56 protein-coding genes and 2 tRNA genes are annotated in these 47,699 nt (G+C 40.3%); 6 read left to right on the top strand and 52 right to left on the bottom strand.

Going from position 1 to position 47,699, the window contains the following annotated elements; translation table 11 throughout:
- Positions 1 to 1,184, bottom strand: a 1,184-nt coding sequence (locus B4N75_RS04280) for a S41 family peptidase (RefSeq protein WP_296667913.1), incomplete at its 3' end; no start/stop codon positions are given.
- A 130-nt stretch (positions 1,185 to 1,314) separates the two neighbouring features.
- Between B4N75_RS04280 and B4N75_RS04275 the strand changes: the two genes are divergently transcribed.
- Both B4N75_RS04275 and lgt read left to right on the top strand, forming a co-directional pair.
- A complete protein-coding gene (locus tag B4N75_RS04275) occupies positions 1,315 to 2,454 on the top strand; it encodes a P-loop NTPase (protein WP_296706650.1) in 1,140 nt (379 codons plus the stop codon).
- 45 nt (positions 2,455 to 2,499) lie between these two features.
- Positions 2,500 to 3,504 carry a prolipoprotein diacylglyceryl transferase gene (lgt, locus tag B4N75_RS04270; protein WP_296667917.1) on the top strand — a complete coding sequence of 335 codons (1,005 nt, stop codon included), beginning with the start codon at positions 2,500 to 2,502 and terminating at the stop codon, positions 3,502 to 3,504.
- A gap of 183 nt (positions 3,505 to 3,687) precedes the next feature.
- Here lgt and tkt read toward each other — a convergent pair whose 3' ends face one another.
- The 9 genes from tkt to B4N75_RS04225 form a co-directional block, all read right to left on the bottom strand.
- On the bottom strand, positions 3,688 to 5,655 hold the full coding sequence (tkt, locus tag B4N75_RS04265; RefSeq protein ID WP_296706648.1) for a transketolase: 1,968 nt from the start codon (positions 5,653 to 5,655) through the stop codon (positions 3,688 to 3,690).
- Between the two features lie 34 nt (positions 5,656 to 5,689).
- Positions 5,690 to 6,151 (bottom strand): PTS sugar transporter subunit IIA, encoded by a 462-nt coding sequence (locus B4N75_RS04260; RefSeq protein WP_296706646.1) that lies wholly within the window; start codon positions 6,149 to 6,151, stop codon positions 5,690 to 5,692.
- An 18-nt stretch (positions 6,152 to 6,169) separates the two neighbouring features.
- Positions 6,170 to 7,624 carry a hypothetical protein gene (locus tag B4N75_RS04255; RefSeq protein WP_296018113.1) on the bottom strand — a complete coding sequence of 485 codons (1,455 nt, stop codon included), beginning with the start codon at positions 7,622 to 7,624 and terminating at the stop codon, positions 6,170 to 6,172.
- A gap of 273 nt (positions 7,625 to 7,897) precedes the next feature.
- Positions 7,898 to 8,545, bottom strand: a complete 648-nt coding sequence (locus tag B4N75_RS04250; RefSeq protein WP_296018107.1) for a CBS and ACT domain-containing protein — start codon at positions 8,543 to 8,545, stop codon at positions 7,898 to 7,900.
- A 78-nt stretch (positions 8,546 to 8,623) separates the two neighbouring features.
- Complete coding sequence (locus tag B4N75_RS04245; protein WP_349681377.1) at positions 8,624 to 9,334, bottom strand: ABC transporter ATP-binding protein; 711 nt, start codon at positions 9,332 to 9,334, stop codon at positions 8,624 to 8,626.
- Positions 9,335 to 9,367: 33 nt separating this feature from the next.
- The gene (locus B4N75_RS04240) at positions 9,368 to 10,171 is read right to left on the bottom strand and encodes an ABC transporter ATP-binding protein (protein WP_296018097.1); all 804 of its coding nucleotides are present in this window, start codon (positions 10,169 to 10,171) and stop codon (positions 9,368 to 9,370) included.
- Positions 10,171 to 11,202 (bottom strand): branched-chain amino acid ABC transporter permease, encoded by a 1,032-nt coding sequence (locus tag B4N75_RS04235; RefSeq protein ID WP_296018362.1) that lies wholly within the window; start codon positions 11,200 to 11,202, stop codon positions 10,171 to 10,173. The genes B4N75_RS04240 and B4N75_RS04235 overlap by 1 nt, the downstream gene beginning before the upstream one ends.
- A gap of 13 nt (positions 11,203 to 11,215) precedes the next feature.
- On the bottom strand, positions 11,216 to 12,115 hold the full coding sequence (locus B4N75_RS04230; RefSeq protein ID WP_296667925.1) for a branched-chain amino acid ABC transporter permease: 900 nt from the start codon (positions 12,113 to 12,115) through the stop codon (positions 11,216 to 11,218).
- Positions 12,116 to 12,381: 266 nt separating this feature from the next.
- Entirely contained in the window at positions 12,382 to 13,518 is a 1,137-nt protein-coding gene (locus B4N75_RS04225) for an ABC transporter substrate-binding protein (protein ID WP_296667935.1), read from the bottom strand.
- Positions 13,519 to 13,914: 396 nt separating this feature from the next.
- On the opposite strand from B4N75_RS04225, the gene B4N75_RS04220 reads away from it, so the two are divergent.
- Positions 13,915 to 16,368: a methyl-accepting chemotaxis protein gene (locus B4N75_RS04220; protein WP_296706644.1), complete on the top strand. Its 2,454-nt coding sequence runs from the start codon at positions 13,915 to 13,917 to the stop codon at positions 16,366 to 16,368.
- A 266-nt stretch (positions 16,369 to 16,634) separates the two neighbouring features.
- Here the strand turns inward: B4N75_RS04220 and B4N75_RS04215 are convergent, their stop codons facing one another.
- The 29 genes from B4N75_RS04215 to tuf all read right to left on the bottom strand — a co-directional run bounded on the left by B4N75_RS04215 (position 16,635) and on the right by tuf (position 31,395).
- The gene (locus tag B4N75_RS04215) at positions 16,635 to 16,874 is read right to left on the bottom strand and encodes a hypothetical protein (protein ID WP_296018069.1); all 240 of its coding nucleotides are present in this window, start codon (positions 16,872 to 16,874) and stop codon (positions 16,635 to 16,637) included.
- A gap of 11 nt (positions 16,875 to 16,885) precedes the next feature.
- The gene (gene rplQ / locus B4N75_RS04210; RefSeq protein WP_273443338.1) at positions 16,886 to 17,383 is read right to left on the bottom strand and encodes a 50S ribosomal protein L17; all 498 of its coding nucleotides are present in this window, start codon (positions 17,381 to 17,383) and stop codon (positions 16,886 to 16,888) included.
- The gene (locus tag B4N75_RS04205; RefSeq protein WP_296667940.1) at positions 17,373 to 18,431 is read right to left on the bottom strand and encodes a DNA-directed RNA polymerase subunit alpha; all 1,059 of its coding nucleotides are present in this window, start codon (positions 18,429 to 18,431) and stop codon (positions 17,373 to 17,375) included. The genes rplQ and B4N75_RS04205 overlap by 11 nt, the downstream gene beginning before the upstream one ends.
- Before the next feature lie 179 nt (positions 18,432 to 18,610).
- Positions 18,611 to 18,991, bottom strand: coding sequence for a 30S ribosomal protein S11 (gene rpsK, locus B4N75_RS04200; RefSeq protein WP_078931326.1), 381 nt, complete (start codon positions 18,989 to 18,991; stop codon positions 18,611 to 18,613).
- A gap of 20 nt (positions 18,992 to 19,011) precedes the next feature.
- Positions 19,012 to 19,383: a 30S ribosomal protein S13 gene (rpsM, locus tag B4N75_RS04195; protein ID WP_296018035.1), complete on the bottom strand. Its 372-nt coding sequence runs from the start codon at positions 19,381 to 19,383 to the stop codon at positions 19,012 to 19,014.
- A 10-nt stretch (positions 19,384 to 19,393) separates the two neighbouring features.
- Complete coding sequence (gene rpmJ, locus B4N75_RS04190; protein ID WP_074641226.1) at positions 19,394 to 19,507, bottom strand: 50S ribosomal protein L36; 114 nt, start codon at positions 19,505 to 19,507, stop codon at positions 19,394 to 19,396.
- Positions 19,508 to 19,640: 133 nt separating this feature from the next.
- Positions 19,641 to 20,975, bottom strand: a complete 1,335-nt coding sequence (gene secY / locus B4N75_RS04185) for a preprotein translocase subunit SecY (RefSeq protein WP_296018016.1) — start codon at positions 20,973 to 20,975, stop codon at positions 19,641 to 19,643.
- 20 nt (positions 20,976 to 20,995) lie between these two features.
- Positions 20,996 to 21,460: a 50S ribosomal protein L15 gene (gene rplO / locus B4N75_RS04180; RefSeq protein WP_296018009.1), complete on the bottom strand. Its 465-nt coding sequence runs from the start codon at positions 21,458 to 21,460 to the stop codon at positions 20,996 to 20,998.
- Positions 21,460 to 21,645, bottom strand: coding sequence for a 50S ribosomal protein L30 (gene rpmD, locus B4N75_RS04175; RefSeq protein WP_296018004.1), 186 nt, complete (start codon positions 21,643 to 21,645; stop codon positions 21,460 to 21,462). Before rpmD ends, rplO begins: the two co-directional genes overlap by 1 nt.
- Before the next feature lie 2 nt (positions 21,646 to 21,647).
- Complete coding sequence (gene rpsE / locus B4N75_RS04170) at positions 21,648 to 22,163, bottom strand: 30S ribosomal protein S5 (RefSeq protein ID WP_296017998.1); 516 nt, start codon at positions 22,161 to 22,163, stop codon at positions 21,648 to 21,650.
- Positions 22,164 to 22,172: 9 nt separating this feature from the next.
- Complete coding sequence (gene rplR / locus B4N75_RS04165; protein ID WP_273065900.1) at positions 22,173 to 22,535, bottom strand: 50S ribosomal protein L18; 363 nt, start codon at positions 22,533 to 22,535, stop codon at positions 22,173 to 22,175.
- A 10-nt stretch (positions 22,536 to 22,545) separates the two neighbouring features.
- Positions 22,546 to 23,085, bottom strand: coding sequence for a 50S ribosomal protein L6 (gene rplF / locus B4N75_RS04160; RefSeq protein WP_296017983.1), 540 nt, complete (start codon positions 23,083 to 23,085; stop codon positions 22,546 to 22,548).
- A 12-nt stretch (positions 23,086 to 23,097) separates the two neighbouring features.
- The gene (gene rpsH / locus B4N75_RS04155; protein ID WP_078931318.1) at positions 23,098 to 23,496 is read right to left on the bottom strand and encodes a 30S ribosomal protein S8; all 399 of its coding nucleotides are present in this window, start codon (positions 23,494 to 23,496) and stop codon (positions 23,098 to 23,100) included.
- 15 nt (positions 23,497 to 23,511) lie between these two features.
- On the bottom strand, positions 23,512 to 23,697 hold the full coding sequence (locus B4N75_RS04150) for a type Z 30S ribosomal protein S14 (protein ID WP_296017969.1): 186 nt from the start codon (positions 23,695 to 23,697) through the stop codon (positions 23,512 to 23,514).
- Positions 23,698 to 23,707: 10 nt separating this feature from the next.
- On the bottom strand, positions 23,708 to 24,259 hold the full coding sequence (gene rplE, locus B4N75_RS04145) for a 50S ribosomal protein L5 (protein WP_078931316.1): 552 nt from the start codon (positions 24,257 to 24,259) through the stop codon (positions 23,708 to 23,710).
- Positions 24,259 to 24,573: a 50S ribosomal protein L24 gene (rplX, locus tag B4N75_RS04140; RefSeq protein WP_296017958.1), complete on the bottom strand. Its 315-nt coding sequence runs from the start codon at positions 24,571 to 24,573 to the stop codon at positions 24,259 to 24,261. Before rplX ends, rplE begins: the two co-directional genes overlap by 1 nt.
- Positions 24,574 to 24,584: 11 nt before the next feature.
- Positions 24,585 to 24,953, bottom strand: a complete 369-nt coding sequence (rplN, locus tag B4N75_RS04135; protein ID WP_078931314.1) for a 50S ribosomal protein L14 — start codon at positions 24,951 to 24,953, stop codon at positions 24,585 to 24,587.
- Between the two features lie 17 nt (positions 24,954 to 24,970).
- Positions 24,971 to 25,246: a 30S ribosomal protein S17 gene (gene rpsQ / locus B4N75_RS04130; RefSeq protein ID WP_078931313.1), complete on the bottom strand. Its 276-nt coding sequence runs from the start codon at positions 25,244 to 25,246 to the stop codon at positions 24,971 to 24,973.
- 10 nt (positions 25,247 to 25,256) lie between these two features.
- Positions 25,257 to 25,469 carry a 50S ribosomal protein L29 gene (gene rpmC, locus B4N75_RS04125; RefSeq protein ID WP_296667947.1) on the bottom strand — a complete coding sequence of 71 codons (213 nt, stop codon included), beginning with the start codon at positions 25,467 to 25,469 and terminating at the stop codon, positions 25,257 to 25,259.
- A gap of 10 nt (positions 25,470 to 25,479) precedes the next feature.
- The gene (gene rplP, locus B4N75_RS04120; RefSeq protein WP_078931311.1) at positions 25,480 to 25,896 is read right to left on the bottom strand and encodes a 50S ribosomal protein L16; all 417 of its coding nucleotides are present in this window, start codon (positions 25,894 to 25,896) and stop codon (positions 25,480 to 25,482) included.
- A 6-nt stretch (positions 25,897 to 25,902) separates the two neighbouring features.
- The gene (gene rpsC / locus B4N75_RS04115; protein ID WP_296017929.1) at positions 25,903 to 26,655 is read right to left on the bottom strand and encodes a 30S ribosomal protein S3; all 753 of its coding nucleotides are present in this window, start codon (positions 26,653 to 26,655) and stop codon (positions 25,903 to 25,905) included.
- 1 nt (position 26,656) lies between these two features.
- Entirely contained in the window at positions 26,657 to 27,013 is a 357-nt protein-coding gene (rplV, locus tag B4N75_RS04110; RefSeq protein WP_296017921.1) for a 50S ribosomal protein L22, read from the bottom strand.
- A gap of 11 nt (positions 27,014 to 27,024) precedes the next feature.
- Positions 27,025 to 27,300 carry a 30S ribosomal protein S19 gene (gene rpsS / locus B4N75_RS04105; protein ID WP_288516169.1) on the bottom strand — a complete coding sequence of 92 codons (276 nt, stop codon included), beginning with the start codon at positions 27,298 to 27,300 and terminating at the stop codon, positions 27,025 to 27,027.
- Between the two features lie 15 nt (positions 27,301 to 27,315).
- Positions 27,316 to 28,140 (bottom strand): 50S ribosomal protein L2, encoded by an 825-nt coding sequence (gene rplB / locus B4N75_RS04100; protein WP_078931307.1) that lies wholly within the window; start codon positions 28,138 to 28,140, stop codon positions 27,316 to 27,318.
- 26 nt (positions 28,141 to 28,166) lie between these two features.
- Entirely contained in the window at positions 28,167 to 28,445 is a 279-nt protein-coding gene (locus B4N75_RS04095) for a 50S ribosomal protein L23 (RefSeq protein WP_078931306.1), read from the bottom strand.
- On the bottom strand, positions 28,445 to 29,080 hold the full coding sequence (gene rplD / locus B4N75_RS04090; protein WP_288516173.1) for a 50S ribosomal protein L4: 636 nt from the start codon (positions 29,078 to 29,080) through the stop codon (positions 28,445 to 28,447). Before rplD ends, B4N75_RS04095 begins: the two co-directional genes overlap by 1 nt.
- Before the next feature lie 17 nt (positions 29,081 to 29,097).
- Positions 29,098 to 29,718: a 50S ribosomal protein L3 gene (rplC, locus tag B4N75_RS04085; protein ID WP_296017894.1), complete on the bottom strand. Its 621-nt coding sequence runs from the start codon at positions 29,716 to 29,718 to the stop codon at positions 29,098 to 29,100.
- Positions 29,719 to 29,832: 114 nt separating this feature from the next.
- Entirely contained in the window at positions 29,833 to 30,141 is a 309-nt protein-coding gene (gene rpsJ / locus B4N75_RS04080; protein ID WP_078931303.1) for a 30S ribosomal protein S10, read from the bottom strand.
- 63 nt (positions 30,142 to 30,204) lie between these two features.
- Positions 30,205 to 31,395 (bottom strand): elongation factor Tu, encoded by a 1,191-nt coding sequence (gene tuf / locus B4N75_RS04075; RefSeq protein WP_296017886.1) that lies wholly within the window; start codon positions 31,393 to 31,395, stop codon positions 30,205 to 30,207.
- A gap of 529 nt (positions 31,396 to 31,924) precedes the next feature.
- Between tuf and B4N75_RS04070 the strand changes: the two genes are divergently transcribed.
- Positions 31,925 to 32,104, top strand: a complete 180-nt coding sequence (locus tag B4N75_RS04070) for a hypothetical protein (protein WP_296667953.1) — start codon at positions 31,925 to 31,927, stop codon at positions 32,102 to 32,104.
- 2 nt (positions 32,105 to 32,106) lie between these two features.
- On the opposite strand, the gene rpsG is transcribed toward B4N75_RS04070, so the two are convergent.
- From rpsG to B4N75_RS04005, 13 genes are all read right to left on the bottom strand, one after another.
- Entirely contained in the window at positions 32,107 to 32,577 is a 471-nt protein-coding gene (rpsG, locus tag B4N75_RS04065; RefSeq protein WP_296017874.1) for a 30S ribosomal protein S7, read from the bottom strand.
- Between the two features lie 19 nt (positions 32,578 to 32,596).
- A complete protein-coding gene (gene rpsL / locus B4N75_RS04060; RefSeq protein ID WP_296017867.1) occupies positions 32,597 to 32,971 on the bottom strand; it encodes a 30S ribosomal protein S12 in 375 nt (124 codons plus the stop codon).
- 174 nt (positions 32,972 to 33,145) lie between these two features.
- Positions 33,146 to 37,411, bottom strand: a complete 4,266-nt coding sequence (gene rpoC, locus B4N75_RS04055; protein ID WP_296667955.1) for a DNA-directed RNA polymerase subunit beta' — start codon at positions 37,409 to 37,411, stop codon at positions 33,146 to 33,148.
- Positions 37,404 to 40,946: a DNA-directed RNA polymerase subunit beta gene (gene rpoB / locus B4N75_RS04050; protein WP_296017861.1), complete on the bottom strand. Its 3,543-nt coding sequence runs from the start codon at positions 40,944 to 40,946 to the stop codon at positions 37,404 to 37,406. Before rpoB ends, rpoC begins: the two co-directional genes overlap by 8 nt.
- 295 nt (positions 40,947 to 41,241) lie before the next feature.
- Positions 41,242 to 41,619 carry a 50S ribosomal protein L7/L12 gene (gene rplL / locus B4N75_RS04045; protein ID WP_078931296.1) on the bottom strand — a complete coding sequence of 126 codons (378 nt, stop codon included), beginning with the start codon at positions 41,617 to 41,619 and terminating at the stop codon, positions 41,242 to 41,244.
- Positions 41,620 to 41,777: 158 nt separating this feature from the next.
- The gene (rplJ, locus tag B4N75_RS04040; protein ID WP_296017852.1) at positions 41,778 to 42,320 is read right to left on the bottom strand and encodes a 50S ribosomal protein L10; all 543 of its coding nucleotides are present in this window, start codon (positions 42,318 to 42,320) and stop codon (positions 41,778 to 41,780) included.
- 3 nt (positions 42,321 to 42,323) lie between these two features.
- Positions 42,324 to 43,004, bottom strand: coding sequence for a 50S ribosomal protein L1 (gene rplA / locus B4N75_RS04035; RefSeq protein ID WP_296017845.1), 681 nt, complete (start codon positions 43,002 to 43,004; stop codon positions 42,324 to 42,326).
- Complete coding sequence (rplK, locus tag B4N75_RS04030; protein WP_178844148.1) at positions 43,004 to 43,438, bottom strand: 50S ribosomal protein L11; 435 nt, start codon at positions 43,436 to 43,438, stop codon at positions 43,004 to 43,006. Before rplK ends, rplA begins: the two co-directional genes overlap by 1 nt.
- 146 nt (positions 43,439 to 43,584) lie before the next feature.
- The gene (nusG, locus tag B4N75_RS04025) at positions 43,585 to 44,145 is read right to left on the bottom strand and encodes a transcription termination/antitermination protein NusG (protein WP_296706641.1); all 561 of its coding nucleotides are present in this window, start codon (positions 44,143 to 44,145) and stop codon (positions 43,585 to 43,587) included.
- Positions 44,146 to 44,161: 16 nt separating this feature from the next.
- Entirely contained in the window at positions 44,162 to 44,350 is a 189-nt protein-coding gene (secE, locus tag B4N75_RS04020; RefSeq protein WP_296017833.1) for a preprotein translocase subunit SecE, read from the bottom strand.
- Between the two features lie 34 nt (positions 44,351 to 44,384).
- A tRNA-Trp gene (locus tag B4N75_RS04015) sits at positions 44,385 to 44,457 on the bottom strand.
- A gap of 53 nt (positions 44,458 to 44,510) precedes the next feature.
- A complete protein-coding gene (gene rpmG, locus B4N75_RS04010; protein ID WP_078931290.1) occupies positions 44,511 to 44,687 on the bottom strand; it encodes a 50S ribosomal protein L33 in 177 nt (58 codons plus the stop codon).
- Between the two features lie 56 nt (positions 44,688 to 44,743).
- A tRNA-Thr gene (locus B4N75_RS04005) sits at positions 44,744 to 44,816 on the bottom strand.
- 142 nt (positions 44,817 to 44,958) lie between these two features.
- Between B4N75_RS04005 and epsC the strand changes: the two genes are divergently transcribed.
- Positions 44,959 to 45,825, top strand: coding sequence for a serine O-acetyltransferase EpsC (gene epsC / locus B4N75_RS04000; RefSeq protein WP_296017825.1), 867 nt, complete (start codon positions 44,959 to 44,961; stop codon positions 45,823 to 45,825).
- Positions 45,826 to 46,103: 278 nt separating this feature from the next.
- Positions 46,104 to 47,453, top strand: coding sequence for a DNA repair protein RadA (gene radA / locus B4N75_RS03995; protein WP_296706640.1), 1,350 nt, complete (start codon positions 46,104 to 46,106; stop codon positions 47,451 to 47,453).
- Positions 47,454 to 47,699 lie beyond the last annotated feature (246 nt).

Genomic DNA, 47,699 nt, shown 5'->3' with positions numbered 1-47,699 from the left:
ATCAATTCGGTATACTGTTTTTCGCCATCTTCTGTAAAATCCGGGAATAAAACTTCTCTGTCCGGCGGAATTCCGATTTTGTCGATATTAGTATCGCTCGGAGTGTAATAACGCGCCATTGTAATTTTTATGCCGTCTGTCGAAGAAAGCGGAAGCACTTGCTGAACAGAACCTTTTCCGTAAGTACGCTGGCCAACAAGGTAAGCCAGATGATTATCTTTTAACGCGCCAGAAAGAATTTCAGAAGCAGAAGCCGAACCTTTGTTGATTAAAACTACAATAGGAATATCTTTTTTAAAAGTCGTTTTGCGTGGACTTGCCGTAAAAACAGAATTTTCAAAGGCAAGACGGCTTTTTGTCGAAACAATCGGCCCTTTATCAATAAATTTATCCGCAACATCAACAACAGACGTTATAAGTCCGCCGGGATTGTTGCGCAAATCAATTATCAAAGCAGAAATTTTTTCTTTTTTAAACGAATCCAAAGCCTGCTGAACGCGCTCTGCTGTCTGCGGTGTAAATTCAATAATTCTTACATAACCTACAGTTCCGGCTTTTTCAACTTCCTTTATTGTTCCAAATTTTACCGTCGGAACTTCAATCATCTCTCTTTTTAATGTCACCGGAAATTCAATATTTTGTCCACGGCGAATCACAAGGTCGACTTTTTCTCCGACTGGACCGCGCAAAATATCCAAAACTTCGTCCATTGTTATTTTTGAAGTGTCAGTTCCGTTTGCCGAAATAATTAAATCTCCTGCCTGAATTCCAGCCTTAAATCCAGGTGTATCTTCTATGGGCGAAGCAACTTCTACATAAGCGGGTTTTTCTGAGGTAGAAACAAATGCCTTGGAAATAGAAAGTCCAACTCCTCCAAATTTTCCTTTTGTAGTGTCATTTAAACTTCTAAAAGTCGAATTGTCTAGATAGACGGTGTACGGATCGTTCAAGGCAGAAAGCATTCCTTTTAGGGCGCCCGTGTAGAGCGTTTCAGGGTCAACCTCATCAACATAATTTCTCTGAACAAAGTCAAAAACTCCATTCATCATTTCCATATATTGCTGTGAACGTTTATTTATTTTCGATGTCGAATTTGAAGAAGACTCGGCAAAACACTGAGAAGCAAAGATTATTGCATAAAAATACAAAAAAACAACTTTTATGCCATGTTTAATTTTTTTCATAATCTGTATTTTAGACTTCTATCTATTTTAAGGCAAGAGAAAGAATTACGTTCCTTTTTTCGGAAAATTCATATTTTTTCTATAAAAAGAACCTCTGTATTTTCTGTTTTTACTATGGTAGAATAAAGCCATGCAAATCATTCCAATAGCAAGCGGAAAAGGAGGCGTAGGAAAAAGTCTTCTTTCTGCAAATCTCGCAATCGCACTCGGACAGGCCGGCAAAAAAGTAATTCTGGCAGACCTAGACTTAGGCGCGTCAAACCTTCATCTTGTAATCGGCCAGTTTTCTGCAAAAAAAGGAATCGGCACTTTCATTACAGGCGAAAACAAATTTGAAGACATAATCCAGCCGACAGAATACGAAAATGTTTCTTTTATCGCAGGAGATTCTGAAATTCCGGGCTTGAGCACTTTAAAAAGCGCTCAGAAAAATTCAATTATCAGGAATTTCCGCAATTTAAACTGCGACTACCTTATAATCGACCTTGGAGCAGGAACTCACCTTACAATTCTCGATTTGTTTCTTCTTTCTCCACAGGGAATTGTAGTTACAGCGCCAACAGTTACAGCGACCCTCAACGGCTATCTTTTTTTAAAAAACGCAGTTTTCCGGCTCATGGCAAGTTCATTCAAAAAAAACAGCCCGGCCTCAAAATATCTAGAAAAACTCAAAAACGATTCATCTTCTCTCCAAAGGCTTTACATTCCAAAAATGATTGAAACGCTTCGCGAAGTTGATCCGGAAAATGCAGCAGTTTTTGAAAACCGCATGAGACAATTCCATCCGCGCCTTGTCATGAATATGATTGACGAACCAAAGGATGCCGACAAAGCCCTAAAAATTCGCCGTTCATGCCAGCAATATCTCGGAATCGACGTAGAGTCTCTGGGAGTAATGTACCGCGACACATTGCAGGACAAAGCGCTTTCATCAAGGTTGCCGGTCATAAACTACAAACCAAATGCGGTAATCAGCCAGGCAATTTATAGAATTGCAGAAAAAATTCTTCAGAGCGAAACATTTCAATTTGATGATTTTTCAACAGACGTTCTCGACTCAACATACGACCTTGCAAGCGAAGAGGCAAATGACGACTATTCTCAAAAAATGTCCTATGTCGAAGACTTGGTTGGCACAGGAGCGCTGAGCATGGGAGAACTTGCAGAAACTATAAAAACCCAGCAGTATGAATTAAATCAACTCAGAAACGAAAACCTGCTTTTAAAATCAAAGCTTGTAAAGGCGGCTTCTCAGGGATTTAAGATTTAAAATAAAAATACCGCCTGTTTTTTTTGAAAACACATGGAGAATAAAATGAATTTTCTACCTCTTTATATCAACTATCCGTCTTGGATTCATCCGGAAATCTTTCCTGGAGTTCCTGTTCTGGGACTTATCCGCTGGTACGGTCTTATGTACATTTTTGCGTTCGGAACAGCCTTCTTGGTTCTAAAAAAACTTCTAAAAGAAGGCGCTCTAGATGAAATTTCTCCCAACGGAACACTAAGAAAAGCCACAGAAGACGACATTTTTAGTTTTATTGCCACAGGAATCATCTTCCTTCTAATCGGCGCACGCGTTTTTTCAACCTTAATTTACGATACTTCCGGAATCTACTGGAAAAAGCCATGGCTAATTTTTTGGCCATTCAACTCTTCAGGACAGTTTACCGGACTTGCAGGAATGAGTTATCACGGAGGCTTTATCGGCGGCTTAATCGGAATGATTTTCTGGTGCAAAAAAAACAAACGCCAGACGCTCAAATGGATTGACGCAATGGTTACGGCAATCCCTCTCGGCTACACATTTGGCCGTCTTGGAAATTTTTTAAACGGAGAACTTTACGGCCGAATCACAAGCGCACCTTGGGGAATTATTTTTCCGCAAGCAGAACGTTTTTCGGCTTCATTCCAATGGGTAAAAGATTTTGCATCTCAGTGCGGACTCCAAATTTCCGGTTTGCTCGTAAATCTTCCGCGCCATCCGAGCCAGCTTTATGAAGCGTTTTTTGAAGGTCTTGTACTTTTTTCAATTCTCTGGTTTTTGCGCAAAAAAAAGCCGTTTGACGGATTTTCTGGAGCAATTTACACGATTGGATACGGAATCTTCCGCTTTTTTATCGAATATTTCCGTGAACCAGACTCAGACATTGGTTACAGAATCGCCGCCGACACAAATGCGCCTATTTACCTCAACACTTCGCTTTTCAACATTTCGACTGGGCAAATTTTGTGCATTTTAATGGTGCTCGGCGGAATTTTGCTGGCAATTTTTTCATATTCTCTTTCCAAAAAGAAAAATCAACAAAAATCCGCCTGACAAAACTTCTCTCACCACGTTTGTACTCGTTTAAAATAAAAAAACTGACTTAAAATTCATTCATCCGAATTAAAAGTCAGTTTTTATTTTTTTGGGGCTTCCCCGCTTGCGCGGGTCGGGTCTTGCAGGGTTTCATTCGCAAGCGAACGGCTTACGCCGCCCTTCCAGCCCCTAAGCCATTTATTAAGCTTCAATCAATTCAGCAAGTTTATCTGCGGTAAAGCCGAGAGCCTGCGCTACATTTTTGCCTGGACCTGATTCACCAAAGCGGTCAATAGTAAACAAATCTTTGCGGCCAGTTGCAATTCCTTCCCAGCCGCATCTGCAGCCGGCTTCTGCAACAATCACGCGTTTTGCTCCGCCAAAAATTTCATTCATAAATTTTTCATCGCTTTCAAACAAATTCTTGTCCAAAACCGAAACAACACGGACAGTTTTTCCTATTACTTTTTTAGCAGCGTCAAGAGCCATGTTCACTTCGGAACCAGTCGCAACGACAGCAACATCAGGATTTTCGCCGCCAGTTTTTACAACATAAGCGCCTTTTTTGATTGTCTCTTTCCAGTTTTTATCTTCTTTTTCGTAAACAGGAACATTCTGTCTTGTAAGAGCCAAAACAACCGGATGATCTTTGCTTTCCATCGCAAGATGCCAGGCAGCAACGGTCTCTTCAGCATCGCCAGGACGCAAAACCTGTACACCAGGAATCGCGCGCAAAGAAGAAAGCTGCTCAATCGGCTGGTGTGTCGGACCATCTTCGCCTACAAAAATCGAATCGTGAGTCAAATCATAGATTACAGGCTGCTTCATAATCGAAGCCAAACGAATTGAAGGACGCATGTAGTCGCTAAATACAAGATAAGTTGCTACAAACGGACGAATTCCGCCATGAGAACACATTCCAAGAGCTTCGCTTGCCATTCCAAATTCGCGGATTCCATATTCAATGGAGCGGCCTGCACGGTTAGAAGGAGTATAAGTTCCTCCATCGCACTTCATTCCAGATTTATTAGAACCTTTTAGGTCTGCGCTTCCGCCAACAAGACAAGAATATCTAAGTCCCATTGCGTTTATCATGTCGCCGCTTGCCGAACGAGTCGCAACATTTGCACCGATTTCATAAACAGGATCTTCTGCTTCTCCGTCAGCAACTCCTTCAAACGAAGCCTTCCACTGTTTTGCAAGTTCAGGATTTTCTTTCGCCCAGGCTTCAAATTCTTTGTTCCAGTCGGCTTCTTTTTTAGCAAAACTGGCTTTTTTGTCTTCAAAATAACGAAGAGCTTGCGGATCGATATAGAAAAATTCTTCAGGATTTATACCAAGCGCTTTTTTAGTTTCGGCAACATCTGCTTCTCCAAGAGGTTCTCCGTGAACAACCGGAGTTCCTTGCTTTGGAGCGAATTTTCCAATTACAGACTTGAGCATAATCAAAGAAGGCTTGTCCAAACAGTTTTTTGCTTCTTCAATAAGCTTTAAAAGACCTTCAACATCATACATGTCGCCTTTTAAAACCTGCCAGCCATAAGCCTCGTAACGTTTTCCAATATCTTCTGTAAAAGTTATATCTGTCGAACCGTCAATTGAAATTTTATTCTGATCATAAAAAACAATCAGTTTTCCAAGTTTATTATGTCCTGCAAAAGAAGATGCCTCGGAAGAAACGCCTTCTTCAAGACAACCTTCGCCACAAAGAGCGTAAGTATAATGGTCAACAATTTTGTGTTCCGTTGTATTGAATTTTGCAGCCTCGATTGATTCTGCAAGCGCCATTCCAACAGCAAGAGCAATTCCCTGTCCGAGCGGACCAGATGTGTTTTCTACGCCGTCAGTCCAGCCAAATTCCGGATGTCCAGGACAAATTGAACCTACTTGACGGAAATTTTTAATGTCGTCAAGCGAAACTTTGTAACCGCTCAAGTGCAAAATTGAATAAAGCAACATAGAACCGTGTCCGGCCGAAAGCACAAAGCGATCACGATCTGCCCATTTTGAATCAGCAGGATTGTGCTTTAGAACTTCTCCGTACAAAACTGCAGCGAGTTCAGCACATCCAAGCGGGAGTCCAGGATGACCTGATTTTGCTTTTTGGATAGCATCGATTGACAGACTGCGGATTGATTTTGCAACGGCAGCAATTCCTTTTGTGTCCATAATAAAACCCCTAAAATTTTTATATCAACTTAAATTAAACTCTTCGGATTAGCGGATAAAGCTCGTTTAATCCAAGTTTTAATTCAAGAGCTTTTTTAAAATCGCTTTTTGTTAAAAGCTGCGCAAGAAGAGAAATAATATGCAAATGCGATTGAACAGAACTGCTCAAAGGAATAATCAATGTCTGAACTTTTTTATTGTCCATTGCATGCATATCGATCGGATTTTTTAAATAACAGATAAAAATTCTCTGATCTTTTCGATTTTTTAAGAGCGGCTGCTGCGAATGTGGAATTGCAATTCCTTTGCCAACAGCAGTGCTCAGAACAGCTTCGCGGGCGCAAAGACCTTCATAAAGATTTACAGGAAGTATTTCTGAAGGAAGATTTACTTTTTCTGACAGCGATTTAAAAGCTTCAAACGGAGAATCTCCCTCAATATCTCTATAAACACCGCCAGCACGCAAATATTCACCGATGTTTGCATCAGGAACCATTCAATCCTCCGCAGAAAATCAGACAACCTTAAACTGTTCGACATAACATCTGTCCAAAGCATTTCGCAATTCAGGACAAATGTCTTCAAAATTCATTTCCATGCCTTCGAGCGACAGTTTTAACGCATCTCTGTCATCATCTTTAAATTCGTTTTCATTGGAAAGCATATCCAAAATTCTGGCAGCATGCGCAAACAACTGAGAGAGAATAACAAGCTCCTGCTGCGGAAACCGTTCGATTTTTTCACCAGCTTCATCAATATCAAAAACCAAATTCTGAACTTTTGCAAACAAGCCTAAAGCCTTGTGCCGCAACGACGCAACCGGAAAATCTGCCAACCAATTATAATGCTCACGTAATATATCACTTCTTTTTATAATTTGCAACGTAATGAATTCTTCATCTTCCTTAGAAATTTCCATTTCCTCTGGCAGAAAATCTTTAAGTATTTCTTCCGGCTTAATTTCTTTTTTGTTAAAAAGCCTGTCTTTTATAATGCAGTCAAGCAAGCATGCTGGAGGCTGCAAGGCTGGCAAGCACGCCTCAAGCCCAGACCCAAGCATTTCCCGATTCCATTTTCCAACAGCAGGAACATCTTCGCCTTTTTTCCAAAGTCTTGTTTCTACGCCAAAAAGTTCCATGCTGATTTTTTTTGTCGAATTTAAAAATTCATGGATTGAACCGCAGGCTGGCGCGCAAAGCTCTTTTCTGTGCTCTAAAAACGCAAACGAAAGCTGTTGTTCCATGCTTGAGCAAGGCCCCATTTTGTCAAAACTTCCAAACAACGCTTTTTCAAGATTTTCGTTCCAAAGTTTTATTTTTCCGATTTCTTCATTCAATTCCAAAATTGTCTTTCTATGATTCAAAATCGGATAAATTTCAATAATTCCCTGATCCCAATCAGCCATTCTGCACAAAATACGATCGCCCTTATGAAAATTAAAATCCGAAATAACTTTTTCAAGCGAAATTCCTGTCAAACTGATTTTCGATGGCAGTTCAAAATTGTTATTTGCAATTTCAGATTTATTATTTATCGGGTCGGCGGCAATATACTGGCTTGCATATTCATCACCAAAAAAAGTAAAAAATTCTCTTGCCGTATTGCAGTCGGTCGTCATAATTTTTTTTGGCAGAATTCTATCGTTATAAACAAATTTCAACTGCGACGAAAGCATTTCGCAATCCGCAAAAGGAATACAACGGTCGCCAGGAATAAAAAGCTTCTGCTCAAGTTCTTTAGCGGTCGGAACAAAACTAAAAAACATTCCGTTAAAAACCCCGGCATGCGTCATATAATAATGCCCTTCAAGAGCAAACACTCTGTCATCTGCCCGCAAAAATTCATCGATTTCTTCCGCTGTAGCTTTTTCACCGTAAGGCTTGAGTAATAAATTTATTTCTGTTGTCGTAAAAGGCCTGTCAAAAGTTCTCAAAAACTGCGACAAAACTTTTTCAATTTTTCCATACATACTTATAATTTACAAAATTTAAGCCCCTTCCGTCTATCAAAAACGTTTCTTTTACGGTCCTTTATAAAATAAAGCCAGAATAATTTTTAACAGCAGGGCGGCTTTTTGCGTTGCAAAAACCAGGCTTTCCGGGGTTCCGCGCTAACCGCGCTACATTGCTCAAAAGCAACGGCTTCGCCGCCCCTGCAATCCTTGCCGCAACCGTGTAACAAAAAATGCCGGCATTTCTACCGGCATTCCATTATTTTTTATTCAGCAATCTAAAAAGCGCAATTACTTTTTTTCCCGAATGTCAAGAATTTTTACATTTTCCTGTCTGATAATTTCTTCAACTGTTTCTTTGCTCAAATTGCCGATTTTTACCGTAATAATCCGCTTTGAAACATCGCTTCCGTCAGCTGTTACCACAGAAACAATATTTCCGTTTTTTGCAGCCACGGCAGTTGCAATTCTCGCAAGTTCGCCAGGTTTCTCTGCAACTTCAATCACTGCCCGAACTCCAGGCAAGGTCGCTCCAAACATCGAAATAAATGCGTTAAAAAGGTCAGTTTCGGTAATAATTCCAGAAAGAATTCCATCTTTCATTACAGGCAGACATCCGATTTTCTCAGTTGCCATTGTTCTTGCAGCCTCTTCAATCACTTCATCAAAATCAACAGTTTTTACGTTTTTTACCATTATCTTTTCAACTTTTAATTTTGAAAGAAGATAACCCAATTCATACATATCAAGTGTCGAAGCGCTGGAAGGAGCTGCTTTCTGCAAATCATTCTTTGTTATAATTCCAACCAGTTTTTTTGACTTGTCAACAACCGGAAGCTTATTGATTTTTTCTTTTATCATCAAAGCCTTTGCATCCGTCAAAGATGTATCTGGCGAAACATAAATTACATTTTTGCTCATAAAGTCACATACTTTCATAATTTCCTCCAAAAAGTTTACAAAATGGCAACCTTAAATAATTTTAAGTCGCGTTTTATAAAAAAGCAAACAAAACTATTAGCCGCCAAGATATGCAGCCTTTACAGCCGGATCTTTTATCATGTCGCTTGATTTTCCTGACGAAGAAATGCTTCCAGTTTCCAAAATATAAACTCGGTTTGCAATGCTCATCGCCTTGAACGCATTCTGTTCAACAAGCAGAATTGTCGTTCCGTCCTCATTGATTTTTTTGATAATTTCAAAAATTTCATCAACAAGAATCGGCGCAAGTCCCATGCTCGGTTCATCAAGCAAAAGAAGCTTTGGGTTTGCCATAAGTCCGCGGCCCATTGCGAGCATCTGCTGTTCTCCGCCCGAAAGAGTTCCTGCAAGCTGCTTTAAGCGCTCTTTCATTCTCGGAAAAAGCTCAAACACGTGTTCCATATCCTGCTTGATTTTTTCCTTGTCATTTCGAGTGTAAGCTCCCATTTCAAGATTGTCTTTTACAGACAAATTTGCAAAAATTCGCCTGCCTTCAGGAACATGAATCAACCCTCTGTGAACAATCTGAGCCGCCTGAAGATTTGTAATGTCTTCTCCGTCAAAAACAACAGAACCGCTCTGTTTTTTAATCAAATTTGAAATTGAATGTAAAGTTGTTGTTTTTCCAGCGCCATTCGAGCCAATAAGGGAAATAATTTCGCCTTCATTTACATCAAACGAGATGCCTTTTAGAGCGCAGATTGCACCGTAATTCACAACAAGATTTTTTACTTCAAGAATTGCCATAATTTCTCCAAAAATTTCCGATTCAAAAAACTTTTAAGCAAGATTTTCCGCTTCAGAACCCAAATAAGCTTTAATTACATCGGGATTTGATTTAATTTCCTCCGGAATTCCGCTCGCAAGAACCCGGCCGTAATTCAAAACATAAAGACGCTCACAAATTCCCATTACAAGTTTCATATCGTGTTCAATAAGAAGAATCGTCAGGTTAAATTCTTTGCGGATAAACGCAATAAGCTCCATAAGTTCCTTTGTTTCCTGAGGATTCATGCCAGCGGCAGGTTCGTCCAGCAAAAGCAGAGTTGGATTTGCAGCAAGGGCACGGCAAATTTCAAGTTTTCGCTGTTCACCGTAAGGCAAATTTGAAGAAAGTTCGTTTTCTTTTTTTTCAAGACCAAAAAGTTTAAGCAGATTCCGCACTCTTAAATTCATCACTTCTTCATCTTCAAAAAATTTTTTAGTACGCAAAATTGCGTCCCAAGGTTTAACTTTTCTCTGACTGTGCATTGCAATCCGAATATTGTCGCTTACGGTCAAATTTCCAAAAAGCCTGATATTCTGAAAAGTTCTCGCAATTCCAATCAAATTGAGCTGGGCCGGTGTTTTTTTATTTACAACCTGAGCTTTTCCATTTTTATCCCAAAAAGTAATCTGTCCGCCAGTCGGAGTGTAAACGCCAGAAAGCATATTAAAAACAGTCGTTTTTCCAGCGCCGTTCGGACCGATTAAACCGACAAGTTCGCCTTTGCGCAGTTCCATATTGAGTTCGCTGACAGCTTTAAGTCCACCAAAAACGATAGAAAGGTCATTTACCTGAAGAATCAATTTTTCATCACTCATTATTCTGCCTCCCCTTCTGCCTTTTTTGTGTCTGCAGCTTCATTTTTCGCCTTTTTAGAAAATCTGCTTTTAAGACTAAAAAATCCGTTCACAAAACTCAATTCCTTCATTCCCATAAGCCCCTGGGGTCTAAAGAGCATTACAATAATTAAAACAACCGGGTAGAACAAAAGACGGTAGTTTCCAAGGAATCGCAACGCTTCCTGAATCGCCGTCAAAACAAAGGCTGCAATAACTGTACCGCTAATGCTTCCCATTCCTCCAAGAACAACATAAATCAGCATATTTACAGAATTGTTAAACGAGGCAATATCCGGCTTAATAAAACCAACAATCGGAGCATAAAGCGCGCCCCCAAGACCGCCTATAAACGAAGCAATCACAAAACCAATCATTTTGTATTTAAAAACGCTGATTCCGTTAGAATTTGCGGCAATTTCATCTTCTCGAATAGCCTTGATTGCCCGGCCGTAAGTTGAATGTAAAAAGTTCTGCAAAAGAATAATCAGAACAACAAGCATTCCAATACTTACCAGATAACTCATTGCAGGTCCCCAAAAAAGGTCATCGCGCATAAAACTGTATTTAAAACTTTTTCCGTTCGGACCGCCAGTAACAGCTTTGAGGTTCACAAGAACTACACGCACAATTTCGCCAAAAGCAAGAGTTACAATCGCAAGATAGTCGCCTTCAAGTTTTAAAGTCGGAAATCCAATAACAAAGCCAAAAACCGCTGCCAAAAAAGGAGCAACAAGCATGGCAACAGGCAGCGGCAAACCAACATCCTGAGTAAAAATAATTACCGAATAAGCGCCTATCGCTTCAAAAGCACACTGGCCCAAAGTAAGCTGACCAACAATTCCCGTAACCATATTCACAGAAATCGCAATTACAGCATTGATTCCGCCCATTGTCAAAATCTGCGAAGTATAAGCGTCTATCAAACCAGCGCGAATTAAAACAAACGGAATTACAACCGCCGCCAGAGCCACAACTCCAGGAATTAAAAAATTGCTTTTTTTAGTATTCATCATAAACCAGCCCCTAAACCTTAACCCTTACTTTTTTGCCAAGAAGGCCGGCAGGTTTTACCAAAAGAATAACAATCAAAATACAATAGGCAATTGCATCCGCATATTGAGAAGACAGATAGGCCTTAACCATAGTTTCCGCAACACCAAGAATAATTCCGCCGACCATAGCTCCAGGAATAGAACCAATTCCGCCCAGAACAGCCGCAACAAAAGCCTTTAATCCAGGAATATATCCCATAAGAGGATCGACCTGCGGATAAGCAACAGCATAGAGAACGCCGCCTGCGCCGGCAAGAACAGAACCGATTACAAAAGTAACGGCAATAATTCTGTTCGAGTTAATTCCCATCAAACTTGCAGCGCCAAGGTCGTAACTAACAGCCTGCATTGCTTTTCCAGTTTTTGTGTAATTTACGACATAGTTCAAAACAACCATAAGAACAGCCGAAAGCAAGATTACAATAATCTGTACATTGCTTATAGAACCAATTCCAAAACTAAAATTTTTAATCGCCATTGTCGGAAAAGAACGTGGCTCCGGACCGACAAAAGGCAAAACGCGCATAACATTCTGCAAAATCAATTCAACAGCAATCGCCGTAATCAACGAATTCAACCTCGGCGCATTTCTCAAAGGTCTGTACGCAAGCCTTTCAATCGCAAGACTCAAAAGTCCGCAAAAAACCATTGCAGCAAAAAAAGCACAGACCATTCCCGCTGGAGTTGTGCCCATCGCACACAAAACAAAATATCCTGCATAAGCGCCAATCATCATAACGTCGCCATGCGCAAAGTTAATCAACTTAACAATGCCATAAACCATCGTGTACCCAAGGGCAATTAAGGCATAAATACTTCCTAACGAAAGTCCATTGATAAGCTGCTGAACAAAAATTGTTACGTTGTTCAAACTTATCCTCCAAATATATTAGTTCTATTGTATTGTAAAAAATTTTTTGTTTTTAGTAAATCAAGGCATCATGCATTATTTATAGGAGCACAATCCGCTTTCAAACCGGCTCTTCACGGTTGCGCTATCCGCTCCATCCGTCAAGACGGACGCTGCGCGCCGTTCCGATCCGGGCTAAGTTTTCGGCAAAAAAAAAGCGCCATTCCTTCGAGAAAAGCAGTTTTCTCAAATTCATGACGCCTTTGTCAAATTAAGCAAATTTAAATTTACGGCTCTACTGTAGTTTTATAAACTGTAGAAAGTTTTCCGTCAGCACCTTTTACCAATTCAAGCATTACAGCAGATTTTACAGGGTTTCGTTTTTCGTCAAAAGTAATGTGGCCTGTAACATAGTCGCCTTCAGAAGCAGCAAGAGCATCTTTTACAGCAACGCTGTCAGTTGAACCAGCGGCCAGGATTGCATTTTTAATCATATAAACTGCATCATATCCAAGAGCAGCAAAAGAAGTCGGAGTATGATTGTATTTTGCCTTATAATTTTCAACAAAAGTTTTTACTGCGCCAGTAGTTGCATCAGATGCATAGTGGTTAGAATAAAAACCGTTCAAAACTTCATCGCCGGCATTGTCAACAAGACCGTCCCAACCATCAGCACCAACAATCGGAGTATTAATTCCCTGAGCACGCAACTGTTTAGCAATAAGAGCTACAGTTCCGTAGTAATCTGGAAGGTAAACAACATCTGGTTTAGAATTCTTAATTTTTGTAAGCTGAGCGTTAAAATCTTTGTCTCCAGTGCTATAAGATTCTTTAGCAACAACAGTTCCAGAAGCAGAGAAAGTTTTTACAAAGTTTTCTGTAAGACCTACAGAGTAGTCGTTTCCAATATCATAAAGAACAGCAGCCTTTTTAGCACCAAGAGTTTCAAGCGCAAATTTAGCTCCAACAGTTCCCTGGAACGGGTCAATAAAACAAGCTCGGAAAACAAAATCTCCAGCTTCAGTAATTGCAGGAGCTGTAGCAGCAGGAGCAATCATCAAAACTTTCTGAGCCTGAGCCAAAGAAGTGATTGCCATTGTACATCCAGAAGTCAAAGAACCAACAATAAGTTTTGCTTTTTTCTGTGTAACGATTTTTTTATAAGCATTTACAGATTTTTCTGGGTTTCCTTCATCATCTTCGCTTATAATTTCAATTTTTTTACCGTTAATGCCACCAGCAGCGTTAATTTCTTCAGCCGCCAAGTTGATTCCATTCAAACAGTCAACACCGTAAACAGCTACAGCACCAGAAAGAGGTCCAATAGCACCAATTTTTACCGTTTCTCCAGCTTTTTCACCACAACCAGTAAAAGCGAAAAGTCCTGCAACAGCAAGAGCAACTGCGCCCAAAACTTTTTTCATTTGAGTCCTCCAAAAATTCAACTTAAATAAACTTTAATTATTTTCTTAATTTTAGTAAATAAAAATGAATAATAAATTTTTCACTTTTTAAAATTTTAAAGCACAAAATTCCAAAAATACTCAGACAATATTCAAAAAAAATTTATTTCATAATCAGCCTGAATATCGAATAAAAAAAAGACCAGTTATTGCCGTGTCTGACAGCACGATGTCTGCATAAAAACCCGTTTAGCAATCTAATGACAAATGGCCAAGTCCGATAATGACATTAAACGATAAAACTCGAAATTTTGACTAATTATCAATTAAATCAAAATAAATCAAAATTTTAAAGTTTCTTTTTTCATTTTTCATATTATAATTAAAAATAGCCGATTTTATTTCTGAGGTTTAGTCATGAATAAGAAGTCAATTGCTTTTTTAACCCGCTCATTAATTGATGCAACAGGTCGCAACATGCTCAAAGGCATCATAACAGGCTGCAAAAAAGATAAAATCCCTTTAGTCACATTTCGAGGGCCAATTTTAAACAAAGGAGAAGGCTCCATTATCTATCACCTGTTGACGGACGATTCTGTTTCAGGAATTATCTCCTGGGCTTCTTCCGATGTAGACAAAAAAACCACAGATTTTTACAAAAGATTTCAAAAAACGCCGCTTGTCTGCATGACTTTCCAAGTCGAAGGCAAACCTAGCATCGTCACAGACTGCAAAACAGGTCTTATAGAACTCATAGATCACCTTGTCAACGTCCATCATTTTACAAAAATAGCCTTTATACGCGGTCCAGAAACCCACATATACGCAAAAGAACGTTACGAAGGTTATCTCGAAGGCTTAAAAAAACATGGAATTCAGGCAAATCCTATCTTGATTTCCGAATGCGGCGGATGGGCAATTGCCGACGGCGAAAAAGCGCTCAGCAACTGGCTCAGCAAAGGCCTAAAACCAGGAAAAGACTTTGAAGCAATTGTTGCAGTCGGAGACAACGTTGCAATCGGCGCTCAAGAAGAACTCATCCGTCAAGGATATTCCGTTCCTCACGATGTTGCAGTCTGCGGTTTTAACGGAACAGACGACGCCGCTTGGTCAAATCCGCCAATCACTTCTGTCGAAATGCCATTCTACAAACAGGGACTTCAAGGCTACGAAACACTTTCAGCCATGTTGCAAAATAAAGAGTATACAAAACTTTTCAGATACAAAACACGTCTAGTTTTAGGCGAATCCTGCGGTTGTACCTCAACTTCCGTAAGTCAGGCCGCTTTTAAGACTTCCACAGATTTGTCAAATTCTCAGGACAAAAAGCTTTTAAAAAAAACTCAAAAAGCAAATTTTCTTTTTGATGAAAGTTTTATTTCAGAAAAATTCTCTAGCTCCGATTGGAAAAATGAACTTTCTCAAAAAATTTTACAGACAGTTCAAAACGATTTCTACACAAAAGAAGAAATTACCATTTTCTTTACAAATTTTGTGCCGAAATTTGTAGATTCATTTGCAGACGACATTCTCAGCAAAGAACCTGGCGCATTATTAAAAAACGTTACAATCGGCTTGAACAATTTTGAAAAAATTTCTAAAAATTTCAACGTCTGGCAGGATATAATCTCGACAATACGAACTTTCGCACTTTCAACAATGAGCTGTCAATGCAAAATTTACAAAAAATGCGAAAACATTTTCCAGCAAGCACGGGTACTCATAAGCGAATTTGACTGCCGCACACAAAAACAGGCAAATCTTCTTGCCGCCCGAAAAGAATCAGTTCTCCGACAAATCAGCACAGACATTCTTTCCTGCTCAAATTTGGACAAACTGTTCGAAATCATCACAAAAGCGCTTCCAAAAACTGATATTTCAAGCTGCTACATTGCACTTTACAACGATTGTCATTACACCGAAGAAAACCAAGAAATTCCACAGACAAGTCAATTAGTGCTTGCAATAAAAAAAGGCGAACGAATTTCTCTTCCAGAAGGAGGACTTACGTTCAAAACAACAGAAATCATTCCAAATTCAATCAATAATTCCGACGAATATGCAATTTACGAAATAGAATCTCTTAATATTCAGAATTCATATTTCGGTTACATTGTTTTTGAATCAGAAACTGCAAGCGGAATCACATATGCAACTCTCCGGGAACAAATTTCCTGCGCAATTTCTAGTTCCCACTTGCTCGAAGAGCGCACAAAAAGCCAGAATTTGCTCCAAACAACAATGCAGGTCATGTCAGACAAAGCCGATGTTGTTTCAAACCAGTCAGAATCCATCACTTCAAACATCACCAATATTTCAACCTCGATGGATTCAGTCGTTGGAAACATTAAAGACATTTCCGGAAACATTACAAACGTTGCTGACACTGTAACTTCTGCCAACCAAATGATAACAGATGCCGACAAATCAATAAAAACGCTTGTTCATATTACCGAAGAAATTACGCACGCAATCGACCTTATAAACGACATTGCAGAAAAAACAAACGTTCTCGCTCTCAACGCCGCAATCGAAGCGGCCCACGCAGGAGACGCCGGACGAGGCTTTAGCGTAGTAGCAAAAGAAGTGAAGGCACTTGCAGCACAGACAGTTTCTTCAACTTCAAAAATCCAGGAACTCGTAAAAAAGAATAATCTGAGTACAAAGCAGGCAGAAGAAGTTATCAATTCAACCAACAAAGCAATCAAAACAATTGCCAGCCTTTCAGAAAACATAAAAAACTCAATAAACGAACAAGTTCAGTCGTCTACAGAAATATCAGATCGCCTGCAAGACGCTTCAACTGGTGTCGAACAAATTTCAAGCGCAATTGCAGAAATTGCAAAACTCGGTTTAAAACTAAAAAAATAAAACTTTTTCATTGAACGCCACAACTTCTTTTCTTATCGGCTCTTCGTGGTTCGGTAACCCTCAGTCCTTCGGACTGGCTTTGCCACCACTGCGGGCCGGGCTCATTCGTTTTCTAATCAGATAATGCCAGCGTCATTTTAAATTAAAAATTTTTGTTTACAATTTTTTCAATTGTATTCAAAAAAAATTGTAAATATTAAAAAAAATAAAGCCGCCCTTACAAAAAACCGAAGGACGGCGTATACAGGAACAAAATTATAAATGAATTATGCCTGTGCTTCTGCAGGAGCATCAGATGAAGTTTCAGCAGCAGGTTTTGCTTTTCTTGCTTCCACTCTTGCAATGTTTTTCAATGCAGCGTTACAGTATTTGCATACTTTAACTGTTGCACCATCAATTTCCTTTTCGTAAAGGATTTTGATATTTTCTTTTCCACAGCGTGCACATTTGCCACGTCCGTGGTTTACTTCGTTACGGATACCAGTTCCGCGATGTGCTTTAGACATAAGTTAACTCCTTATTTTGCTTCTTCAGCAGCAGGAGCTGCTTTTGCAGTCTTAGCTTTAGCTGGTGCTTTTTTTGCAGCTGGCTTTTTAGCAGGTTTTTCAGAAGCATCTGCCTTTTTTGCAGCCTTTTCTTTAGATTCTTCAGTTGGAAGTTTATAATCAACCAATTCAAGAATTACCATATCTGCAGCATCGCCCTGACGGAAACCAATCTTAAGGATACGAGTGTAACCACCCTTGCGATCCTTCATTCTTGGACCAAGTTCTGTAAAGAGTTTGTTCAAGATTTTTTCATCCTGAATAAACTTTGCGGCAATACGACGGTTGTGAACTGTGTCAACCTTGCTGCGTGTAATCAATTTTTCAGCAGCCTTACGAACTTCTTTAGCTTTTGCACTAGTAGTTGTAATGCGTTCAAATCTGAAAAGTGAAGTTACCATGTTGCGCGACATAGCACGACGATGTGCAGTTGTGCGCGAAAGCGGATTAAAACCATTCTTATGATTCATTGGATTCTTCCTTTTGCTTTGGATTTGCCAAATTTACATTCTTAAGATGACTGTAATCTGTCATTCCAAGTGTAAGTCCCCATTCAAGGAGTTTTTCTTTAATTTCAGTAAGAGATTTCTTACCAAAGTTTCTTGTCTTGGCGATGTCATCTTCTGTCTTTCTTGTCAATTCTCCGATTGTACGGATATTAGCGTTTTTAAGGCAGTTTGAAGAGCGGACAGAAAGCTCAAGTTCTTCAACTGGAGTATTAAGCAATGAACGAATTCTTTCATCACCTTCATCCATATCGTCAGAACCAGAAACGTCACTATCATTAAAGTTTACAAAAATTGAGAAGTGATCTTTAGCAATTTTTGCAGCTTCAGCAAGTGCATCTTCTGGAGAAACTGTTCCATCAGACCAAATTTCAAGAACCAGTTTATCGTAGTCGTTTCTTTCACCAACACGGCAAGGCTCAATTGCATATTTTACCTTGCGAACTGGAGAGAAAATAGCATCCATTGGAATGGTGCCAACTACTTCAACATAGTTGCTGTTTACTTCAGCAGGGATATAACCTCTGCCCAAGTCAACCTGAATTTCAATGCTAAGGTTTGCACCTTCCATCATTGTGAATACAGGAACATCTTTAGAAAGCACTTCAAGCTGACCTTCTTTTTCAAAATCATTGCTTGTTACTTTTCCAGGTCCTTTGAACTCAAAAAGGAGAGTATCCTGTTCTGCATCATTTGGAAGCTTGAAACGAATCATTTTCAAACTGTTCAAAATCTCAAGTGTATCTTCCGAAACGTTCGCAATTGAGTCAAATTCACTCTGAATTACACGAGGAACGCCCTCAGCATCAAATGAAGTAATCCGTACAGATGTTACTGCATATCCCTGAATAGAAGAAAGAAGTACTCGTCTAAGAGTATTTCCAATCGTTGTACCAAAACCTGGTTCAAATGGATAAGCAATAAATTTTCCGTAATTTGGATTTGTTTCGAGATGTTCAAATGTAATACCCTTTGGTTTTTTGAAACCTTTCAAGAGGTTTTTACGTGCCATCTGAACTCCTTTTATTTACGCTCAACAATGAGCCTGCAATAATGACAAGTCAAAAGACTGCCATTTTTCATACTTTTTTACCGGGAATCCGGTCAAAACCTAACTATTACTGACCTTACTTAAATATAAAAAAACAACAAAAATGGACATTACAAGAACATCCATTCTCATCATTTATTCTACATACGGCGAGTTTTGCGTGGACGACATCCATTGTGAGGAATTGGAGTAACATCAGAAATTGATTTTACTTTAAGTCCCAAAGCACCAAGAGCACGAACTGCATTCTCGCGGCCCATTCCTGGTCCTTTTACAAATACGTGAACTTCACGCAATCCGTAACTTACTGCTTTCTGAACAGCTGTTTCTGTAACTGTCTGCGCAGCAAATGGAGTAGATTTTTTTGCTCCACGGAATCCAAGTCCGCCTGAAGACGCCCATGAAAGAGCATTTCCATTCAAGTCTGTAATTGTTACGATAGTATTGTTGAACGTAGCCTGGATATATACGTTTCCTTCGTATACGCTCTTCTTTTCCTTTCGTTTTTTTACGGTAGCCATTAGTTAAATCCTCCGTCTTATCAGACAGCCTTTTTCTTGTTAGCAACTGTCTTCTTTTTACCTTTGCGAGTACGTGAATTAGTACGTGTGCGCTGACCACGAACTGGCAAACCTTTGCGATGACGAAGACCACGATAGCAACCAATGTCCATAAGACGTTTAATGTTAAGACCGATTTCTGAGCGAAGATGTCCTTCAACCTTGTATTCTTCATCGATTACAGAACGAAGTCTAGCCTGCTCATCCTGATCAAGATCATTCATCATCTTGGCAGGATCAATCTTTGTTTTTTCGCAAATCGCTTTTGCAGATGAACGACCGATACCGTAAATATAAGTCAATGCAACAACGACGTGTTTATTTGGGAGGTCAACTCCCGCAATTCGAGCCATCTGTTACTCCTCAACCCTGTCTCTGCTTATGTTTTGGGTTAGAACAAATAATGCGGATAATTCCGTTTCTTTTTATAACCTTGCACTTATCGCAGATGGGCTTTACGCTGGTTCGTACTTTCATAAAAGTCCCCCTAGGGAAAGCATGATATTAACCCGAATCATGGCAATTCGCAATGAATTACAATTCGGGTTATCTAATATACCACAAATCCCCTTTATTGTTCTATAGAAATTCTATAAATTTTCTTAAAATTTTACAAATTTCTTGAACGTAATTTACCCTTCTTAACAAGACCTTCTGAGTGGTGCATTTTAAGAAGCGCTTCAACCTGACTCATTGTATCAAGGTCAACGCCTACCAAGATTAACAAAGAAGTACCGCCCATCAACATAGCAATTGATTGCGGGAATTTAAATGCAATCTGAATAATTGTCGGCAAAACTGCGATTGCAGCAAGATAAATTGAACCAGGCAACACGAGACGGTTTAAAACCTTCTGCATGTATTCTTCTGTTTTGTCAGTACGGATTCCTGGAATAGAACCGCCGTTTTCTCTGATATTTTTTGCGATTTCTGTGGGGTTCAGGGTTACCTGTGTGTAGAAGTATGCAAAGAAAATAATCAAAAGTACCAACAATACATTATATGTAATTCCAGTCGGCTGCAGTATATAAGAGAGTTTTGAAACCCACGTTGCTGAAGCCTTGCTAGCACCAATACTTGAAACAATCTGAAGCGGGAAAGTTAAGAACGATGATGCAAAAATTACAGGAATAACTCCCGATGGATTGATCTTGAATGGAATATAAGTACTCTGTCCACCGTACATTTTCCGTCCAACTACGCGTTTAGCATAGTGTACAGGGATTTTACGTTCGCCGGACTGTTCATAAACTACAAGTGCAATAATTCCGAAGAACATCAAAATTACTACGATAACTGCAACAGCATTGATTTCATTGCTGCGAACTTTCTGTACAAGTTCCATTACAGCATGTGGAAGACGAGCTACGATACCTGCAAAAATAAGAATCGAAATTCCATTTCCAATACCATGAGCCGTGATCTGATCACCAAGCCAAACAGTAATCATAGCACCTGTAGTAACAGTGAGCATTGCAAGCAGTCTGAATGCAACATTACTTTCAAGAACAATTGCTCCTGGAATACTGTTTGCATAAACCGTTACAGCGGCAGACTGAATCAAACATACAAAAATTGTGCCAATTCTTGTCCACGCTGCAAATTTTCGCTGCCCCCCATCTTCCTGAACAATGCGTTTAAGAGATGGGAAAATAATCAGCGCCAACTGCAAAATAATCTGTGTTGAAATGTAAGGCATAACACCAAGCATGAACACAGAAAAATTAGAGAATGCACCACCGGCAAAAAAGTCCATGTAACTTGCAAATGCGTTTTCGCCACTCTTTGCAAGATTATTGAAGTATTCAACGAGTACTCCAGCATTAATTCCAGGAATCGTCAGCACGCATCCAAGACGGAATATTGCAAGAATAGCTAATGTAAAGAGCAGACGATTTCTCAACTCTTTAATTCTAAACATATTTACAATTGGATTGTTTGCCATGTGTGTCTCCGGTACTTATTTTAATTAGCTTTTGTTTCAGAAGCTTCTTTAACGGAACCGCCAGCTTTTTCGATTTTAGCTTTTGCCGAAGCAGAAACCTTATCTACATCTACTGTAAGTTTTTTTGTTAAATCACCAGTACCAAGAATCTTTACCAAAGAATCTGCTTTAGAAACAAGACCTTTAGCAACAAGAGTTTCCTTGTTTACTGATTCACCATCTGAATATTTTTCTTCAAGAAGAGAAACATTTACAACTGAATATTCTTTCTTGAATGGGTAGTTAGAAAAACCACGGTGTGCAATACGGCGATAAAGAGGCATCTGTCCGCCTTCAAAACCTACGTATGTTTTTCCACCAGAGCGAGACTGCTGTCCCTTGTTTCCCTTTCCCGCAGTTGTTCCACGACCTGAAGAAGAACCGCGGCCAACAATGCGTCTTTTCTTATTAGCACCCTGTGGTGCACTCAATACGAAATCAGACATTATTTTACTTCCTCGACTGTAATCAGGTGTGATACAGCTTCAGCCATTCCAAGAACAGCTGGAGTTGCTTCCAATGTATTTGAAGAGTTAATCCTTTTAAGACCAAGACTGCGAACGGTTGCAACCTTAGCTGGTTTCTGTCCAATTGTACTTTTTACAAGTGTTACCTTGATTTTCTTAGCCATGATTAACCCCACATTTCCTGCAGAGATTTACCTCTGTTTGATGCAACAACTTTTGCGTCCATAAGACTTTCAAGAGCTTCAAATGTTGCACGAACTACATTGATTGGACTTGAAGAACCCAATGACTTAGAAATTACGTCTGTTGCACCAATTGAATCCATGATTGCACGAACTGGACCACCTGCGATGATTCCAGTACCGGCACAAGCTGGTTTCAAAAGAATTGATGAACTCTTGTATTTTCCAAGAACATCGTGTGGAAGAGTGCCATTTTTTACTGGAACAGTAATAAGGTTTCTCTTTGCACGATCAATACTCTTTCTAATTGCTTCAGATACATCATTAGCTTTGCCAAATCCATATCCTACACGACCTTTTCCATCGCCTACAACTGTGAGAGCTGAGAATGACATACGACGTCCACCTTTTACGGTTTTAGCAGTACGATTCAGTCTAACAAGTTTTTCAACGAATTCTTTCTGTTCTCTTTCTTTTTCGAACTTGTTCTGGCGTTCCATTAGACTCTCCTAGAAAATGATACCTGCTTTGCGGGTTCCATCTGCGAGTGCCTTTACAACACCATGATACAGATATCCGTTGCGGTCAAAAACTACAGTTGTAATTTTTTTGTCCTGAAGACGTTTTCCAAATGCTTCACCAAGTTTTGCTGCACCTTCAACAGTCGCTTTCAAGTCAGCAAATTCTTTTTCCAAAGTAGAAATAGAAGCAAGAGTTACACCTTCGTCATCATCAATTACCTGAGCGTAAAGGTTGCAGTTGCTACGTGTTACTGTTAAGCGTGGGCGAGCAGCTGTTCCGTAAACTGACTTACGGATATGAACCTTACGGTGAAGGCGCTTTCTTGCTTTATCATTAAGTTTCTTAAACATACGCTACACCTTATTTTACGCCAGTCTTTCCGACTTTGCGTCTGATAACTTCGTCGCTGTAACGAATTCCCTTTCCCTTGTAAGGTTCTGGGAGACGAAGCTTGCGGATCTGTGAAGCAAATTCACCGACCATCTGCTTGTCAATACCAGCAATAGTAACTTTACCATTAGCATCTGCTGTAACAGTAAGACCATCAGGGATTATTGCGATAAAGTCAGAAGAAAAACCAAGGTTCATTACAAGATTTTTTCCCTGAACTTCAGCACGATAACCAACACCAGTGATAATCAAAGATCTTGAGAATCCCTGAGTCACACCTGTAACCATATTATGAACCAATGCACGGTAAAGACCATGAGCTGCACTAGCAGCTTTTGATTCATCAACCGGCGAAACAGTAAGTTCTCCGTCTTTTACTTCGAACTTTACTTTATCGTTTACATGCTGTTTTAGTTCACCCTTCGGTCCCTTTACAACAATTTCTCCGGCATTAACTGTAACTGTAACTCCTGCAGGAATAGCAACAGGAAGTTTACCGATTTTTGACATCTCTTCCTCCTATTACCAAACTTTGCAAACGAGTTCGCCACCAACCATTTTTTCACTTGCTTTCTTTCCAGTTGTTACACCAGAAGAAGTTGAAACGATCAGCGTACCATATCCATTAAGAACACGTGGCAACTCTTTATAGCCAGAATAAATACGACGACCTGGAGTTGAAATCTTTTCAATTCCGTGGATAACCGGCGCATTTGCTTCATCATACTTCAAGAAAATACGGATGATAGAATGACCTTCTTCCTGAACTTTCTTAAAATTCTTAATATAACCTTCTGTTTTAAGGATCTTAACAATTTCAAGCTTAAGTTTAGATGTAGAAACATCTACTTTTTCGTGGCGAGCCTGAACAGCATTACGAACCTTAGTGAGCATATCTGCTATTGGGTCTGATGTACTCATTTTCTTTCTCCTCCACTACCAACTTGATTTTGTTACGCCTGGCAAAAGGCCTTCGCTTGCTAACTTGCGGAAACAAATACGGCAAACTTTAAATTTGCGCAAATAACCGCGTGGACGACCACAAATCTGACATCTGTTATAGCGACGAGTGCTATATTTAGGTGTGCGATCTGCTTTTATAACCATTGATTTCTTAGCCATTGTTCCTCACCTACTTTCTGAAAGGCATATTGAACTTGGTAAGCAATGCACGAGCTTCCGCATCTGTGCGAGCACTTGTTACAATCGAGATATTCATACCAGCAATCTTTACAATTTTGTCGAAATCGATTTCTGGGAAGATAATCTGTTCTGTAATACCAAGAGAAAAATTTCCGTGTCCATCAAAACCTGTTGCTTTGATTCCGCGAAAATCCTTTACACGAGGTAATGCAACATTGATAAGGCGGTCCAAAAATTCATACATAATGTTACCGCGCAATGTTACCATTACACCAACTTCATTGCCCTCACGAAGTTTAAAGTTAGCAATACTTTTTCTGGCCTTCGTCTTAACAGCATGCTGTCCAGTAATCTGAGTTAAATCAGCTACTGCGGCATCAAGGAGTTTCTTGTTAGTGAGAGCTTCGCCGACACCCATGCTTACTACTACTTTTTTTATAGCAGGAATCTGCATTACGGATGTATAACCGAGCTCTTTGAAGAGCTCAGGAGCGATAGTGTCCTTATAGACTTTCTTAAGCCGTGGTACGTACTTATCCATTACAGTGCTTCTCCACACTTACGGCAAACACGAGTTTTCTTGTCGCCGTCAATTTTGAATCCAATTTTAGTTGGACCGCATTTTTTACATACGATCGCAACATTTGAAATATTAAGTGGAGCTTCGATTTCTGCGATTCCACCTTGATCCTGTTGACTGCGTTTTCTCATTGCTTTTTTTACCATGTTAATTCCAGATACAATTACAGCATCCTTTTTAGCAATTACGCGAACAACAGCACCACGTTTACCTTTGTCTTTTCCAGCGATTACCTGTACGGTATCGTCTTTACGGATCTTAAATTTCTTTTCCATATTGATTCTCCTTACAGTACTTCTGGAGCAAGTGATACGATCTTCATGAAGTCCATATCACGGAGTTCACGTGCAACAGGTCCAAAAATACGTTTTCCTTTTGGATTTCCATCAGCATCAACGATAACGCAAGCATTATCATCAAAACGAATGTAAGTTCCATCTGGACGACGGTATTCTTTTGAAACACGAACGATTACAGCTTTTTCAACTGTACCTTCTTTTATAGTAGAAGTAGGAATTGCTTCCTTGATTGCTACTACTACAATATCACCGATACCGGCATAACGGCGGTGTGTACCACCGAGAACCTTGATAACCTGAGCAACTTTTGCTCCGGAGTTATCGGCAACAGTCAATTTTGATTGCATCTGCAGCATTTTATAACTCCTTTAGCTTACTTTGCTCTTTCGATGATTTCTGCAAGTCTCCAGCATTTATCTTTGCTGATTGGACTGCATTCAATGATGCGAACTGTGTCACCAATGTGAGCTTCGTTCTTTTCATCATGCGCTTTACACTTTTTAGTTTGTGTAACGTATTTCTTATAGAGAGGGTTCATTCTCTTTGTATCGATTGAAACAACGATGGTTTTTTCCATTTTGTCGCTTGTTACGATACCTACGAAAGAACGTTTTGCTCCCTTTTTAGTCTGAACTTCCTGTTCTGCCACGGGTTAGCTCCTACTTAGTCTGTCCGGCAATTTCTTTTGCACGGATGAGCGTATTAATAGTCGCAATCTGGCGACGCATAGTACGCTTCTGCATTGGGTTATCAACATGGCCGATTACCATTTGGAAACGGAGATCCATGTATTTCTGTTTCATGTCGTTACGTTCAGCTATCAATTCAGCGTAAGACATTTCTTTTACATTCTTTTTCTTTGAATTAGCCATATCTTACTCCTTAGTCGATAGTTGGTTTGTAAGCAATCTTTGTTCTAATTGGAAGTTTGTCTGCGGCAAGCTTAAGAGCCTGTTCTGCAAGTTTAATATCAATTCCACCAACTTCAAACAAAATTACACCAGGTTTAATGTTTGCAGCCCAAAATTCTGGAGAACCTTTTCCCTTACCCATGCGGACTTCCGACGGTTTTTTGGTAATTGGTTTATCTGGGAATACACGAAGCCAAACATTACCCTTACGTTCAAGCTTACGGTTGATAGCAACACGAGCAGCTTCAATATGACGAGCCTGAAGCCAAACTGGTTCGAGAGCTACAAGAGCAATCTGACCAAAGTCAATATTGTTAGCACGTGTGGCATTTCCTTTTACTTTACCGCGCTGTACTTTACGGTGAATAACTCTTTTAGGACTAAGCATTTTATGTTACTCCTTTGAAGAATCTGCTGCGCGAGCAGGGCGTTTTGCTCTTGAGTCATTAGACTGAGAGCGATCACGATGAGGCTTGCGAACAATCTGTCCAGCATCTTCATTCTTTTCAATACCGTAGTTCATACCGTTGTAAACCCATACTTTTACACCAATTTTTCCATAGGTTGTATGAGCTTCGTATGTAGCGTAATCAATGTCTGCACGAAGAGTATGAAGAGGAACACGTCCTTCCTTATGTTCTTCTGAGCGTTTCATTTCTGCGCCACCAAGACGACCTGACAAACGGATCTTAATTCCCTGTGCTCCACCTTTCATCGCGCTAGAAGAAGCCTGCTTAAGAGCCTTGCGGAATGAACCACGTCCTGCAAGCTGGCGTCCAACGTTCTGTGCAATAAGAGAAGCGTTGATATCAGCACGTTTTACTTCTTTAATCTTAATCTGAACTTTTTTAGAAGCAAACTGCGCTTGAATTTCAGCACTGATTTTTTCGATGTTAGCACCTTTTACACCAATAATTACACCTGGGCGTGCTGTGTGAATTACAATTGTAACACGCTGCGGGTGACGTACGATTTCGATTTCTGCAATATCTGCGTTCTGGCATTCAGGTAATTCTCTTACCAACTTGCGGATTTTAATATCCTCAAGAACCAGGTCTGCATAGTCGCGAGGACCAGCATACCAGCGAGACTGCCATGTCTTGTTAATTCCAAGACGCAAACCGATAGGATTTACTTTCTGACCCACTTTATTCCCCCGCCTTCTCGTCAACAATGACGGTGATATGGCACATACGTTTTAAGAGCTGATCAGCACGACCGCGAGCACGGAACCAAACTCTCTTAAGTCTCGGACCTTCATCAATACGAATTTCCTTGATGTAGAGCATATCTTCATCGAGATTCTTGTTTGCATACAGAGCGTTAGCAACAGCTGATTTAAGAGTACCTTTTATCAACCTTGCACCCTTCTGTGGCATATTTTCAAGAACTGCCAAAGCTTCTGAGCATTTCTTCTGCTTAATTACATTAGCAACTGGACGAACCTTAGTTGGTGATGCAATCAGGAATTTTGTAGTGGCTACATAACCTTTTTTCTCTGCCATAGTATCCACCTTTATTTAGCACTCTTATCAGTGCCGCCATGTCCTTTAAATGTACGAGTTGGAGCAAATTCGCCGAGCTTATGGCCAACGAGATTTTCAGTAACATATACAGGAATCCATGACTTACCGTTGTAAACACTGATTGTGTTTCCAACCATTTCTGGAATGATTGTAGAGCAACGAGAATATGTTTTAATCATTTTCTTGTCTGACTCTTTATTCATTTCAATAACTTTCTTGTAAAGACTCTTTTCAATAAAAGGTCCTTTCTTAACTGATCTTGACATTGTTAACTACTCCTACTACTTCTTACGGCGTGAAACAATGAAACGGTTAGAAGGCTTTCTCTTATTGCGAGTCTTATAACCTCTACATGGCTGTCCCCAAGGTGTAACAGGCTGATGTCCTTTACCAGCCCCTTCACCACCACCAAGCGGATGATCAACCGGGTTCATAGCCATACCACGAACTGTTGGACGGATACCGAGCCAACGTCTGCGACCAGCTTTACCAAGCTGAGTGTTCATACGTTCTTCATTACCAACAACGCCAATTGTTGCATAGCATTTTCCAAAGACACGGCGTGTTTCACCTGAAGGAAGGCGAATTACAACATACTCACCGTCTTTAGCAGCAACAAGAGCAGAAGCACCTGCTGAGCGGGCAAGCTGTCCACCACGGCCAAGTGTCAATTCAATGTTGTGAACTGTAAAACCAACAGGAATTACTTCAAGTGGAAGTGCGTTTCCAACAGTTGGAACTGCGTTTTCACCAGACATAATTTTCTGTCCTACAGTAAGTCCTTTTGGAGCAATAATATAGCGTTTTTCGCCATCTGCATAATAAATCAAAGCAATATTTGCACTGCGGTTTGGATCGTATTCAATAGTTTTTACAGTTCCAGGAATTCCGTGCTTATTGCGTTTAAAATCAATTACGCGATACTTTCTTTTGTGTCCACCACCCTGATGACGTACAGAAATACGACCACCCTGACCGCGTCCACCATTTGACTTAAGACCTGATACCAGACTTTTTTCGGGTTTATCGGTTGTCAGTTCTTCTCTTACCAAATCGATGCGGGTACGAGTACCAGCAGTGTATGGTTTAAAAACTTTAAGAGCCATCTGGTTCCCCTTAATTTAACGAAGGCTTAAACGCCCTCGAATACCTTAATTGTTTCTCCTGGAGCGAGACGAACAATTGCCTTTTTCCAGTCGGCAGTTTTTCCAGGTTTTCCACGAACCCTTTTAACTTTACCGAGAACATTTACAGTAGTAATTTTTACAACTGTAACATTGAAGAGTTTCGATACTGCTTCTTTTATCTGTGTTTTGTTAGCATCTGGGGCTACTTTGAAAGTATATTTGCCCTGTTCGCGCAAAGCAGTTGCTTTTTCAGACAGTACTGGCTCAATAAGAATATCAGTCATTATTTAGCCTCCCCTTCTTTATAGAATTCTGAAAGATTCTTAGCTGCCGATTCGAGCAAGATAACCTTTCTTCCGTAGAAGAGGTCATGTGCACGAAGACGGTTGAAAGACAAGAAGTAAACATTGTGGAGGTTACGTCCAGCCTGTTTAATTTTTGCATCATCATCTTTAAGAATAACGACTGTGCGTTCATCCTTAGCAAAATTGTTAAGAACTTTCAACAAGTCTTTTGTTTTTCCGCTTTCAACAGTGAAATCTTCTACAACAGTAAGTCTGTCGCTCTGAGCCTGTAAGCTCAAAATTGATTTCATAGCAAGGCGTTTAACCTTTTTAGGGAGTTCAAAACCAAAATCACGTGGTTTTGGGCCAAAGATTGTACCGCCGCCAACATTGATTGGAGATTTTTTATCACCACGACGAGCGTGACCTGTTCCCTTCTGTTTGTATGGTTTAGCATTTGATCCGTGTACTTCAGAACGAGTTTTTGTACAAGCTGTTCCAACACGTTTGTTTGCTAATTCGTTATTGATGGCATAGTAAATAACATCTTCATTAACTGGAAGTCCGAAAATGCTATCATCAAGCGTAATTGTGCGCAGTTCTTTACCATCGGTTGAAAAAACTTTCTTATCCATTTCTCATTTCCTCCGGATTACTTCTTTACTGCAGACTTGATGATAAGAGTGCAATCCTTAACTCCAGGAACAGCACCACGTACCATAATAACTTTAAGCTCAGGGTCGATTTTTACAATCTTAAGATTCTGAACTGTTACACGCTCAAAACCCATGCGTCCTGGCATTTTTACATTTTTAAGGCTGTGTCCAGGTGTTGTACAATTTCCCGTACCACCTGCTTCGCGATGGAACTTAGAGCCGTGAGTTGCACGTCCGCCATGGAAGCCCCAGCGTTTCATAACGCCCTGGAATCCTTTACCTTTTGAAGTTGCTGTAACATCGAGATAAGATGTTGATTCAAACAACTCAAGTCCAATTTGATCGCCTACTTTAACTTCCTGTTCGAATTCTCTGAATTCTTTCAAATGACGTTTTGGCGATACATTTTCTGGAAACTGACCTTTGTATGCTTTGCTGATCTTTGATTCTTTTATATCTTCAAGACCGAGAACAACAGCATCATAGCCATTTGCTTCCTTTGTTTTTGTAGCAACAACTGTATTCGGTTCTACATGGATCACGGTTACTGGTGTCAGTTCGCCGTTGCTGTCGAATACCTGTGTCATTCCTACTTTTTTTGCAATCAGACCTTTCATTCTGATATTTCTCCTATAGAAGAAAGCAAACTTTCTTCTCTGTCGGCCGCCATCCCTGATCCAAGGGACCGTTACCGTTTTTCAATAAGACTTAACTGCGACGCAGCCTAGCTCTTACTGTTTAATTTCTACATCTACACCTGCAGGCAATTCAAGTTTCATCAAAGAATCCATTACATCAGATGTTGGATTTAAGATATCAATAAGACGTTTGTGAGTTCTCATTTCAAACTGTTCACGCGACTTTTTGTTTACATGCGGTGAACGAAGAACTGTTACCTTATTGATTCTTGTTGGAAGTGGGATAGGACCAGAAACCTTTGCTCCTGCCTTCTGCACTGTCTGCACGATTGATTTTGCGCTCTGATCGATAAGTTCAACATCAAAAGCACGAAGTCTAACACGAATTTTTCCGTTAGCCATTTATTCACTCCAATGATTAAGCACAGTGACTAAAAGTCGCTGTGCTTTCAATCACTAATTTTACTATTCGATGATTTTTGTAACCTGTCCAGAAGCGATTGTGCGACCGCCTTCACGGATAGCGAGTTTAAGACCTTCATCCATAGCGATTGGGTGAATAAGTTCGCCGATAATTTTTACGTTATCACCTGGTTTTACCATATCTGTGCCTGGTTCAAGTTCTACAGTACCTGTAATATCTGTTGTGCGGAAGTAGAACTGCGGGCGGTATCCAGAGAAGAATGGTGAGTGACGTCCACCTTCTTCCTTAGAAAGAACGTAAATCTGTGCCTCAAACTTTGTATGTGGGTGGATTGAGCCTGGAGCTGCAAGAACCTGTCCACGTACAACATCTTTCTTTTCAACACCACGAAGAAGAATACCTACGTTATCACCAGCCTGACCCTGATCAAGAGTTTTCTGGAACATTTCGATACCTGTTACAGTTGAAGACTGTGTCGGGCGAATACCTACGATTTCTACTGGGTCGTTCATATTAACAACACCACGTTCGATACGTCCAGTAACTACTGTACCACGTCCAGAGATTGTGAAGATGTCTTCAATTGGCATAAGGAATGGCTTCTGATCATCGCGAACTGGATCATCGAACCAGCTGTCCATTGCGGCAAGAAGTTCCTCGATACATTTTGTGTTTTCTGGATTATCAGACTCGTTCAAAGCTTTGAAAGCAGAACCTTTGATAATTGGTGTATCCGCAGAGAATCCGTATTTCTGGATTGTGTCTTTTACGTCTTCTTCTACGAGCATCAGCATTTCTTCATCGCCATCGAGCTGGTCAACTTTGTTGAGGAATACGATAATCTTTGGTACACCTACCTGACGAGCAAGAAGAAGGTGTTCTTTTGTCTGAGCCATAACACCGTCAGTAGCAGCAATTACGAGAATTGCGCCGTCCATCTGAGCAGCACCAGTAATCATGTTTTTTACATAGTCAGCGTGTCCTGGACAGTCGATATGAGCGTAGTGGCGCTTGTCTGACTGATACTCAAGGTGACGTGTATTGATTGTAATACCACGCTCTTTTTCCTCTGGAGCATTGTCGATTTCATCGTACTTCAAAAGCTTATCACCGTATTTTTTTGCACAATAAGTAGTGATAGCCGCAGAAAGTGTTGTCTTACCATGGTCTACGTGACCAATAGTACCAACGTTCATGTGAGGTTTAGTTCTAACGAACTTCTCCTTTGCCATGTTTTTCTCCTTTGCCGAATTATCTTTCTTTTATCCGGCTTAAAAAAGATGATTTATGTGATGCACTTTAAGCCAGAATGGAACCATTTTCGTACAGAAAACAGCACATTCGCATACACACTATTTTATTTTTATCTGATTTATGAAAAGTTGTTACAAAAAAGCAATTCTCCATATTTTCGAAGAATTTTTCCGACACCACCTGTCATCATCAGATTAAAATCCAAATAATTAAGTCTGGCGTTCAGAATTACCGACAAACAAAGGATTGTCTGCCTCAGAAAAACCGCTAGACTTTGCTTCTAGGGCTACCCAGCCTGAAAATTGCATAGCAATTAACTTTACGGCTTAAGTCAGACTTAATAAAAAAATTGAAGTCTGTCTGAAAAATTCAAAGAACCCTTAATCTAAATATATCTATTCAGACTGTTTTATATTTATATATTTTTTTATAAATAATTTCAATACTTAAAAGTAAAATAATTTGATATTTTGCATAAAATTAAGAAAAAAAAAGCAGAGTTTCATCATGGAAAACTTTAGCTTAACAAAACAACATGCCATTTTTTTCGTGGCAGAGATTGCAGGGGCGGCGAAGCCGTTCCGAAGGAATGACAACCCCGAAAAGCTCGATTTTTGCACAGCAAAAAGCCACCCAAATAAAAAAAAGACCTGCCAGATTTTACAGACAGGCCTTTATCAAGAATAATACTACCAGCGATAGTGAGCAAATGCTTTGTTTGCTTCTGCCATCTTGTGCACATCTTCCTTCTTTTTATATGCAGAACCAGTATTGTTGAATGCATCAAAAAGTTCTGAAGCCAAAGTTTCTGCCATTCCGTGACCGCTTCTGCTGCGAGCTGCGCCAATAATCCAGCGCATAGCCAAAGCTTCGCGACGAGAATCTCTGATTTCCATCGGAACCTGATAAGTTGCACCACCAACACGGCGAGACTTTACTTCTACCAATGGTTTTACATTTTCAAGAGCTTTCATGAATACTTCAAGAGGATCCTGATTTGTTTTTGCCTTAAGTTTGTCCATTGCTTCATAGACGATTTTTGTACAAGTCTGTTTTTTTCCATCCAACATCATGCGTGAAACAAATTTTGTTACAACAGGGCTGTTGTATTTTGCGTCTGGCATAATAGGACGATTTACTGATTTCTTATGTCTTCCCATAGTAATTCTCCTTTAAATATTATGCCTTAGGTCTCTTAGCACCGTACTTAGAACGACCGCGTTTGCGTCCTTCTACACCAAGAGTATCTTTTGTACCGCGGATAATGTGGTAGCGTACACCCGGAAGATCCTTTACACGGCCACCACGGATAAGAACAACTGAGTGTTCCTGCAAATTATGTCCAATACCTGGAATATATGCAGTAACTTCAATTCCATTTGACAAACGAACACGAGCTACCTTGCGGAGAGCTGAGTTTGGTTTTTTTGGTGTAACAGTCATTACACGAGTGCAAACGCCACGTTTCTGTGGACAAGACTCAAGTGCGGGAGCTTTAGTCTGGTTTGCAAGTGCCTGTCTACCCTTACGAATCAATTGATTAATTGTAGGCATCGCCTAATCTCCTATTTGTATGCCGGTCAGCACCCCGGTCAAAATAACAAACAAAACTACACTTTAAAAGTATAGGGTATTCAATCATACCGAATTTTTTAACTATCGGTCAACTGAATTTTATCAAAATCCAGCAAATTTATTCAAAAAAAATTCACTGGATTTTGATGATGACTAGTCTTCTTCAGAAGCACTGTCATTGATAGGAGGATACGCAGCTTCTTTTTCGCGTTCCTGTTCAAGACGACGGCGTTCCAAAACTTCTTCCATCTGAACATCAAGGTCGTTATCAGAACCATCAAACAGTTTTATGTTCCTGTAATCTTTAATACCAGTTCCAGCAGGAATCCTGTGGCCTATAATTACATTTTCTTTCAAACCGCGGAGATGGTCTTCTTCGCCTTTTATTGCAGCGTTCGTAAGAACACGGGTTGTTTCCTGGAACGAACATGCAGATACAAAAGAGTCTGTTGCAAGAGCAGCCTTTGTAATACCTTGGAACATTGGACGTGCAACTGCCGGCTGACCGCCCTCTGCAATGATACGCCTATTCTCTTCGCGGAAGTGGTATTTATCAACCTGCTGCCCATAAATAAATTTTGTATCTCCAACAGACACAATTTCAACCTTGCGAAGCATCTGACGAACAATTACACCAATATGTTTGTCGGCAATTGTTACACCCTGTGCAGAGTATACGCCCTGAATTTCATTCATAAGGTAATCCATCAGCGCATTTTCACCGAGAATCGCAAGAATATCATGAGCACTTGCCGCACCGTCACAAAGCTGCTCACCTGCAACTACCTGATCTCCATCACGAACAAACAGACGGCGTGTCATTGGAACAACATGTTCAAACTGTTTTCCGTATTCATCTTCTACAACAATAACACGTTTACCTTTAGTAATTCCCTTGAACTTAACAGTTCCAGAAATCTGTGCGAGAACGCAAGGAATTTTTGGTTTTCTTGCTTCGAACAATTCTGATACACGAGGAAGACCACCAGTAATATCGTTTGTTTTTGCAGCGGCAACCGGCATGCTTGCAAGAGTTTTACCTGCTTCAATCTGCTGCTTGTCTTCTACACGAAGAACAGCGCCCGCTGGCAAGTAATATGAACCAAGCTCATTTCCAACTTCGTCTGTAATAAGAATACGAGGCTGCTTTACATCCAAGTGCAAATCACTGATACGGCGCTCTGTTTTTCCTGAGTTTACATCGACAATTTCTTCAAGTGTCTGACCGAGAATTACATCGTCAAAGTGAATATATCCGCTTACTTCAGCAATAATTGGTTCAGAGAATGGGTCGAATGTACCGATAACATCGCCACTCTTAACGATGTCACCTTCTTTTACCATAATTGTTGAACCGTTGCTAATTTCAACTTTCTGTTCATTACTTGCAAGATAAACTACACCGTCTTTAATAATGATGTGTCCGTTTTCTTTAGCAGTAATATTTCCAGATTTCTTTTCAACAAGAACTGTTCCCTTAAGAACGCGTGCTTCATCTTCAACAACAACCTTATCTCCCGACTCAACATTGAGAGTGTCGATAAGACGGGTCGCCATCATGCTGCCTTTACGAGTAAACAACCAATGTCCGTCGTCTGTAACAACATGAGTTCCGGCAACTGTTCCGATAAGAACATCGTAAGGAAGAACAATCTTGTTGTCTTCTGTTTCCTTAGAGGCTGTGCCACCAACATGGAATGTACGCATTGTAAGCTGTGTACCTGGCTGACCGATTGACTGAGCAGCGATAACACCGACAGCTTCACCGATTTCAACAAGTTTGTTACGGGCAAGATTTTTGCCATAACATTTTACACATACGCCATGTTCAGCTTCACAAGTAAGAACAGTTCTGAGCTTTACTTTTTCGACACCAGCATCTTCGATTTTCTTAGCAAGTTCATCTGTAATATATTCATTTGATTCGCAAAGAACTTCTCCAGTTACAGGATGAATTACACGCTCAATAGAGAAATGACCTGCAATTCTCTTTGAAAGCGGAGTAAGAATTTCGTCTCCATTTTTGATTGCAGAATATTCAATACCGTTGATTGTTCCGCAGTCTTCAAGATTAACAACAACATCCTGAGCAACATCAACAAGACGACGGGTCATGTAACCGGCATCGGCTGTCTTAAGCGCAGTATCTGTAAGACCTTTGCGGGCACCATTTGAAGAAATAAAGTATTCAATAACCGAAAGACCTTCGCGGAAGTTTGATTTTACAGGCAATTCAATGATGTCGCCGTTAGGTTTAGCCATCAAGCCACGCATTGCAGCCAGCTGAGAAATCTGTTTTTTAGAACCGCGGGCACCGGAATCAGCCATCATATAGATTGTGTTGAATCCGTTCTTGTCTTTCTGAAGCTTGTCGTACATGATTTCTGTCAATTTTTCGTTTGTACGAGCCCAAATATCAGTTACTTTATTGTAGCGTTCATCTGCTGTAATTACACCGCGAGAATACTGGCCAACAATTTCTTCAACCTGTTTATTTGCTTCGTCAACCATCGGTTTCTTTTCTTCTGGAATAAGAATATCTTCCATAGAAAGAGTTGCACCAAAGAATGTTGCGTTGTGATAACCGCATGCCTTTACGGCATCAAGCATCTGAATTGTAAGCCATGCGCCCTTCGTGTGATAAACTTTTTCAATCATCTTGCGAAGATCTTTGTCGCCCATGCGCTGGTTTACAAATCCTACACCGTCAGGCATTTCCGCGTTAAAACGAATACGTCCTGCTGTAGTTGTGATTAAATCACCCTGTTTAAAGTCGCCGTTAAACGAATCTATCGGTGCTGGCACCTTAATTTCGGCATTCCATTCGATATATCCGTCTTCTGCAGCCATTGTAACTTCATCATCATTTGAGAAGCGTTTTCCTGTTCCCTTTGCATTTGGTTTTACTGAAGTCATATAGTAAATACCAAGAACCATATCCTGCGATGGATAAACAATTGTATTTCCGTTTGCAGGGTCAAGAAGGTTGCGCGCAGAAAGCATCAAAGTCCAACATTCCATCTGAGCAGCCTGTGTAAGAGGAACGTGAATAGCCATCTGGTCTCCGTCGAAGTCGGCGTTAAAAGCCTTACATGCGAGAGGATGAAGCTTGAGTGCCTTTCCTTCAACAAGGACAGGTTCAAATGCCTGAATACCAAGACGGTGCAAAGTAGGAGCACGGTTAAGCATTACAGGATGTTCGCGTACTACTTCATCAAGAATCGCATATACTTCAGGAGCTTCCTGTTCAACAAGAGTTTTTGCTTTTTTGATGTTGAGAACAATGTCCTTATCAACAAGTTTCTTCATTATAAATGGCTTGAACAATTCAAGAGCCATTTTTGTCGGAAGACCGCACTGCCAAAGCTTAAGTTCCGGACCAACAACGATTACCGAACGGCCAGAGTAGTCTACGCGCTTACCAAGAAGGTTCTGACGGAAACGTCCCTGTTTACCTTTAAGCATATCGCTGATTGATTTGAGAGGTCTGTTTGAAGCGCCTTTTACAACCCGCTTGCGTTTTGAATTGTCAAACAAAGCATCAACTGCTTCCTGAAGCATACGTTTTTCGTTGCGGATGATAATATCCGGAGCCGAAAGCTGCATAAGTCTTTTAAGACGGTTATTGCGGTTGATTACACGGCGATAAAGATCGTTCAAGTCTGATGTTGCAAAACGTCCGCCATCAAGCTGAACCATAGGACGAAGATCAGGCGGAATTACTGGAATAACGTCCAAAATCATCCAAGAAGCTTTGTTTCCTGAAGAACGGAAATCTTCAACAATCTGAATGCGTTTGAGAAGGCGCTTGTCTGTTTTTGTTCCCTTTTCGCGCATTTTTTCGCGGAGCTCAGCAGCAAGCTCATCAAGATTAAGGTTTTCGAGCATTGTTTTAATTGCTTCTGCGCCCATTCCCGCTGTGAATTCCTGTCCATAGCGCTCAACATCTTCGTTGTATTCATCTTCCGAAAGAAGCTGACCTTTCTTGAGCTCTGTGTCGCCCGGATCAATTACAATATATTTTTCGTAATAAAGAACCGAACGAAGCTGGGCAACCTGCATATTAAGCAAAAGTCCCATGCGGCTTGGAACAGAGCGATAGTACCAAATATGGCTTACCGGCGCAGCAAGCTCAATATGGCCAGTGCGTTCACGGCGAACCTTAAAGTGAGTAACTTCAACACCGCAACGGTCGCAGATTACGCCCTTGTAGCGAATTGACTTAAATTTTCCGCAGTAACATTCCCATTCCTTTGTAGTTCCGAAAATGCGTTCACAGAAAAGTCCGTCTTTCTCTGGTCTGAGAGTACGATAATTGATTGTTTCCGGCTTTTTTACTTCACCATAAGACCAGCTGCGGATATCGTCCGGGCTGGCGAGCTTTATTTTTATTGAATCAAAATCTTGAATATCACGCATCTTCATTCTCCTTTTCGAAACCAGAACTTGCCTTGTCAATCAGTTCCTGGTCGCGTTCGGTAAGGGCAATTCTCTTTCCCTTTGCGTCATAAATTTTAAAGTCCAAAGCAAGACCGCGAAGTTCCTGTACCATTACGTTAAATGATTCTGGAACACCAGCTGCTGCCGTCGGGTCACCTTTTACGATTGATTCGTAAACTTTTGAACGTCCATTCATATCGTCAGACTTAATCGTCATCATTTCCTGCAATGTGTTTGCAGCGCCATAAGCCTCAAGCGCCCAAACTTCCATTTCTCCAAGACGCTGACCACCAAACTGAGCTTTACCACCAAGTGGCTGCTGAGTAACAAGTGAATAAGGTCCTGTTGAACGAGCGTGCATTTTGTCATCAACAAGGTGATGCAGTTTTAGGAAGTAGATTACACCAACAAAAATCGGATTTACAAATGGTTCACCAGTGCGTCCATCGCGAACAATCTGTTTACAATCCGGACTAAGTCCTGCTTCGATAAGTTTTTCAGCAATTTGTTCCTGAGAAGGAGTCTGGAAAGCTGGAGATTCAAAATACTGATTGAGGTAGCGGCCTACAATTCCAAGCTCAGATTCCATAATCTGACCAATGTTCATACGTGAAGGTACACCAAGCGGATTAAGACAAACATCAAGCGGAGTTCCGTCTGCCAAGTACGGCATGTCTTCTTCTGGAAGAATACGTGCAACAACACCTTTGTTTCCGTGACGTCCGGCCATTTTGTCGCCTTCGCGAAGTTTACGTTTATTTGCAATAAGAACTTTTACAACTTCATCAACGCCAGGGTTCAAATCATCGCCTTCAGTTCTCTTCATACGCTGAACATCGATAATTACGCCTTCAATTCCATGTGGAACGCGCAATGAAGAATCGCGAACTTCTTTTGCCTTTTCACCGAAGATTGAGTTCAAAAGCTTGAATTCAGGAGTTGTTTCTGTTTCTGATTTTGGAGTAACTTTTCCAACAAGAATGTCGCCTGAACGAACTTTTGCACCAATGCGAATAATTCCTTCTGCGTCCAAATTGTTAAGCATTTTTTCAGATGTATTTGGAACATCGCGGGTAATTTTTTCTGGACCAAGTTTAGTTTCGCGGATTTCTGTCTGGAATTCTTTGATATGAATAGAAGTATACATATCTTCTTTTACTACGCGGCGACTGATAAGTACAGCGTCTTCGTAGTTGTAACCATTCCATGGAACGAATCCAACAAGGAGGTTGCGGCCGAGAGAAAGTTCTCCGTTGAAAGTTGCCGGACCGTCAGCAAGAACATCGCCTTTTTTAACTTTTTCGCCAACTTCAACAGTAGGACGCTGATGGTTACAAGTATCGTTGTTAGTTCTTTGATATTTAAGAAGAGGATATTCATCAATTTTATCAGAACCGTCAACCTTAACTTTAATAAGGTCGCTTTCTACCCAAACAACTTCGCCATCGTGTTTTGCCTTAATAAGAACACCAGAATCGTAAGCAGCTTTTGCTTCCATACCAGTTCCAACAAACGGCGGCTCCGGGAATAAAAGTGGAACGCCCTGACGCTGCATGTTACAACCCATCAAAGCACGGTTGGCGTCATCGTGTTCAAGGAATGGAACAAGAGATGCAGAAACCGAAATAACCTGACGTGGAGAAACGTCCATGTACTGAATGTCTTTTACGTTGCGAGTTGTATAATCGCCAACGTGACGGCAAGAAACCATTTCTGTCGGGAAAGAACCGTCAGCCTTCATGCCTTCAGCAACCTGACCGATGTAGTATCTGTCTTCGTCCATTGCCGAAAGATATTCAACTTTGTCAGTTGCTTTTCCGTCAACGACTTTGCGGTATGGTGTTTCAAGAAATCCGTATTCGTTCACACGGGTAAAGATAGCAAGAGAAACAATCAAACCGATGTTTGGGCCTTCAGGAGTTTCAATCGGGCACATGCGTCCATAGTGAGTGTAATGTACATCGCGAACTTCAAATCCGGCACGGTCACGGGAAAGACCGCCAGGACCAAGAGCATTAAGACGACGTTTGTGAGTAAGCTCAGAAAGAGGGTTAATCTGATCCATGAACTGAGACAGCTGAGAAGAACCAAAGAATTCCTTGATTGCAGCCACAATCGGTTTAATCGAAATCAAATCCTGAGGCTTCATTGTTTCAGTTTCTTTTAAGCTCATGCGTTCTTTTGCAATTCTCTCCATGCGGGCAAATGCTGTTTTGAGAGAATTTGTCATAAGTTCACCTACAGAGCGAATACGACGGTTGCCAAGATGGTCAATATCATCGAGAACTTCGTTTCCAATGTAAACTTTTACAAGATGCTTCATCGTATTGATGATGTCGCTCTTTACAAGAGTATGAGTTTCAACAGGTTCTGAATAAATGTCGAATTTTTTATTCAACTTATAGCGGCCAACGCGTCCAAGGTCATAATGACGAATGTTGAAGAACATGCCTTCAAGTTCGTTCTTTGCAGCTTCGGCAGCCATTGGTTCGCCTGGTTTTAAAATAGAGAACACCGCTGTAAGAGCATCTTCAAGAGTTGGTTCTTCGTCAGAAGCGCCTTCTTTTGTGTACTTCATATCTTCGCGTTCAAAACAGTTGATAATCATTCTGCTGTCAAGCGAAGGATTGTGCTCATCTTTGTTGCCTTTCTTTTTACGTGCATCAAAAAGAATGATTGTGATTTCTTTTACATTCTGAGAAATAAGATCGTCAACTTCGTGCATGTGAAGAGTTGAACCTGCGCGAAGAAGAATTTTTTCTTCTCCATCTTCATTTTTAATTTTTACGGCACGTGCGAGAACTTTGTCTACGAGCTCTTCTTTTTTTGCAGCGTCAACAGCTACTGTTTCTGTTTCGTAGAACTGGTCAATGATTTCTTCGCGAGTTGAAAAACCAAGTGCGCGGAGGAAAATTGTTCCCAAGATTTTCTTTTTGCGGTCAATTTTTGCATAAATCAAATCTTTTTTCTGGTCAATTTCAAATTCAAGCCAAGAACCACGGTAAGGAATAATGCGAGATGAATAAACGCCTTTTTCGTGATTAAAAATTACACCTGGCGAACGGTGGATCTGAGAAACTACAACGCGTTCAGCGCCATTTACGATAAAAGTACCGCGGTCTGTCATGAGCGGAATATCGCCCATATATATATCTTTCTGAAGAATTGCGCCTGTATCCTTAAAATTAAGGTTGATTCTTGCCTTTAATGGAACAGAATAAGTCAATCCTTTCTGTTTACACTGAAGTTCTGTAAACTTAATATTTTCTTCTTCGAGTTTGTAAAATTCATATTCCAGCGACATATTGCCGTCTGGACTTTCGATTGGGAAAGTTGAATCAAATACTTCCTGAAGACCTTTGTTTTCAAGAGGCTCATTGTTATCCAGCTTTTCTTTCTGCAGGAAACTTTCGTAAGATGAAAGCTGAATGTCGATAAGGTTCGGAATTTCCATAAAGTTTTGGATATTTTTTCCGAAGTACTGACGATTGATGGTTCTGCTTTTGGCGAACATCTAGTTCTCCTATGAGGGACTTTACTTATTAAAATTGCTACATATCAAAAAATCCGTATGACATACTGAAATTAAAGATACAGCACAAAATTAAAAAGCTATATGCCGGGTCTACGGCAAAAAACATCATCTGGCGATGATGCTAATATCATATTTTTGGACTTTCTAAAATCCACTTTAGACACTAAAAGCTTACATTTAGAAGCCAACATTTTATTAACTCTAAACGTAAGCATTTAATGTGAATGTCGTTTATGCGACTTTTTTTAAGTAATCCGGTTTAACCGAAACTGACTTATTTTTTAGAAGCTTTACCACCAGCTTCTTCCATTTTCTTGATGAGTTCATCAGCTTCAGCCTTAGAAACACCTTCTTTAAGTGTTTTTGGTGCGCCTTCAACCAAAGTTTTAGCTTCACCAAGACCGAGTCCGAGAGCTTCTTTAACTGCTTTGATAACTGCAATCTTTTTAGCTGCATCGAAGCCTTCGAGAGTTACTGTGAATTCTGTCTGTTCTTCTTCTGCTGCCGCTCCACCAGCTGCTGGACCTGCTGCTACTGCAACTGCTGCTGTAACACCAAATTTTTCTTCCATTGCTTTAACGAGTTCTGAAGCTTCGAGAACTGTCATGTTTGCGATTGCGTCAAGGATCTGATCCTGTGTGATTGCTGCCATATTATCTTCTCCTAAATAGGCATGTTAAATCATTTTGATTTAACTCAGGTTTAATTGCGGGCGGAACAAACTGAACCGTTATTCCGCAATTTTATATTTTTGCAAGGACAGTCGACAGCTATGAAGCCTGACCTTGCTTCACAAGAATTGCAAAGTGCTTACTCAGCTTTTGCTTCTTCTGCCGGAGCTGCTCCACCTTCCTGTGATTTTTTATCAACATAAGCCTGCAAAGTAGCAGCGAGTTTCTGAACTGGGCCATTGATTGCAGACATGAGCATTGCGATAAGCTGTTTCTTTCCAGGAACCTTAGAATAAGCTTCCATTTTAGCCTGATCGTAAATTTCATTGCCAATATATCCGCCCTTGATTACAAGAGCAGGAGCGTCTTTTGCAAAATCATAAAGAACTTTTGCAGCTTCGTTACTGTCTTCTTTTGCCATTACAACGGCTGTTGGGCCTGTAAGATAGTCAGAAACGTTGTCGATTTTCATTTCTTCAAAAGCAACGCGAGCGAAGTTATTCTTTACAACCTTCATTGGAGCTTCGTGTTCACGAAGTTTGTCACGAAGTGCCGAAATCTGTTCTACTGTAAGACCACGATATTCTGTAAAGATGAAGTCATTATAATCAGCAAAAACTTTTTTTGTTTCTTCGATAGCTGCTGTTTTAGCAGGCTGGAGTTTTTTAGCAAGAATAGCCATAGATTATGCCTCCTCCTTAACATCTACCCAAACACCAGGACCCATTGAAGAGCTTACTGATACTGAGCGTACAAAGTCAGCCTTTGCATCAGCCGGCTTTTTGCGGTCAAGTTCTGAAAGAAGAGTTGTTACGTTTTCTGCAACTTTATCTGCATCCATAGAAACTTTTCCTACAGCAATGTGAATTACGCCTTCTTTGTCTGCGCGGAATTCTGTACGACCTTTTTTAAGTTCGCTGATTGCATGAACGAGGTCATTTGTAACAGTTCCTGTTTTTGGGTTAGGCATAAGTCCTTTTCGTCCGAGAACCATACCAAGACGACCAACATCTTTCATCATATCTGGTGTAGCAACTGCAACATCAAAATCAAGCCAACCGCTCTTTACCTTGTCGATATATTCAGCAGCACCTGCGTAAGTTGCACCTGCGTCAAGAGCTTCTTTTGCGCGTTCTTCTGGACAGAATACAAGAACTTTCTTTTCTGCAGTAAACTGATTTGGGAAAACCAATGTATCACGTACAGTCTGGCTTTTTCCAAGACGAAGAGCCACATGGAGTTCAACAGTTTCATCGAATTTTACAAAGTGGATGTCTTTTACAACTTTGCAAGCTTCAGCAACTGCATAGTGTTTCTGTGGATCATACTTTTTAAGAGCTTCAGAATATTTCTTTCCGTGTTTCATTATTCAGCCTCCACTTCAACACCCATACTGCGTGCAGTACCGGCAATAATTTTTTTTGCAGCTTCAATGTCGTTTGCATTGATGTCTGGCATTTTCTGTGTTGCAATTTCAGTAAGCTGAGCTTGTGTAAGTTTGCCTACTTTGTCACGAAGAGGGTTTCCTGAACCTTTTGAAAGACCGAGCGCTTTCTTAATAAGAACAGCAGCTGGTGGAGTTTTCAAGATAAATGTAAATGATCTATCCTGATAAACGGTAATGATTACAGGGATAATAAGTCCCTTTTCCATTGACTTTGTTCTGTCATTGAACTGCTGAACGAATACTGGCGCAGAAACACCGTGAGGTCCGAGTGCAGGTCCAATTGGCGGGGCCGGAGTAGCCGATCCTGCTGGACACTGTAATTTAATGACAGCTGTAACCTTTTTTGTAGCCATTTTTTATAGCTCCCTTAATTGGTGTCGGACTTGGATTCAAAAAAAAAGAGTCCAGTCACTAGCGAAATACCTCTGTCCAACGGACTTGTATTTCTTCCAAATATAGGAAAAGCCCTATTAAAGAACAGGGCTGATTCTATGCGATTCTAGATAAGTTTTTCAACTTGAAGAAGATCAACTTCAACTGGTGTTGCACGTCCAAAGATTTGAACCATAACACGAAGCTTGCCTTTTGCAGGATCGATTTCTTCAACCGAGCCGCTAAATGTTGCAAACGGTCCTTCGGTGATTTTCACCTGATCGCCAATTGCATAATTCTGTTTAATCTTAACATTTTTCTCGCCCTTAATTTCACCGGCTTTAAGAAGAAGAGACTTTGCTTCTTCGGCAGAAATAGGACGAGGTCTTTCAGAAGGATTAGTTCCTACAAAACCTGTAACTCCCTGAATATGACGAATTTTTCCACAAAGGTCTTTCCAGCCAAAATCTGGCAAATCCATCTCCAGCATAATATATCCTGGAAGAATCATATTTTTTCTGCTGTGTCTTTTTCCGTCTTTAATTTCTACAACTTCTTCTTCCGGAACTTTTACATCTGTAATAATATTTGAATCAAGTTCTCCTGCTTCAAGCATCTGATTAACAGTACGAAGAATTTTCTTTTCATAACCAGTATAAGTATGAACTATGTACCAATTTTTAGACATAAACCAAAATCCTCTTTTATGCGGCAGGAAAAAGGAAACTCATTCCAGCAGAGAACAGAAGATCAAATGCACCAAGAATTACGGCAATAATAATTGAAGAAATAACAACAACTTTTACAGATGAAATTACATCATCTTTTGTTGGCCAAACTACCTTTTTAAGTTCAGCACCACATTCTTTGATAAAATCAACTGCTTTTGCCATAATTTTCCTCTATAAAAAAAATTAATTTTAATAACAGGCCGGGCAAGACTCGAACTCGCGACACTCGGTTTTGGAGACCGATGCTCTACCAACTGAACTACCGACCTAAAATATATTAAGCCGTCTAAAAAAAAGACAGCCTTATATAAAATTTAAAAGCTTATTTTGCTTTTGTTTCTTTGTGCAATACTTCTTTGCGACAGAAAGGACAATACTTATTCTTTTCAAGTTTGCCTGTAATATTTTTGCGATTCTTAGTTGTTGTGTAATTCTTGCGTTTGCAGTCTGTACACTGAAGGGCAATAATATCAATCGAAGTCTTTTTCTTGCTACCCATTTTTATATTCTCCTAAAAAGATTTTCAAAAAAAATGCTTATTAAGCGTTAGCTTCTAGCTCTCGAGCGGAATCGGACCGCTGACCTCATCGTTACCAACGATGTGCTCTGCCTACTGAGCTACAAGAGCAGGTCAACAATGACGTGTTATAGAAGTGTATAGAACATACAATTTTTCGTCAAGAGCAAAATAATTCATTTCTAAAAAATATAGTATTTTCTTGAATTTTATGCTAGTTTTCTAACGTAATATTTTTTTTAGGGGAAGCCCAATGGATATGCACAAACTGGTTGACAAGATTCTAGAATCGTACGAAGAAGTCGGCGGAATAAACGGCGAAGGAATAAACAGTTTTCCAAACAGAGAAAACGTTGTTTCTGTAATAAACGAATTACAATGCCTTGTCTTCCCAGGCTACAGAACCGCAGAAGACATTGACCGTCACAATTTACGCTACGTAACTGGCGAGCGCGTCAACAAAATCGTAAATATGCTTACAAAAGAAATTCAAAAAGCCCTAGTTTACGAAAGAACAGTCCGCAACGAAAGTATTTCCGCAGAAGACCTCGAAAAATCCGGATATTACGAAAAAGCAGAAAAAACATCTCTTGGCTTAATAGAAGCGTTGCCAGACATTCGCCGCCTTATCCACCTTGATGTAATCGCGCTTTTTGAAGGCGACCCTGCGGCAAAAAGCGATGAAGAGGTAATAGTTTCATATCCAGGACTTGAAGCCATCGTTGTCTACAGACTCGCCCACTACATTCACAAATGCGGAGTTCCTGTAATTCCAAGAATTATGAGCGAATATATTCACGGAAAAACAGGAATTGACATCCACCCTGGAGCAGAAATTGGCGAAAGTTTTTTTATTGACCACGGAACAGGAATTGTAATTGGCGAAACTACCGTTATTGGAAAAAATGTAAAAATCTACCAAGGCGTAACACTTGGCGCCCTTAGCGTAAAGAAAAATTACCAGAACAAAAAACGGCATCCAACAATTGAAGACAATGTAACAATTTACGCGAATGCAACAATCCTCGGCGGAGAAACAATAATCGGAAAAGGCGCTGTAATCGGCGGAAACACCTGGATTATAAAATCCGTACCAGCCGGAACCATAGTAAATCAGTAAAATTTAATTTTTTTGCGGTAACTCTAAAAAAAGCTTAATTACCGCAAAAACAAAAGAAAATCATTTAAAACAAAAAAAACAGGATCCGCCGAAGACAACGTTTTCAGCGAACCCTGCCGTCCAGCAAGCTGGACATCGGAGAGAGTTTATCAGCTTTTTTACAAGCTGAGATAAATATAATTCGTAATAAAAAATATGTCTAGTACTTTTATAAAAAAAATTGTCGATTTTAATAAAATTTTGATATTTTTAAGTAAAAATTCGATAGAATAAAAAACATGGCAAAGAAAAAATCAATCACTATCTATAAATGCTCGGAATGCGGCTACACACAGCCGACTTGGCTTGGCCGCTGCCCGGAATGCGGTTCATGGAATACTTTGGAAGAATGTATTTCCGACCCAAACTCAACAGCAGCCGCTTTTGGAAAGAACGCAACAGAAAAAATCAAGCCTGTTCCTCTAGCAAATGTAACTGCTCAAGAAAACGCACGCATTTCGACAGAAATTGGCGAATTTGACCGTGTTCTAGGCGGCGGAGCAATGAAACGCAGCGCAATTTTAATTGGCGGAGAACCGGGGATTGGAAAATCTACGCTTATGATTCAAACAGCGGCGGCAATTGCAAAAAAATACGGCAAAGTTCTTTATGTTTCTGGAGAAGAAAGCGCGGGCCAGTTAAAAGGCCGTGCAGACAGATTGAATCTGGACGCAAAAGGAATTGAAATTTTATGCACAATGAGGCTAGAAGATATAAAAGATGCTCTTTCTGCCATAAATCCTCTTTTTGTAGTAATAGATTCGATTCAGACGGTTTATTCGGTTGAAGCAGGAATTGTTCCAGGAACAATAAATCAGCTTAAATTCTGCGCAAATGAACTTACAGGCTGGGTAAAAAGCCGCGACAGCGTTTTGATAATGTCGGCACATGTTACAAAAGAAGGAAATATCGCCGGTCCAAAAAGCCTTGAGCACATGGTCGATACAGTAATTTCGTTTGAAAGAAATGACGACGAGGTAAGGTTTTTGCGCGCACAGAAAAACCGTTTTGGCTCTGTTGACGAGCTTGGAATTTTTGCAATGACAGACAAAGGACTTGAAGGAGTTGGAGATCCAAGCACAATGTTCATTACAAAACGCTCTGGAAAAATGCCGGCAGGAATTGCAAACACTGCGGTTTTTGAAGGAAGCAGGGCTTTTATCGTAGAAATTCAGGCATTGACAGTTCCGGCAAAATCTTCGATAAGCAGAGTTTATTCCGACAAGATTGATTCTGCGAGAGTTGCACGGGTTGCGGCAGTATTGGAAAAACGCACCGGCATACGATTCAGCGACCAGGATTTATACATAAACGTTGCAGGCGGAGTGCGCCTTACGGAAAGTTCTATTGACGCGGCTTTGGCAGCAAGCCTTTATTCTGCAAGAACAGACCTTTCAATTCCAGAAAACACTGTGATTACCGGAGAACTCTCTCTTGCAGGAGAAATAAGGCCTGTTGCAAGGCTGAAGCAGCGGATTAAAACAGCCGGAGACTTGGGCTTTACGAGCGTGCTTGCCCCGGAAAAAGACAACGGAAGCACAAAAATTGAAAGCATTAAAGAAATGGTAAAAATTTTGTTTGCAAAGTAAGGCGAAAAACTAAAAAATTAGCCCGGGGTGAAGTGGCGCGCAAAGCGCGTTGCGAAGCGAAGCGGCGCAATGCAACCACGCAACACAGGTTTTGTTTTGGAATGGAACGCTGACGAAAAAAAATGCTTTTGAAACAGAAAGATGCGCTCCTGTTTATTTTTTAAAAAGACCTTTTGCGAATTCTGCAATTACAACGGCAAAATTTGCGCCTGCGGCAAAAGTTCCGATTGAAGAACCGAGCGATGA

Origin of the sequence: Treponema sp. UBA7570 (assembly GCA_002477955.1) — a bacterium.
Taxonomy (GTDB): Bacteria; Spirochaetota; Spirochaetia; order Treponematales; family Treponemataceae; genus Treponema_D.
The sequence above is the reverse complement of the archived record's forward strand: the minus strand, read 5'-3'. Positions and strand labels throughout refer to the sequence as shown.

What these genes read in the sequence shown, in the direction of transcription:
- B4N75_RS04275 (WP_296706650.1), top strand. Translation starts at nt 1,315, where the DNA reads ATGCAAATCATTCCAATAGCAAGCGGAAAAGGAGGCGTAGGAAAAAGT.
- lgt (WP_296667917.1), top strand. Translation starts at nt 2,500, where the DNA reads ATGAATTTTCTACCTCTTTATATCAACTATCCGTCTTGGATTCATCCG.
- tkt (WP_296706648.1), bottom strand. Translation starts at nt 5,655, where the DNA reads ATGGACACAAAAGGAATTGCTGCCGTTGCAAAATCAATCCGCAGTCTG.
- B4N75_RS04260 (WP_296706646.1), bottom strand. Translation starts at nt 6,151, where the DNA reads ATGGTTCCTGATGCAAACATCGGTGAATATTTGCGTGCTGGCGGTGTT.
- B4N75_RS04255 (WP_296018113.1), bottom strand. Translation starts at nt 7,624, where the DNA reads ATGTATGGAAAAATTGAAAAAGTTTTGTCGCAGTTTTTGAGAACTTTT.
- B4N75_RS04250 (WP_296018107.1), bottom strand. Translation starts at nt 8,545, where the DNA reads ATGAAAGTATGTGACTTTATGAGCAAAAATGTAATTTATGTTTCGCCA.
- B4N75_RS04245 (WP_349681377.1), bottom strand. Translation starts at nt 9,334, where the DNA reads ATGGCAATTCTTGAAGTAAAAAATCTTGTTGTGAATTACGGTGCAATC.
- B4N75_RS04240 (WP_296018097.1), bottom strand. Translation starts at nt 10,171, where the DNA reads ATGAGTGATGAAAAATTGATTCTTCAGGTAAATGACCTTTCTATCGTT.
- B4N75_RS04235 (WP_296018362.1), bottom strand. Translation starts at nt 11,202, where the DNA reads ATGAATACTAAAAAAAGCAATTTTTTAATTCCTGGAGTTGTGGCTCTG.
- B4N75_RS04225 (WP_296667935.1), bottom strand. Translation starts at nt 13,518, where the DNA reads ATGAAAAAAGTTTTGGGCGCAGTTGCTCTTGCTGTTGCAGGACTTTTC.
- B4N75_RS04220 (WP_296706644.1), top strand. Translation starts at nt 13,915, where the DNA reads ATGAATAAGAAGTCAATTGCTTTTTTAACCCGCTCATTAATTGATGCA.
- B4N75_RS04215 (WP_296018069.1), bottom strand. Translation starts at nt 16,874, where the DNA reads ATGTCTAAAGCACATCGCGGAACTGGTATCCGTAACGAAGTAAACCAC.
- rplQ (WP_273443338.1), bottom strand. Translation starts at nt 17,383, where the DNA reads ATGAATCATAAGAATGGTTTTAATCCGCTTTCGCGCACAACTGCACAT.
- B4N75_RS04205 (WP_296667940.1), bottom strand. Translation starts at nt 18,431, where the DNA reads ATGGCACGTAAAAACCTCTTGAAAGGTTTCAAAAAACCAAAGGGTATT.
- rpsK (WP_078931326.1), bottom strand. Translation starts at nt 18,991, where the DNA reads ATGGCTACCGTAAAAAAACGAAAGGAAAAGAAGAGCGTATACGAAGGA.
- rpsM (WP_296018035.1), bottom strand. Translation starts at nt 19,383, where the DNA reads ATGGCTCGAATTGCGGGAGTTGACCTCCCAAATAAACACGTCGTTGTT.
- rpmJ (WP_074641226.1), bottom strand. Translation starts at nt 19,507, where the DNA reads ATGAAAGTACGAACCAGCGTAAAGCCCATCTGCGATAAGTGCAAGGTT.
- secY (WP_296018016.1), bottom strand. Translation starts at nt 20,975, where the DNA reads ATGGCAAACAATCCAATTGTAAATATGTTTAGAATTAAAGAGTTGAGA.
- rplO (WP_296018009.1), bottom strand. Translation starts at nt 21,460, where the DNA reads ATGTCTGATTTCGTATTGAGTGCACCACAGGGTGCTAATAAGAAAAGA.
- rpmD (WP_296018004.1), bottom strand. Translation starts at nt 21,645, where the DNA reads ATGGCTAAGAAAATCAAGGTAACACTTGTAAAAAGTACAATTGGACAG.
- rpsE (WP_296017998.1), bottom strand. Translation starts at nt 22,163, where the DNA reads ATGGAACGCCAGAACAAGTTCGAAAAAGAAAGAGAACAGAAAGAATTC.
- rplR (WP_273065900.1), bottom strand. Translation starts at nt 22,535, where the DNA reads ATGTTTAAGAAACTTAATGATAAAGCAAGAAAGCGCCTTCACCGTAAG.
- rplF (WP_296017983.1), bottom strand. Translation starts at nt 23,085, where the DNA reads ATGTCAAAAATCGGTAAACTTCCTGTTGCTATTCCTGCAGGAGTTACA.
- rpsH (WP_078931318.1), bottom strand. Translation starts at nt 23,496, where the DNA reads ATGAGTACATCAGACCCAATAGCAGATATGCTCACTAAGGTTCGTAAT.
- B4N75_RS04150 (WP_296017969.1), bottom strand. Translation starts at nt 23,697, where the DNA reads ATGGCTAAGAAATCAATGGTTATAAAAGCAGATCGCACACCTAAATAT.
- rplE (WP_078931316.1), bottom strand. Translation starts at nt 24,259, where the DNA reads ATGGATAAGTACGTACCACGGCTTAAGAAAGTCTATAAGGACACTATC.
- rplX (WP_296017958.1), bottom strand. Translation starts at nt 24,573, where the DNA reads ATGGAAAAGAAATTTAAGATCCGTAAAGACGATACCGTACAGGTAATC.
- rplN (WP_078931314.1), bottom strand. Translation starts at nt 24,953, where the DNA reads ATGCTGCAGATGCAATCAAAATTGACTGTTGCCGATAACTCCGGAGCA.
- rpmC (WP_296667947.1), bottom strand. Translation starts at nt 25,469, where the DNA reads ATGGCTAATTCAAAGAAAAAGAATGTAAAAGAAATGTCTTACGCTGAA.
- rplP (WP_078931311.1), bottom strand. Translation starts at nt 25,896, where the DNA reads ATGCTTAGTCCTAAAAGAGTTATTCACCGTAAAGTACAGCGCGGTAAA.
- rplV (WP_296017921.1), bottom strand. Translation starts at nt 27,013, where the DNA reads ATGGCAGAGAAAAAAGGTTATGTAGCCACTACAAAATTCCTGATTGCA.
- rpsS (WP_288516169.1), bottom strand. Translation starts at nt 27,300, where the DNA reads ATGTCAAGATCAGTTAAGAAAGGACCTTTTATTGAAAAGAGTCTTTAC.
- rplB (WP_078931307.1), bottom strand. Translation starts at nt 28,140, where the DNA reads ATGGCTCTTAAAGTTTTTAAACCATACACTGCTGGTACTCGTACCCGC.
- B4N75_RS04095 (WP_078931306.1), bottom strand. Translation starts at nt 28,445, where the DNA reads ATGACTGATATTCTTATTGAGCCAGTACTGTCTGAAAAAGCAACTGCT.
- rplD (WP_288516173.1), bottom strand. Translation starts at nt 29,080, where the DNA reads ATGGATAAGAAAGTTTTTTCAACCGATGGTAAAGAACTGCGCACAATT.
- rplC (WP_296017894.1), bottom strand. Translation starts at nt 29,718, where the DNA reads ATGAAAGGTCTGATTGCAAAAAAAGTAGGAATGACACAGGTATTCGAC.
- rpsJ (WP_078931303.1), bottom strand. Translation starts at nt 30,141, where the DNA reads ATGGCTAACGGAAAAATTCGTGTTAGACTTCGTGCTTTTGATGTTGAA.
- tuf (WP_296017886.1), bottom strand. Translation starts at nt 31,395, where the DNA reads ATGGCAAAGGAGAAGTTCGTTAGAACTAAACCTCACATGAACGTTGGT.
- B4N75_RS04070 (WP_296667953.1), top strand. Translation starts at nt 31,925, where the DNA reads ATGGAAAACTTTAGCTTAACAAAACAACATGCCATTTTTTTCGTGGCA.
- rpsG (WP_296017874.1), bottom strand. Translation starts at nt 32,577, where the DNA reads ATGGGAAGACATAAGAAATCAGTAAATCGTCCTATTATGCCAGACGCA.
- rpsL (WP_296017867.1), bottom strand. Translation starts at nt 32,971, where the DNA reads ATGCCTACAATTAATCAATTGATTCGTAAGGGTAGACAGGCACTTGCA.
- rpoC (WP_296667955.1), bottom strand. Translation starts at nt 37,411, where the DNA reads ATGCGTGATATTCAAGATTTTGATTCAATAAAAATAAAGCTCGCCAGC.
- rpoB (WP_296017861.1), bottom strand. Translation starts at nt 40,946, where the DNA reads ATGTTCGCCAAAAGCAGAACCATCAATCGTCAGTACTTCGGAAAAAAT.
- rplL (WP_078931296.1), bottom strand. Translation starts at nt 41,619, where the DNA reads ATGGCAGCAATCACACAGGATCAGATCCTTGACGCAATCGCAAACATG.
- rplJ (WP_296017852.1), bottom strand. Translation starts at nt 42,320, where the DNA reads ATGGCTATTCTTGCTAAAAAACTCCAGCCTGCTAAAACAGCAGCTATC.
- rplA (WP_296017845.1), bottom strand. Translation starts at nt 43,004, where the DNA reads ATGAAACACGGAAAGAAATATTCTGAAGCTCTTAAAAAGTATGATCCA.
- rplK (WP_178844148.1), bottom strand. Translation starts at nt 43,438, where the DNA reads ATGGCTACAAAAAAGGTTACAGCTGTCATTAAATTACAGTGTCCAGCA.
- nusG (WP_296706641.1), bottom strand. Translation starts at nt 44,145, where the DNA reads ATGTCTAAAAATTGGTACATAGTTCATACTTATACTGGTTATGAAAAG.
- secE (WP_296017833.1), bottom strand. Translation starts at nt 44,350, where the DNA reads ATGGCAAAAGCAGTTGATTTTATCAAAGAATGTGGTGCTGAACTTAAA.
- rpmG (WP_078931290.1), bottom strand. Translation starts at nt 44,687, where the DNA reads ATGGGTAGCAAGAAAAAGACTTCGATTGATATTATTGCCCTTCAGTGT.
- epsC (WP_296017825.1), top strand. Translation starts at nt 44,959, where the DNA reads ATGGATATGCACAAACTGGTTGACAAGATTCTAGAATCGTACGAAGAA.
- radA (WP_296706640.1), top strand. Translation starts at nt 46,104, where the DNA reads ATGGCAAAGAAAAAATCAATCACTATCTATAAATGCTCGGAATGCGGC.